Source organism: Muricauda sp. MAR_2010_75, assembly GCF_000745185.1.
GTDB lineage: Bacteria > Bacteroidota > Bacteroidia > Flavobacteriales > Flavobacteriaceae > Flagellimonas.
The window spans coordinates 767,501-825,171 of record NZ_JQNJ01000001.1 but is presented as its reverse complement, the minus strand read 5'-3'; the positions used below and the strand labels follow the sequence as shown (position 1 = coordinate 825,171).

Here is a 57,671-nt window from a genome sequence, read left to right as displayed (position 1 = left end):
AAAGACCGTGATCTGCGCTTGCATCTCGGTTCCTTGTCGTAATTCATTTATATTGATGGAATTTCCAATGGCATCTAAATAGGCCACGGAGAGGTTCAAGTTTTGCTGTTGGGCCAATTCCTCACCCACGGGTAATTTCCCAGTCTGCGTTAAGGTGGCATAAATGGTATTGCCTTGCTTATTGCTCACCTGAATCTCCTCTTTAAAAGATGAAATAGTAATGCTTCGTTGCGCAATGGCTCTATCCGTTTTTACCGAGACTTCCTTGCCATTGTTGGTAAAGGTCAAATCGATGGATTTACCCCCATTTTTCTGCACCATTTTTGCCATGGACAGGAGGGCAAAAGCAGTTTCTTGGGTGCTGTACCAACTCTGGGAAGATAGGTTTTTAGCCAATGAAATGGCCAGTTCCCGTTGTTGAGCATCACCAAGAATGATCATGGTTTCTAACGCCATGGCCCTGTTTCGGAATACGGAACCATAAGTTCTATAATCGTAATTGTTGGGCGTAAAATTGATGTTTGCTTTTTGCGCAATCGCATGGGCCACTTCTTTTTTACCGACCAAGGCGTAGGCCGCGGCCAATCGCCATTTGGCCTCATTGCTTAAGTTTTTGGATTCCCGAAGTCGGTTCATGGCCGCCAACTCGGGTTGTTGTGCCAAGGCCAAAGTATACAAACGATAGGCCTGCGCAATATCATTGTTGTAACTGGTAGCGGCATTGCTCCATTGTCGTGCGGCATTTTTCTGGTATTGCAGCCAGTTGCTCAAGAAAGTCAATGGCAGTTGATATCCTTGCTGTTTGGCTTCCAACATAAAATGACCGGCATAGGAGGTTCCCCAATCATCGGCACCGCCATAGCCGGGCCAATAGCTCAATCCACCACTTGGGGTTTGAAAATCACCCAGTCTACGGATGGCGGCTTTTACATTCTCCTCGATTTTCTTTTTCCGTTCAAAGGTGATGTCGAGCACATCTCCCAAAAACAACTGCGGAAATGCTGCGGAAGTAGTCTGTTCCACACATCCGTGAGGATAACGCAACAAATAATCCAATCGCTTGGAAAAATCCATAGGCGGAAGGGTAGAAAATTCAATAAAGGCTTCATTGGTGCCAGAAGTTCCAAAAGTTTCAAAGGGAATGGTTTGGGAGCCGTTGGCCTCAATGGTGTACAATTCGCTTCTTGTGGTGATTGGGTTGGGGTTTTCCACATCAATTTCGGTTTCACTACTGGCACTTTCACCAGCTCCTGACGCGGTCACTTTTATGGTTTGAAATGAAGCAGCCGGATTGACCTTAAATTCAAAATTTACAATTTGTTCCCCCACCGCATTGAACGTTATGTTTCTGGAGGTTTCACCAAGAGGCTCCAAAGCCTTGCCCGCATTTATGGAAACCTTCACGTTTTTCACTTTGGGCTCCATGGCAAAAACCGTCACGGGAATGGTCACGGTTTCCCCAGGCGAAAGTTTTCTTGGAATGGAAGTCAGTACCATTAAGGGTTTCCGCACCGGAGTGGTCTTTTCGGTATTGCCGTAGGCACTGTTCTGGTTACCGGCCACTACCATGGTACGAACCGAGCCCACATAATTGGGCATGTTTATGGTATGTGATACTTTTTCACCGGGTTTCAACGTGAATGGACCTAAATAGGTGACCACCGGCTTAAACCGTTGTGCTTTTCGGTTTTTGGCACCAGCACCGATACCACCGCCACCAATCGCGTAAATATTGTCCACACTGATGGAATAGGCGCCCATGACGTCATCAAAAATATCGAAGGTCTTTACCCCGAGTGCTTGCCGCGCATAAAAGGAGCTGTGAATATCTGGAGTTTGGAAACGGGTCAAATCCAATAATCCTTCATCCACCACGGCCAAGGAATAGGTCATTGGTTTTTTATGGGCTTCAGAAACGGTGACCTTAAACGATTTTTCAGGCTCCAGTACGGTTGGCATAGAAAGTTGGGGTTCCAAGAAAGTGGCAGGGTCTTCAACCAAAAGGGGAACCACACCATACAATCGAATGGGTAAATCGTTGGCCACTTGTCCATGCGGTTGCAACAATGAAATATTAATGTAGGCATTTGGTGCCATCTGAGCTGTAATGGGAATAGTGGCCTTTGTCTCTTTAGCTGAAGTCTCAATCCATTGTTGGGACAATACTTCGGTTCCATTTTCTATACTGATTAGTGCACGACCGCCTCGGTCTGAAGGAAAGGTGACAATAGCTTCTTCACCCAACTTATACTTTTCCTTATCGGCTGAGAAAATCAGTATTTTGGAGCTTTCAGCATCGTTGGAGGCTGGTCTCCTCCACCAGTTTCGATAAAAATAGGCAGTACGACCCGTAGCGTGACCAGAAACTTCATCCATTACCCGGATTAAGAATCGTCCCCCTTCCTCATCGGGGACATTAATATTGAAATTAGCTTTACCATCGGCTCCCGTAGTAATGCTCATTTCCTTGAACGGGCGGTGCACGGTGGCATTTTCGTATCGGGAGAGATTGTCGTAACCCCTGTTCCACCACCATCGCCATTCAATTTTAAACACCTGAACTTTTAATTTTCGGTTGCCGGATGGATTTCCTTGGGCATCCACACTGACCACATCAAAAGAAGTATTTTCATCGGTCAAGAAAGAACCATATTGTTTGGCTTCGGGCGATTTTAATCCGACAAAATGAGTAAAGGGAGCCAAATTTTTGGAAAATACATCGATGGAAAAATCGCCACCACCTTCAAAAACCTTGGTGGTAAATGTAGCCTGAAGCATTCCAGGGGCATTACCATTCATATTGATTTTTTCATTAATGTTTAAAACCCCATTGGCATCCAATTTAGAGGAAATCCACTGTAATTCAGTCTCGTTGAAACTGCGCACAGGATCTTGAAAGACGTAGTCTTTGAATTTTGGAAAAGCAGTTGCTATTTGTTTGAGGGTGGCATTGATATCGATTTTAAGATTGCGGGCCGGGGCACCATGCAACCATTGTACTGTAGCTTTCCCTCGATTGTTGGAATTAGCGGTCAATACGTCATCATCAAACGAAAAGTCGACTTTTAAGCGATTGGGTTTTACGGTTGCGATTTTTAAACTTTTATTGAATTGGGCACCGCCTACCACAATTTTGGCATTCCACGTTCCGGTTGGGGAATTGGATTGGGTGGGAACTGGGAAATAATAGAATTTTTCCTCTTTTTTGGCATACAAACCATCAGCTACGGGCAGGGTTCCCTCCGTAAGTACATTGCGTTGTACCAATTTGCCACGGGCATCGGTTACCTCCAACGTTACGGGATGTCCTTGCGGAAGTGGATTTGCAGAATCGTCCAAAACAAAAGTCAGGTGGGCCACATCACCAGGTCGGTGAACACCTCTTTCGGTATAGATAAAGCCTTGAAGTCCACTTTGCAGTTCTTCCCCAGAAACATCAAACTTGCTTAGGGAAAGGGCATTGCCATCCATTAATTTGGCATAGGCAAAATTATTTTCCTTTTGGGCCGCAGCAAAAGCAACGGTTTTTTCTCCATCATAGACGGCAAAACCGGAGGCGTCTGTGGTTACCTCTCCCAATAATTGTTGTTGGTAATTATATAGTTTGATATTGGTGTTGGCCTCAGGTTTGGTTGTCAATAGGTTGGTGGCCGCAAAATGATAGGATCGGTTGTTCCCTTTCTTGGCGATGAGCCCCAAATCACTACCCAATAGATTGGTATAGGCGATACGAGTGTCGTTGTAATAAGCGGAATGGCATGGATTGTCACGCTCATTCCAATTATAGTTATAGTTTCGCCAATAATAGATTTCATTGTCCCAATAACGTTCTTCCAATGCTTCATCACTGGAATTTTCTGAGGCATAGTCAATTGATGTTTCTTCGATGGCTTCGGAATCACCACAATTGTAGGTAGTATGTTCTTTTTTAAAGCTGAACTCGACCCGGTACAGTGATCCTGGATGAATTTTGATCAACTCAGAAAGGTCTAGGGCATGGGCTTTCCAGTAGCTGGAATTTTCTTCCCCCGTTTCAGATAGTGGAATGATTTTGTAGGCCACCCTTCGCCCCACGGGTCGTAAATCGGATAAATATTCCGTACCAAAATTATTATTTTGAAGGTATTGCAACATATTATTTTCGTAAACCTGAATGACCCGAACTTCCACGGCGGAGAGGTTCACGGTTTCAAAATAAATGGGAGTGGATGCTGCATTTGGTAAAATGGTCCCTTTGGAAATCAATCGGACATTGGGTTTTAACTGTTCAAAGGAAACCAGCTCTGAGAAGGTTTCGCTCAGGGTGAATCCATATTCACTTTTGATGCCTTCAAAGGCATTCACCCGAACTTCCCCCAAAATACGGTTGGAAGGGTAGACCTTAAGCACATTACCATCAATTTCATAGCGAAGGCTTTCGGCATTTTCAATGGTCACCAACCCATTCAGGTTTTGATTCTGCTGCAAGGGTTCAGAAAAGTTTAAGGTCAAAACAGCATTGGGTGCGGATGTGCTCGTTGCATCCACAATCACAAATTTATTCAGTCCGGGAATGGGATAGGTTTCCGAACCTTTATTATCAATACCCAAGTCATTTCCATTCCAATTAATGGTAAGCTCGCTATCATCTGTTTTACGGGAAATACTATCTATTTTGAAACTGTAGTATTGAGCATTATCAGAGGTGTTGTCCCATTTCACAGCTACCTTCTTGCCTCCCTGCTGTACTTCGAGTACATCATTTATTTTAGAAGCATCCAAAATATCCGAAGCATCCAGGGTGCCTGTCAAATATTGCCATTCCCTACTGTAGGATTGAAGATTACCCAAATTGATCTTAAAGTTGGGCGTAATGGTCTTAAAACTGAAGGTGTATTTTCTAAACTCACTCTCGATGTCCTCCATGAGTTTGTTCAAGGAAAGGGTAACTACATATTCCGTATCGGGTTTCAAGTATTCCGAAGGTTGAAAGGTGAGTTCCCTTCCATTTTCAATTATGAGTGTCCCCTCAATACTTGGTGAAATTTTGAGGTATTCTTCGGGAAGTTCTTGATTCACTTCATATTGCGTCAATTGTTGTGCCAGAACAATTTTTATGATAGCGGAAATGCTTTGGTTGCCATGGGTATGGTAACTTATGTAATCTTTGAATTTGAACAGGTTGTCTGTCTCGCTTTGACCCGTTTTCTTCTTACAGGATACAGTAAAAATCAGTAGTAAAACAATAGAAATTCTGAAAAGCCTTGACATGCCAAAAAGGGAATTAATTAGATACTAAATTTAGCCAAAACCAAGATAGGTAAAAATAGATAGGGGCAATGTCTTGTTTTACGGATGGTACTTTAGGATTTACGGATAAACACTAAAGATGGATTAAGTCTTGGGAAATCTTTATGATTTTTAAGACTCTGGAATATGTAAGGTAATATGGAGCGGAAGATGGCCAGGTTCAATTAGCTCATGCGGGTATGCGCTTATATCAACGTCCTCTATTAAAGTGTAGGGGCCACAACACCCTTCCTTTGCCTGAAAAGCGGTATCAAAATCAATGGTAAAAGGGTTTCCTCCTTCAAAATTTATGGTGAAGGACTTTTGACCATATGTTTCAATTGAAACTGGAATAACGAGAAACATGCCTGAATCTGTTCTTTCTTGCAGGGTAAATGGCACTTCTTCATTTTCTTCATCCACAATCTCAATGGTTGTTGAATCTATGCTTTCATTGTCCAATAAGTTTTCTTCACTGGTCTCACCTACGAAGTTGAGGTAAATGTCATTAAATCCTGATGCACAAAGGACAGCCGCACAATTTGGGTCTATTTTATCATCAGAATCATTGCAGGAAGAGAAAATCAAAATAAGTAGGGCAAGTGCAGATTTCCTGATCATAGGTATAGCTTTTCCCCAAAGATGCAGAAAAAAGGCAGGAGTTGCTTTTCTCATCTTAGGATGGGATCACCACCCCCCCGATGCGCCGCCACCGCCAAAGCCACCGCCGCCAAAGCCACCGCTGAATCCACCCCCGCCACCGAATCCGCCACTTCCAAAACCACCGGAAGAACCGGAGCTGCGGCCCATATTGCTTAAGATGATCATGTCCCAAATGTCTAAACCTCTACCATGGCGTCCACCGCCTTTGCCACCGCCTCTGTTTTTTCGACTCCAAAGAATAATCATGATCACAATAAAAATGATGAAGGGAAACAGTGCTCTGAATGGAAACCTTTGGTCGTTGCCAAAGGTGCGGTCTTCCTTAAATTCCCCATTCAAAACTTGAAAAATGGCATCAGCGCCTTTGTCCAATCCGCTATAATAATCCCCTTTCTTAAATTCTGGGATGATAACGGATTCAATAATGCGTTTGGACATAAAATCGGTAAGGGTGCCTTCCGTGCCATATCCCGTGTTGATGGCAATCCGTCTATCATCCCTGGCCAAAAGAACAAGTACCCCATTGTCTTTATCTGCCTGGCCTATACCCCATTTCTGACCCCATTGCGCACCCAAATAATTGATGTTTTCTCCTTCTGTGGAGCTGATGATGGCGATTACAATCTGGGTTGAGGTGCTATCCGAATATCGAATCAACTTTTGCTCAAGGGACCTACTTTGCGAAGAAGACAGCAGGTTTACATAATCATAAACACTGGTCTGTTTTTGGGGCTTTTCAGCTATGGTGAATTGCCCCCAGCTTAGGGAAACACATAAAAAAGCAAGTACAAAAAGGCTAGCCTTTGGATATAGCATCGGTCAACTCATTGGTGTCATTATGGTCCCATGGAAAATGGGATTCCAGTTCCTTTCCAGCCATCAAGATGCCTTCAACAATACCTTGTTTAAACTGTCCTTTTTTAAAGTGGGAGGCCATGACATCCTTGGTGGTGTCCCAAAAACCTTTGGGAACTGCGCGGTCTATACCACTATCCCCATAGATTACAAATTTTTTATCATCCACGGCAACATAGATCAACACGCCATTGCCTTCCTTGGTATTGTCCATTTTTAAAAAATGGAACAACTGTTGGGCCCTGCTAAAATGATCAATTTTTGAGGTTCCCTCGATATGCACGCGGATTTCCCCCGTGGTGTTTTTTTCAGCCTCCAATATGGCATCGATGATTTCTTGTTCTTCATCGGCCGTTAAAAATTCCTCTACATGCGACATGTCTAATCGAAGTCAAAATTTACATCAGGGGCATTTTCTGCGCCGGGGTCAGCTTGGTAACGTGGCATTTCTTCAAAACCAAACCACCCTGCCAATATTTTGCCGGGAAATTTTGTGGTGTGTATATCGTAGATATTTACTTTTTCATTGTACCTGTCCCTAGCTACATTGATTCGGTTTTCGGTACCTTCCAATTGGGATTGTAATTCCAAGAAATTCTGGTTGGCCTTAAGCTCGGGATACCGCTCCACCGTTACCAAAAGTCGGGAAAGCGCAGAAGAAAGTCCGGTTTGGGCCTGTTGAAATTCGGCCAATTGTTCAGCGGTAAGGTTGTTGGCATCTATGGTTGTTGATGTGGCCTTGGCTCGAGCCTCAATGACATCGGTCAGAGTACCTCTTTCAAAATCGGCTGCCCCTTGCACGGTCTTGACCAAGTTTCCAATAAGATCGTTTCTTCGTTGATAGGTACTTTCCACATTGGCCCAAGCGGTTTTGGCATCGGCCTCATATTGTACAGCGGTGTTGTTGAATCCCACGGCCCATTGGTAGAGACCAAAGACTATGACAACAACAATTATTAAGGGAATTAACCATTTTTTCATTTTCTATGGTTTTAGTGTTTCTGATTATAGTTGTTCCTTGATTTTCAATAGTTCGGCTTTCACCTTTTGGAGTTTCTGAACGACCTCAAAGGTAGAAAGTGTCTTTTGTTTTTCTTCCTTTAGATGGATTTTGGCGCCCTCAAGCGTAAACCCCCGTTCCTTTACCAAATGATAGATCAATTGTAGGTTGTGGATATCTTGCGGGGTGAATTTTCGATTGCCCTTTGCATTTTTTTTGGGTTGGAGCACATCAAACTCTTTTTCCCAAAACCGAATCAGGGAAGTGTTCACTCCAAAGGCCTTGGCTACTTCGCCAATGCCATAGTACCGTTTTTCGGGAAGATCTACATGCATTAATCCAGGGATTGGTTCTCTTGGTTGGCCAATTTGAGCATGTTGTCAAACTCTTCAGCCGTTAAACTTCCATAGTAGAAGTTAATGGGGTTGATGCGTTCCCCGTCCTTAAATACCTCGTAGTGCACGTGTGGTGCCTCAGAACGACCGGTACTGCCAACAAAGCCAATCAAGTCTCCTCTTTTCACCTTTTGGCCTACGGTAACATTATACTTGCTCATGTGGCCATACAACGAGAGGTAGCCATAGCCATGATCTATGCGCACGTGTTTTCCATAACCTGATGATCTATTATCGGCACGCGTAACCTTTCCATCACCTGTGGCATAAATGGGAGTACCCCTCGGAGCAGTGAAATCCATGCCCCAGTGCATTTTTCGTGCTTTGGTAAAAGGATCGGACCGCCATCCATAACCAGATGCCATTCGGGTAAGGTCTTCATTGCTTATGGGTTGAATGGCCGGAATGGAAGCCAAGAGCTTTTCTTTTTCCTCCGCCAGTTTGGCAATCTCATCCAAGGATTTGGATTGGATTACCATCTGTTTTTGAATGATGTCCAATCGCTTAGTGGTGTTTATAATAATTTCTGAATTGTTGAAACCTTCCAAGGATTTGTACCGGTTGATTCCCCCAAAACCGGCCCTACGCTGTTCTTCTGGAATGGGATTGGCCTCAAAGTACAAACGATAGATATTGTTGTCACGCTCCTCAATATTGGCCAAGACCTGCTCCATCTGCTCCATTTTTCTGGTCAGGATGTCGTATTGGAGTTCATAGTTTCGTACTTCGCGCTCCAAAGAAAGTTCCTTGGGGGTATTTACCCATTTTGTGTTCAGCAGGATAATCAGACCAAGAAAACCAAACAAGGCCGAACCCACGAGAAATAGAAAGAGATTCCGGTATCTTTTGGATTTCTTCGGCTCAATTTTCCGATAGGAAAGTGTATCCGGGTCGTAATAGTACTTAACTTTAGACATGAAGGGATTTTATCCTATTTTTGCTCACCTGTTTGCCAACAGGCAGGCTCTTTTTATCAAAACAAGCAAATATAAAAATTGTTTTGTTTAAAGTGTTAAATTTAAGAAAACCCTAGGAATTCAATGACATCCCAAGAAGTTAGAACCCAATTTTTAAACTTTTTTAAAGAAAAAAACCATAAAATAGTGCCATCGGCGCCAATGGTAATGAAAAATGACCCCACTTTGATGTTCACCAACGCTGGGATGAATCAGTTTAAGGAGTTTTTCTTGGGTAATTCCGTTCCAAAATCCAAAAGGGTCACCGATACCCAAAAATGTCTTCGGGTAAGCGGTAAGCACAACGATTTGGAAGAAGTTGGGAAAGATACCTACCATCACACGATGTTTGAGATGTTGGGGAACTGGAGTTTTGGGGATTATTTTAAAAAGGAGGCCATCCAGTGGGCGTGGGAACTGTTGACCGAGGTATACAAAATAGACAAGGAGAATCTTTACGTTTCGGTTTTTGAAGGGAGCGAGGATGATAAACTGGATATGGACCAAGAAGCGTACAACTTGTGGAAAGCCATTGTTCCCGAGGACCGCATCATTATGGGAAACAAAAAGGACAATTTTTGGGAAATGGGCGATCAAGGTCCCTGTGGTCCCTGTTCTGAAATCCATGTGGACCTTCGTTCCAAGGAAGAGAAGGCCAAAGTGCCCGGAGCCTCTCTGGTGAACCAAGACGACCCGCTTGTGGTGGAAATCTGGAATTTGGTCTTTATCCAATACAACCGAAAGGCGAATGGGTCATTGGAAGACCTTCCCGAAAAACACATTGATACCGGCATGGGCTTTGAGCGTTTGTGCATGGCGTTGCAAGGAGTTAAGTCCAACTACGATACCGATGTTTTTACCCCTTTGATTCGGGAGATTGAGACCATCACAGGACATAAATATGGAAAAACCGAAGAGGCAGATATTGCCATTCGCGTAGTTGCAGATCATGTACGTGCTGTGGCCTTTGCCATTGCTGATGGACAATTGCCGAGCAACACGGGTGCTGGTTACGTTATCCGTAGGATATTGCGCCGCGCCATTCGGTATGGATTTACGTTTTTGGATACCAAAAAACCATTTATTTATAGATTGGTAAAGGTGTTGAGTGAAAGTATGGGAAAAGCCTTTCCCGAACTGCCTAAGCACCATCAATTGATTGAAAATGTCATCAAGGAGGAGGAAAACTCATTTTTGAAAACTATTGAGTTTGGAATGAATGAACTTCAAGCTCAAATAAATACTATTAAGTTGATGAAAGATAATCCTAATGTGATTCATAGAACACATGAGGATATGGTCTCTGGAGGAATGGCTTTTTATCTTTATGATACTTGCGGTTTTCCGCTAGATTTAACTCAATTAATAGCCGAAGAACAAGGTCTTAAAGTAAATATTGAAGGTTTCGAGGAGCTTATGGAACAACAAAAAGCTCGTTCCAGAGCTGCTTCGGAAGTATCTAAAGACGATTGGACTATCATTTCAGCATCAGATGACGGGTATGAGATAGAATTTGTAGGTTACGACCAATTAGAGCTTGATAAAACGAGGATAATAAAGTATAGAAAAGTTTCATCAAAAAAAGATGGTGAGTTATACCAAATTGTTCTTACCCATACCCCTTTCTATCCAGAAGGAGGAGGGCAAGTAGGGGATAAAGGATATTTGGAGACTGAAGATGGCGATGTTATCTATATTATAGATACTAAAAAGGAAAACAATCAGATTGTACATTTTGCAAAAAGTTTACCGAAGAATCCTAATAAGTTTTTAAAAGCAGTCGTCGACAAAGAACAACGCTTCCATACAGCTTGTAACCATACCGCAACGCACTTGTTGCATCAAGCCCTTCGGGAAATATTGGGATTCCATGTGGAACAAAAAGGGTCTGCTGTGCATGCCAAACATTTACGGTTTGACTTTTCCCATTTCTCCAAATTATCGGTAGAGGAACTCCGCGAAGTGGAAAATTTTGTCAATGCTCGGATTGAAGGGCAACTTCCTTTGCAGGAAAATAGAAATATTCCCATCAATGAAGCGATGGAACAAGGAGCCATGGCGCTTTTTGGTGAAAAATATGGGGATACCGTCCGTACCGTTCGTTTTGGGCAGTCCATTGAACTCTGTGGAGGAACACATGTAAAGAACACGGCGGATATCTGGCACTTTAAGATTGTTTCGGAAGGTGCTGTAGCTGCCGGAATCCGAAGGATTGAGGCAATCACCTCAGAAGCTGCCAAGGAGTTTTTCTTTAAAAACAACCGAATGCTTTATGAAATCAAGGACTTGTTGAATACCTCCCAAGATCCTGTGAAAGCTGTGGCGAGTTTGCAGGAGGAGAACAGTGCTTTGAAAAAACAAGTGGAGCAATTGCTGAAAGACAAGGCGAAAGGACTAAAAAATGAGTTAATTGCCGAATTGAAGGACATCAACGGGATAAAATTCTTGGCCAAAAAAGTGGACTTGGATGCAGGAGGCATCAAGGATTTGGCCTTTGAAATGGGAGGTCAGGTTGACGATTTGTTCTTGTTGTTGGCATCTGAAAACGAAGGAAAAGCCATATTGTCGTGTTACATTTCCAAGGACTTGGCGTCCAACAAGGGATTGAACGCCGGAAACATCGTTCGGGAATTGGGCAAACACATTCAAGGTGGTGGGGGTGGACAACCTTTCTTTGCCACCGCGGGAGGTAAAAATCCCAGTGGCATACCAGCTGCCTTGGCCAATGCCGAAGAGATTGTTCTGGCAACAACCTAACGTATGAGATTCTTCAACATAAAAGAGTTCAACTGGAAGTATGTCTTCGGGGAGATATTCCTTTTGTTTGTGGGCATCAATCTGGCTATTTGGTTCAATGATTGAAATGCCTCCAAAACCATTCAGAAGAACAAGGAAATCGCTCTGGAAAAAATCGAGGAGGAAATCAAGGCTAATCTGGACCAATTGGTGGAGAACAGTACCTTGAACCAAAAAATCCCTTTATTTTTTATTGAACTAAACAACTTAAGAAATGATGATGATGACATCATAACTACCTCTGAAAACATGTATGCTTTTGTGCAGAAATATTCTGAATTTGTTGAAAAGGTTGATTCCACAGCCATGGAAAATGGGCGTTATCACTATAATTTAAGTACGTTCATTAATCTTGAGATAACGGATTTAAGCAATATCGCATGGGATGTTTCTAAGTCAACTGGAATATTCAACGAATTTGGATATGATTGTCTCTACGACCTTCAGGCCCTTTATAACACTCAGGATTTAGTGAAAAGTCAAATGAAAACGGCGACAGAGGCCCTGCGAAATAAATCGATCGAAGAATTGGCCAGTACACTTGGATTTATGAAACAACTGGAAGACCAACTTGCGGAGCAGTACCAGGATATGCTGGAAAGCATTGATGAATGTAAATAACGTATCTTACGTTTCATGAAACTTCAAACTACGGTTCCCTTAGAAAAAGCGGATGATCCTATCGATTACCACAGTAATTTACTCTTGATGGGTTCCTGTTTTGTGGAAAATATGGGAGGGAAGTTGGACTATTTTAAGTTTCAGCAACTGCAAAACTCCTTCGGAATCTTGTTTCACCCACTTGCTATAGAAAATCTGGTGCAACGGTCATTGGAAGATTCGCAATACAAAGAAGCCGAAGTTTTTGAAAGGGATGGCATTTGGTATTGCTTTGATGCCCATTCCGAGGTTCGGGCCAATTCTCAAGAGGCATTGCTCCAAAACCTAAATCAACAACTCCATGAGACTCGACTGAGGCTGCAAAATGCGACCCATATCATCATTACCTTGGGAACAGCATGGGTGTATTGGCATAAAACAACAAATAAGATAGTGGCCAATTGCCATAAGGTTCCCCAAAAAGAATTTTCCAAAGAATTGCTGCCTATCGATAACATAGCTGTCAGTTTGGAAAATGTGGTTAAAATGGTCGGAAATGTCAATCCTGATGCCCAATTGATATTCACCGTTTCACCTGTGCGTCACCTCAAGGATGGTTTTGTGGAAAACCAACAAAGTAAAGCCCATCTCATTTCAGCACTTCATAAGGTTTTGTCACCTCGAGCGCGTTCGAGAGGTCTTTATTACTTTCCGGCCTACGAAATTATGATGGATGAACTCCGAGACTACCGTTTTTACGGAAAGGATTTGGTGCATCCCAATGAGTTGGCGGTGGAGTACATTTGGGAGAAGTTCAAATCGGTTTGGATTGATGCGGATTGTTTCCCTGTCATGGATGAGGTTGACAGTATTCAAAAAGGGCTTTTGCACCGACCGTTTAACCCCGATTCCGAAGCCCACCAAAAGTTTGAAACGTCTCTCCGGTCAAAAATTACGTATCTTCAAGAGAGGTATCCTTTCATGAAATTTTAAAAAATGAAGAAAGTACTGGTTGGAGCCATCATTGCGTTGGCCTCTGTTTTGATCTATAAATCCTGTGCCGATGAGCGTGAACGGAAGACACTACTTCAAGAAAGTTCCATGCTCATTCAACAGGAATTAAAGAACGTTTCCAAACTTATCGTGACCGAAGGTCATTTTGTGGAAGTCTACAATTACAAGGATTCGCGGGCGTTGTTCGGTTCCTTGGTCACTGCGGATAAAAAGGCGTTGGTGGTGGCAAATGCCGAAGTCACCATTGCCTACGACCTTTCCAAAATTACCTATGATTTGGATGAGGCCAACAAAACCATTACCCTTACCCAGATTCCCGAGCCTGAGGTTAAAATCAACCCTGATTTTGAATACTACGATGTTACCGCGGATTATTTGAACCCATTTAAAGCTGAGGATTACAATCTGATCAAAAAAAATGTAAACCAATCATTGCTGAAAAAAATTGAAGCCTCCACGCTGGTATCCAATGCCGAAAACCGACTGCTCAGTGAACTTTCCCGTATTTATGTGTTGACCAATTCCTTGGGTTGGACCTTGGTCTACGGTGAGGAACCTATTGATTCCACGGAAGAATTACTTGACCTTCGAAAGACTGTGCTCGATTAGTTCAATGCCATCATCAATCAAATGCCCCACCTTGGGATTATTTTGTTTGATGGACTCCAAATGGTCCAAAATTTCTTGTTGAAAGGCTTCATCATTGCCCTTTTTGGCCAATTCATACAATTCCACGGGCAATAGCCAATCATTGGGATGGTTTTCTTTTAGTTCTTTGAAAACCTTGTTTCGGGAAATGGTGGTGTTTTTTCCTTCCCTGAACTCCCGAATCTGCAAATAGTACTGTTCCAGCTGTTGGCGTTCCTCACTTTTCTTGTGTTTGATGGTAGTTTCAGTAATCTCATGGGTGATGAGGTCAAAACTATTCAAATCTGCTGGACCATTAAAAGCCGAGACCACATGTTGTCCTACAGCCATGTTGTAGAGTCCCCAATCGGGTTGAAAGAGCACTTCCCCGTTATAGGTTACGGTGCAATCCTGGAAGGTTACCAAAATAATCTTACCACGAAGGTTTCGGGTTCCGGTAATGATGGTGCCTTCTACGGTAACACCACCTTCAAATTCCAGCTTCACCTCTTCTCCCTCATAAATTTTATAGGCCTTTAAATCCCTAGGACCCATGTCCTCAATGGCAATATTGATGCCTTTTAATTTACCGATGGGCGTTCCAAAACCATCCGCGTGCTGGGCAATGCTATGGCCGACCAATTCTTTTTCTCGATAGGCGAGGGCCGTTGCTCCTTTGGTTTGGATGTAAATGGGTTTTCCTTCGTGTTCCATCACCTTGTCAAAATTCCCCGATATCTGCAATCCGGTACTGAGCTCAATTGTGCCCAGTTCCTTGGAGTTAATCAGTTTTTGAACCCCGGAGAGTCCGCCTTTTCGTAAAGCCATGGTATTGGCAAAATCTTCCAAAACCTGACTCAGAAAAGCAAAATCCGGTGTAACGAAGAGCTGCGGTTGTGGTTTGGTAATGTCAAACTCTGTATGGGCAGCTTCAATGGAATAGGGAATCTTCTTCACCTTGTCCGTCATGCACCACGCACTTTCCCCGATGGAGGACAATAAGCCCGCTCCATAAATTTTTGGGTTGTCCACCGTACCGATAAGCCCATATTCTACGGTCCACCAATGTAAATTTCGGATTAGGGCCATTTCACTGGGGGTGCCCATGTTTTTTTGAAGGTGTTCAATATGTTTTTCAGCCTTATCAATCTCCTCTTGTGGCGTTCCTGCTGCTTCTTTTATGATGGATAAATGCCGCACGGCGTGATATAGCTCATAATCCTTGGCACTTGAAATCGCTTTGCAGCCAATTTCCCCAAATCGCCGTAAATATTCCGCATACTCTGGATTGGCAATGATGGGCGCATGGCCCGCCCCTTCGTGGATGATGTCCGGTGCCGGGGTGTATTCAATGTTTTCCAGTTGGCGAATATCCGAAGCGATTACCAGCACATTATAGGCTTGGAACTCCATAAAGGCCGAAGGCGGAATAAATCCATCCACGGCCACGGCGGCCCACCCGATTTCCTTCAAAATACGGTTCATACCGTACATATTGGGAATATGGTCGATGGAAATCCCGGTTTTCTTTAATCCGTCCATATACGAACTATGCGCCACCCGACTCAAATAATCCACATTTTTACGCATCACATACCGCCAAACGGCTTGGTCAATGGGGGAGTACGCCTCATAATGTTGTGGCTTTATAAACTGTTTGAGGTGCTTGGGCAACTTGTCCAATATGGGATTTGATTCGTAGCTCATAAACGTATTTTCCTTTTTTAAAGATACAAAATCGAAATGGGTCAAACGTAAACTGGAAGATATGGGAAATAAAAAAACCGCCCAAAGGGCGGCTTGTATTTTTAGTTGGAGGCAACTGCAGTTGTGGGCGGGTACTCCTGCAGAATTTGCGAGACAAACTCTCGGATGCGTTCCTCTTTCTTTTCAATATTGCTAGTGTTGTTCAAAGTGCCTACACCGCGACCTTGCCATACCAGTTCTTTTTTATTGGCATCGATGACATCAATATACAGGGAACCCTCCGTGCGGGTGCTGACATTATTGCCCCAGCCCCAGCCCCAACCGGGACCCCAGACCCAAGGGTTGTAGAATCCGCCATAACCCCAACCAAAGTTGTTGTTATAGACATCTACGCGCTCACGTTCCTTGGTAAAAATGCTGATGAGCACATCGGGTTTTTCAGATTTTACGAAGCCACGCGAACCCAGTTCGTTTTCAATGGCACGCAGGATGCGTTTTTTGTCCAAATCGGAGATTTGGGCCTTATCGATACCTGTTTTGTAAAAGGCGTAGCTTTTGTACGTATTAAAGTCCGCCTGTTGATCGTAGTCGGAAACCACTCTGACGGAGCTGCAAGAAGCCAATAAAATGAGGGCCAGCGCAGCCAAAGTGAATAATTTTACATTTTTCATAGTACTATTTTTGAATTCATTGAGATTACTAAATACGTCACAAATATTATGCCGAATGCGATTTTAGCGTCTCATGTTTGTTTTTGCGCTGTACCCATAAGGACAATGCCGGCACCCACTTTCACAGCAATATCCCCTTTTTAGGAGGTATTGTTCCGTGAACACCTTGTATCCCTCTTCCGAAAAGTAAAAATCGCCCTCTTCCAAGGGAATGTATTCCTTCATACGTACAACGCAAGTTCGCTACATAAAGTTACAATTTTCATGGGAAAGCCCCTAGGGTTTTAAGATTTCCAAAACAGGGTTATTCACCGAAATTGTTGATGGTATTATGGACAGCATTCAATTTTCTCCCCTTTTTGCTGTTATATTTGCAAGGAACCCATGATAGTTTTCAAGTGATATTGGTATTCAAACACTTCTTTTACAAAAACTACGTCGGACTATCGGTGTGGCCCTTTATTATTCTGAAGGAAGGGTCGCTTAAAGCGGATGAAGTGCTCATCAACCATGAGCGTATCCATCTGAAGCAACAACGAGAACTCCTTATTTTGCCCTTTTACCTTCTTTATGTTTCTGAATGGCTATTACGTACATTACTCTATTTGGATAGCTACCGCGCCTACCAGAACATCAGTTTTGAACGGGAAGCGTATGCCAATGAGAAGGACATGGACTATCTCTCCAAGCGAAAAGCCTTTGGCTTTGTCAACTACCTGACGCGATAAGGCTCCAATTTGAAAACACCCAATCAAAAAATAGAGTCGCCCATTCTTGATGAAAAAGAGGTGACCTTGTTTATCAAACGGGAAGACACCATCCATCCCCTCATTTCAGGAAATAAATTCCGAAAGCTCAAATACAATCTGCTGGAAGCCCAGAATCAGGGTCAAGATACCTTGCTCACCTTTGGTGGAGCCTTTTCCAACCATATTGCGGCGGTGGCCTGTGTAGGGCATGAACAGGGGCTCAAGACCATTGGGGTGATTCGCGGGGAAGAATTGGAAGGGAATTGGCAAGACAATCCAACCTTGCAACTGGCGCATAATCACGGGATGCAGTTTCATTTTGTGTCGCGAAGTGCATATCGAAATAAAACCAATACGGATTTTCTTCAACACTTAAAAAATACCTTTGGTGAATTTTACCTGCTTCCTGAAGGCGGAACCAATGAACTCGCCATAAAAGGGTGTACCGAAATCCTGAACGAGGACGATACTATCTTTGATTATATCTGTAGCAGTGTGGGGACAGGCGGCACCGTGGCGGGCATCATCAATTCTACCCAACCCCACCAGAACGTTTTGGGGTTTCCCGCGCTGAAGGGTGAATTTTTAAAGGCGGATATCCGTACATTTGCCCAAAATGAACGTTGGCAATTGGTCACTGATTATCATTTTGGGGGCTATGCCAAAGTGACCCCGGACTTGGTGGAATTCATCAACCGTTTTAAAAAGGGGACCGGAATTTCGTTGGACCCCATTTACACAGGAAAGCTGGTTTTTGGTATTTTTGAACGCATAAAACAGGATTTTTTCCCGAAGGGAGCCCAAATTTTGGCTATCCACACAGGGGGATTGCAAGGGATAAAGGGCATGAACCAAGTGTTGGAACAAAAAAAATTACCGTTATTGGACGTATGATTAAGCGAATAGGATATGTGGTGTTGATTGCATTTTTGCTGACCAGTTGTGGTGCGAAAAAAAGAAGGACGACCCATAGAAAAGGGGCTCCTGTGGTGGTACGGACCGAAGAACCTACCACCAAGACCACTACCGATTTGGACACGGAGGTGACCAAGGACCTCTATCCCATGCCCGAAGACCCCGGGCGGTTTGAACGTTTTCCCATTTCCGATACCGAGGAATATATTGAGACCTTTGCCGAGGTGGCCCAGTACGAAATGCGTGCCTTTGGCATTCCAGCCAGTATCACCTTGGCGCAGGGCATTTTGGAAAGTGGTTCTGGGCGGGGGGAGCTCACCTTAAAGACCAACAATCACTTTGGAATCAAATGCCATACGGGTTGGCAGGGCGAATACGATTTTCATGATGATGACGCCAAAGGGGAATGCTTCCGAAAATACAACCACCCCATGTTTTCGTTTCGAGATCACAGTATTTTCTTGTCCTCACGCTCCCGTTATGCCTTTTTGTTCAATTACCGAAGGGATGACTACAAAAAATGGGCGCACGGTCTCCGACAGGCGGGCTATGCCACGGATAGGCATTATCCACAAAAGTTGATTGCCCTGATTGAACGATATAATCTGCACCAATACGATGAGGCCGTTGTGGAAGGGGGTCTGTCCACGGTTCGGGAACCCAAACAATACGAAGTGTTTACCCACATTGTAGAACAGGGCGATACGCTTTATGCCCTCTCCCGCAAATATGAAATCTCGGTGGATGAGATTCAACGACTCAACAATTTGAACGGGACCAACATTTCCATTGGACAGGTGCTGAACATCCGAAAAGAAAAAGCAAAATGAATACGGTCCAAGTGACCAAAGCATACTACACGCATTTATGATCTACCAACGAAGCAGTGCCCTCTTTGCAGAGGCGAAAAAATACATCCCCGGAGGGGTAAATTCCCCAGTACGGGCGTTTAAAGCGGTTGGGGGTGACCCCATTTTTGTGAAGGAGGCCAAGGGCGCCTACCTCTATGATGTGGATGGCAACCAACTCATCGATTACATTGCCTCTTGGGGGCCGCTGATTCTAGGCCATGCCTATGAACCTGTGATCAATGCCGTGATCGAAAAGGCTAAAAAAGGCACTTCGTTTGGCATGCCCACCGAAATTGAGACCGAAATCGCCCAATTGGCGGTTTCCATGGTGCCGAATATTGACAAAATCCGCTTTGTGAACAGTGGTACCGAAGCCTGTATGAGTGCGGTGCGTCTCGCGCGCGGGTACACGGGCAAGGACAAGATCATTAAGTTTGCAGGCTGTTACCACGGTCATTCCGACGCATTTTTGATTCAGGCAGGGAGTGGCGCCGTGACCTTTGGGAGTCCCAATAGCCCTGGGGTAACGCAAGGCACTGCCAAGGATACCCTTTTGGCGGATTACAACGATTTGGAAGGAGTAAAAGCCTTGGTGAAAGCCAATAAAGGCGAGATAGCCGCCATTATTTTGGAACCCGTAGCGGGCAATATGGGGTGCATTATCCCCACGGATGAGTTTATGCACGGTTTGCGGAAACTCTGCACTGAAGAAGGCATTTTATTGCTCTTTGATGAGGTAATGACCGGCTTTCGTTTGGGAAAAGGGGGTGCGCAGGAAGCTTTGGGTGTGGATGCCGATATGGTCATGTTTGGAAAAGTGATCGGGGGTGGATTACCCGTAGGGGCTTTTGCGGCCCGAGCCGAAATTATGGCCCATTTGGCCCCGGAGGGGCCGGTATACCAAGCGGGAACCCTAAGCGGAAACCCCTTGGCCATGAGTGCCGGACTCGCCATGCTTACCGAACTGAACAACCGACCGGAAATTTTTACCAGCCTTGCCGAAAAAACCGAATACCTGCACAAGGGTATTGCCCAAACACTGACCGAAAAAGGGGTGACCCACCAGATTAACCGCTATGGCAGTATGATCTCCGTGCATTTTACAGACGAGCCCGTGGTGGATTTTGCCTCCTCAGCCAAGGGCAACAATGCTACCTTTAAAAAATACTTCCACGGGATGTTGGACAACGGGGTGTATTTGCCTCCCTCTGCTTTTGAAAGCTACTTTCTCAATGATGCTCTCAGCTACGCCGATTTGGACAAGACGATTGAAGCGGTGGGGAAGGTGTTTTGATAACTAAAACATAAAAACATATAAAGGTGATTATCAATTCAATTCCACTTTTAATTCTATAATGTCTGTTTTGGTAAAATGGGAGATATTATTTTAATGGATTATTAGGTACTTTTATTTATTGCTTTAGCCAATTCAGTTACATTTTTCATTACCGAGTCTAGCGTTTTTGATGATGTTTCTGAAAGATTTTCGCTGGGATGTTTTGCCTTTCTTATACTCATTAATATATCATCAATATCAATGAACATGTTCGCAACCTTCTTATTAAATTCTTTTTTCAATGATTCTTCCAATCCAACGAGTTCGGCAACAAAAGTTGCACCACCCCCAATGAAATTGTATAAATGAGAGTACTTTAAATGAATTAAATGATAAATTTTATACTGGTTATAAAGAAAAACCGATAATATCCCAAGCGTTATTGAAACAAGTAATCTAATACTCCACTGAAACCAGATTTCTAGATCATTAACTTTAGGTATTAAAAATGAAGATAAAACCATTAAAGGAATAAGGATAACAGAACTTACAAAAAGATTAAAAAAACGATTTTTTTGCTTTTCTGAATTTGTTTTTTGTGCTTTAACGCTCTCAGCAAAAGTGTCTTGTAGTTTGTATTCAGCTTTTAGTGCAACCAAATCTTGTATTCCATCTTCTACTTGCTTTTTAATTTCGCTTGCTAAACTGTTAATGTCATTGTCAACTTTGGTTAAAATCTCCTCCTTTAACGCTTCTACACTTTCACTATGTTCAAACTTAGGACTTATATCATTGACAAGGTCTTCTAACTCACCAAAAATTTCAACCCCTTTATCAAAATGATTTATGTAGCTATTTAAGTTTTGTTGCCTTGATACATTGGACCACTGTTGGTTCCAAGCTTTGAATTGAGTTGTGTCAAATTCAACTATTTTTTTGTTTAATTCATTCCAATTATCATTTGTGATAAATGGAGAATTTCTTATCTGGTGAAAGTAAGACCTCTTCTGAGCAAATCTCTGCTGGATTTCATTAGCCATTTGTTGAAGTGATGCTCCATTTAGACCTTCTAATTCACTTTTATCATATATTGCCATTTTGATTGGTTTTGATTATACTTTACGGTCTCATAAAGGCCGTAGTTGCCTGGACTAATGTGTTGCTAACTGAGATATGCCAAACTGAAAATGAAGTGGATTTACAGAAATTGGCGAGAACAATTGGTTATTAAAAGCCAATTTAGTAACAGTTTTTATTTTATTATTTTTTCTTCATAACGTTCAGGCGTTAAAGTGGAACTTATAATTGGCTTTCCACAATCAGGGACCATAGCAGCAAATCTTTGATAATCACAAGTGAAATCAACAAGAAATTGGGTATAGTCAACCGCATCTGCTAATGAAAGTAGTTCATATTGTCCTTGGATTGGAGGCATTTTCGCATTGGTATGAGTTACCAAATGGGAAATAAATTCTGTTCGTCCTATCCAACATCCACCAAATGTATGGTGGCCATCAACTATGTTTGTCCATTTATTGTATTCTCCTGTGGTCAAAGGAACTTCGTTAACAGTAATTGTCCCTGATATAACCAACCAGCTTTCTATTCTGGGTTTTGAAACATCTTGATTAATGTGGCTGCTTACAATAAATTCTACGTTTAATACTTGTTGTGCCTCTGCAAGATTTTCAATATTTAATTGTTTTCTTAATTCTGTTTTTATTCCATCTAAAAAATGTCTAACTACATTGTCATAACTCCCATCTCCATCATAGCTCTTTTCAAGAGATTTAAAGATTGAGTAGATTGTCTTGTGGTTTAGCAAAGCTATTCCAGCAATACAAATGGCATATTCATTTTCATTTATGTTTAAATTAAATAATTTACGTGCCATTTTTGACCAACTTATCGGAACGTTAATTGGCTCAGCCAAATCAAAAACCTGATTAGTCCCTCTTTGGGTTGCTTGATTAATTGTTTTGTTCCATGTTGTTTGACTGTCTGCCGCAAGGGCTATACCATCAGGAACCGCTATTGCTATACAAATTGACATATTTTAAATTTTTGTTATTAGGCTACAAAGCTTTTATATGGATGTAAAAATGCTTCTTTATTATGCCAAATTACAATCTACCATAAAGCTAGTATTGCGGAAAACCGTAATCGTGCCATTTTATGAAAATTTACTGTAGGAATTTCAGGCAACGACTTGAGAAAGGGGGAGTTTTAAGTGGTTAAAGTACAGAATTTCAGTCAATTAGCATAGCGGAAAAACCATAAAAAAACTGGGGGAAATCTACAATGTACAATTGACAGTGAACAATTTTTTGGGTGAAGGGTTCAAGGCTTATGGTGCAAGGGTTAAGAGTGAGAGGACGAAGTGGAAAGAACGAAGTTGTGAAAGTTACGAAACCCAAGAAAAAGGAAATAAAGCTTAGATTTTACCTTTCACCATTTGCCCGTTTATCCCTTTTTCTTTTTCCCATTGCCAGTAACCGTATCTACCAGTCCAGCCTTAAGGCCGATCCATAAATAATTGAAGAAGGATTTGTCCGTGTTGCGTTCCACCTCAAACGAGCCATAACGGTAACCATCGGGGTCGGTATCGGAATTTTTTCGGGCAAAAATATTCACCACGGCCGTAAGCAGTTTGTTCACGCCCAAACGGTCCTTTTTCAACACCACAAACTCAAATTGGTCGTAATTCATTTTAATGTCCCCGGTGGATTGCACTTCATTTCCACTGATGGTGAAGTACATCTGGTTCACGGTTCCTTTTACTTCCGCCCTGAGGTTGGTTTTTAGGAAAGGGTTAATGGATTCGGTCTCAAAATCACTGAGCGTACCCGAAGCCAAAAAATTGTTGGCCTTGCTCTGGGGGTCAAAGGACCAATCGAGGGTAAGGGCACCATCTCCCATCAGTTGGGCCTCCGCCTTCACCTTGACCTTGCCCTCTTTTTTGCTGTGCAGGTTGTTGATGCTGGCCGAAAGTTCAGTAAAACGAAGACTGTTCGGGTCCACATCGGGCTCCAAGCGTTCCTCGTAGGTGAGCGTGCCGTTTTTAATGGCAATGGTGTCCACCTGAAGGTCCAGTGGCAAATCCCGAAGTGCTTGGTTGTACAGTTTTTTATGGGTGGTGTCATCGGGCAGAAGTTTATCCCGATACACCTGAAAATGGGGCTCTTGCAGGGTGATTTCTTGGATATGTAGCTGTGGTTCTTCAGCCTCAAACCCAAATTGAAACTGGTTTAGGCCAATCGTGCCGATGATAAGCTCGTAATGGTCATGCTCTACCAACAATTTTTTAGACAATTCCTCCCTACTGTATTTGGAGCGCAGTACGAAATTCGTAATTGAGCTTTCCTCTGGCGAAAACTGCAATGCATCAAGCTGCAAAAACTCGTAAGAACCCATGTCATAATACAATTTTTGGGTATGTAACTGATACTTGCCGTAGGTAAACGGAATTTTATTTTGGGCGGTTTCTGGGTCGAACTGAATGTCGCTTACAGAAAAATTGATGCCTTTAATGGATAGTTGGGTACTATCCGTTGGGCTTTCGAGAATCTCCAATTGACCCTTATTGATGCTAAAATTTTCAATGGTAATCACCGTTGAATCTTTCTTTTTTGAAGTGGTTGATGGGGTTTTGGCGGCATCCTTTTTGGAGTTTTGTAGGATCATTATCGGTTCATCCAAACTCAAATTTGAAACCGAAATACCCCCTTTGGTCAACAAGGTCCAATACCCCAAACCAGACACTTTAATTCGTTTTGCTTGAACATGGAACAATTGCTCGCTATGGTCCAGACTGATGTCGTCCAGGGTGATACTGCCCAAAAGTACGTTGGTGCTCAGGGAACCGTACTCCAAATTCATGTGAGAGGGCACATTTTGGGAAAGGGCGGATTTTACCTTGTTGGTGAACAGGAATTGGGCTCCCACACCCAGTACCACCAAGATAAAAATGGCACAAAGGGCCACGGTTCTCTTTTTTACTGTTCTTCTTTTTCCCATGAGCGGTTTGAGCATGTTGTGGACTATTGTTCTTCCCCGTCCAGAATGGAAGATACATGGGATGGGGTTTTGATTTGAAAAGCTTTGTCGCCGTTCAAAATGATGGGATTTTGAAAAACTTGAGGACTTTTCTCCAGAATGTGGAGCCAATCGTTCTCATCGGTGATATCAGGATTCTTCCCATATTTGGCCACAAAATCAGGGTGCTCCGTATTGATGATATCTTTAATGGGAATGTTCAATAGGCCTGCCAACTCGGACCATTGTGTAGCGGTGACCTTGGTTTTGGACACATCTATCTCCATTACTTTTTTTTCGGAAGCACGTATATAGCCCAAAGTCTGCTTTCCGATGGTGGTTGCAGAACTGTAAAAGAATTTTATTTCACGGTCATCTCTTGAAATTACGCCCATGTCATCCATTAAGTTAAGGTTTTTTCCAAAATAGTATATGTGTTGCGGTCCCTTTAACACTATCCGTTTTTTTAGTGTCTTAAAAGGGATTATGGGTATTTGGATAAAAAAACCGGAGCATTTGCTCCGGTTTTCACACAAACTAACTGAGTAAAAAAACAAACTTTTTAAGAATTGCTCTTTAGTTAACGGTCAATGTGGTCTTGCCCGCATTGGGGTTGTACACATAGTTAAAGGTGTAAAATCGAGACTCATCTGTCATGGCGTCAATTTCAGTGGGGGCGTCCTTATAGTAGCTTAGGATTTCCACTTTGGCATATTTTCCATCATGTGTTCGGAACACCAAAATTTTACCGGGAATTGGGGTAACGGTGAATGTAGCAGGATTGTAGTTGTACCAACCATTATCACTTCCCGAAGCTATGGCAAAAGCGCCTGAGGCATCTTGTTCAAAGGTGAGTCCATCGGCTGAGGTGATATCGGCAAAAGTACCATTCGCAATAGATACGCCCGCGTCTCCATTTCGTTCCGGTTCATCGTCTGTTCCCGTTTCGGAACCGCCGTTCACGGCAATGGTAGTACCTCTAAAAGCAATATCCCATTCCGTATCGCTGGTAGTGACCGCGCCAGTGGCAAAGCTAAATTTGGTGAAAGGGCCACCTACGGGTTCTCCCTGACCACCGGTTTGCGGTGCTGGAATATTACTTGCGGTACTGCTCTCAACAGCTACAAGGTCTGGATTGTTATCATCGTCGCTACTGCACGCTGCAAAGGCGAGCAAGATACAGGTGATTGTTACTGATCTAAAAATGGTTTTCATAAAAATGGATTAAAGATTAAAATTGAATAATAAATCGAGTAAAAAATTGAATGCCCGGATTAATGAGCACTTCATTGTCTTGTGCAGCCAGAGGGTTGGATCCTTTAAAATCAAGCAGATTGTTTAGGCCGCATTGAAGGTGGTAACGCTTGAAAAATGTTTTTCCCAAGGCCAGATTTACCAATGCATATCCTTTTACAAAGGATTCATCGTATGCATCCAATATAGCGTTACCATTGCGGTCTGTATACCCAAACCGACTTCGGTACGTGACCCTTACATTGGCATTGGCCTCCCATTTGGGGATTTCCCAAAAAACCTTTGCATTGATGGTATGGCGCGAACGGTTTTCCAGTCCAAAATAATCTGATTTGGACAAGCGGACGGTTTCCAGAGTCTCAGGGTCTCGGGCAAAAACCTCACCATTGTTGACCGCATCTTTCTGGTCCTTGTCAAACGCATACAGTAATTGATACCCTAGCGAGAGACTTATATTTTCTTTGGGCTTGTATTGAAAATCTGCTTCCAGCCCTTGCGTGTACACACGTTCTCGGTTGATGTAGCCAAAAACATTCTGCCCATTGGTCTTGGATGCCAAGATTCGGGTATCTATCAGGTTTTTAAAGTCGTTTCGGAAAAGATTCAAGGTTGTGGACAGTTTTCCCTTTTTATAGGACATCCCCAGATTGTATCCAACAGAACTTTCGGCATCCAGCGGTTGGCCCAGTTCCGCAGAATCCACCTGTAAGGTGGCAATTTCGTTATTGTCTTGTAGTCGTTGAATGCCCTCTTGCTCAACTTCCTTTCCAAAAACGGAGTACCCGCCTCCAGCTGCATTGGTAAAATCCAAATACAGTTGTCTAAAATCAGGCGCCTTAAAACCGCTGCCCACCGAGCCTTTAAGGGCAATATTGCGAGTTATGCTGTACCGAGCCGATATTTTGGGGCTCAGTTGGGAGTTGTATTCGCTGTGGCTGTCAAAACGAGCGCCCGCTATGATGTTGAGCTTTTTGGAGGGTTTAAAGTCGTATTGGGTAAAAATGTACTGGGATTCAAAGGATATTGTATGAGCGAACAAGGAGCGTTGCAAGTTCTCAAAATTATACCCACCACCTATTGTTAGCGTATTGTTAGCCGAAAAGGTATGGTTGAACCTGATTTCAGGACGAAAGAGTTTCTGGTCAAAGTCATTGGCAATGAGTAATTCATTATCGATGGGGTCTATGCTTTTTTCGTCCGTAATGTAGTTGGTGTAGTACAATTCATATTGAAAGTTGGTCTTTTTGGAGAGGTTGTGGTTGATGCGTAGGTGGACATTGGCATCTTTTTCCTCGCTACTGCTTGGCGCAATTGAAAACTCTTGGAAGAAGTAACGGCCAGAGGCAAAGACATCCAGATGCTCGGAAGCATCAAAATACACACGCCCATTAAAGGTATAGTTGAAAAAGGGTGAGATGGTCTGTCCTTCTTGGGAGGGGGCAAGGTCATATCCATCCGTACTAAGTCTGTCGGCAAAAATGGAAAACCCAACCTTTTTGGTTCTTTGGTTAAGGTTGACCGTACTGTTTTGATTGTTAAAACTTGCGGCCCGGTGGGAAACTTGTCCGCTTATTTTTTTTGAGGTAGGTTTTTCCGTTATGATATTGATGACACCTCCAAGCGCTTCAGAGCCAAAAAGGCTGGATGAAGGCCCTTTCACCACTTCTATCTGTTTAATGTTGCCAATGGCAAGCCGGCTAAGGTCCAGATTTCCAGAGCTTCGACCAACCAAGGGAACCCCGTCAATCAGCACTAAAATATAATCTGAAGCAATACCTTGTATTTGAACACCTTCGCCACCTCCAATCGTCGCATCGGGGACCATAATGATGCCCGTTTGCTCATTCAGGATTTCATTTAAACGGGTGACACCGGTCTGCTGCAATTGCTTTTTTGGAATGAGTGTCACAGGCTGTGGCAAAGAAGATAGTTGCCTATAGGTACGGGTGGCGGTAACCACCACTTCGTTCAGATTTTGCAAGGCCATTGAGTCTTTTTCCATAGTATCAGCTTCTTGCGCAAGAACTGTGACGCAGAAAAAAAATGAAAAATAAATCAAAAACTTATTTTTATTTAGACTCATTCTAGTTAGATTTGTCGCAAATATATAAGTTATTTTAATTCAGTCTAAATAATATTAATATTTTTGAGAAATCAATTTTGAGCAGTCTAACTAATTAACACCTATGAAAAAATCAGTCATTTTTGCATCGCTTGCTTTTGGATTGGCATTTGTAATGCAGGCCCAAGAAAAGAAAGAACTTGACCGCAAAGCCATAAAGGATATGTGTGGTTGTTTTGAAATCACTTTTAAGTACACAGAGACCTTTGCCCCAGAAATCGACTATGAAAAAAAGCTGGATTATACCGCCAAAGCTTTGGAGCTGGCTATCCCCATTGTTGATGAAGAGAACAAAATTTCACTGCAGCATTTGTTGGTGGTCCATGACACCGTGGTCATTAAACACTGGCGTCAAGATTGGTTATACGAAAACCAAAATATGTTCTATTATGATAAGGACAACAATTGGACGTTCCAAAAACTTCCAGCCGATGCTGTGAAAGGGCAGTGGACCCAGAAAGTGTATCAGGTGGACGATAGCCCCCGATATTCGGGTTCGGCAACGTGGGTGCACTATGATGGCAAACACTACTGGGAGAATGAAACGGATTCCCCGCTACCACGAAGGGAATATTCCAAACGCAGGGACTACAATGTGATGAAGCGGGGGAACCGACAGGAAATTACTTCCTATGGTTGGATTCATGAACAGGACAATGACAAAATAATCCGTAAGGATGGTCAATCGGATGTATTGCTCGCCCAAGAAAAGGGAATGAACATTTACACCAAGGTAGCCGATGACAAATGTAAAATAGCCCAAGACTGGTGGAACCAGCACAAGGATTTTTGGGCCAAAGCCAGAGCTTCATGGGAGCAGGTTTATGATAGAAACACCAATTTGACCCTACTTAAACAGGTGGATGAAACACCGTTGTTCATGCATTTCTACACCTTGGAAGAAGCCAATGCTGGCCAAGAACAGATATCACAATTGATAAATACATTTATTGCAGACAAGAAGGTATCCAAAAATGCAGAGGGAAAGTAAGTTTAAGGTTTTGAGTGTGGCCGTAATTTTTACGGCCCTTTCCCTCGTTGGATTTGAAACCCAGAAAATATCACCCCGACTCCAGGAAAAAATGGATAATGCAGTGCAGACCACTTTTGAAGTTGAGGAATTCACCTTGGAGCAGCTCCCAGTGGACGTTGGATTGAACGCAAAGACCCCCGCAGAGATGGGAGGAGAAAATTTGTTCAACATCCTAAAGGATGGCAACTGCTTAGGCTATGTATATCTGGGTGAAGCACCCAGCATGAAAAAGGTTTTTGATTATGTGGTGCTCTTCAGTCCAGATTTGAGCATTAAAAAGTCCAAAATATTGATATACCGCGAAGATTATGGTCGCCAAGTAGGGAGTCAACGTTGGCTAAAACAATTTATAGGCAAAAAATCAGGGGAAAGTTTGGCCTATGTTGAAGATATCGATGCCATCTCAGGCGCTACCATTTCCGCCAAATCCATGACCTTGGCAGTAAGTAATGTGCTCTTAAGCATGCAGGTTTTGGAAGAAAATAATTTTTTTGAGTGATTGTAATGTTGTCAAAATCGCTTGGGCCACCTGAAAGGGTGGCCTTTTTGTTTGAAGAAGATGTGAACTTTCTGGCTAACTTTGGGCAACTTCAAGTTTATGAACCGGGATATCATCGACATCAATGATTTTACCATTTTGGTGGAGGAGGCCAAGGCCGATGCGCCAACAAAAGACGCTTGCCTGTTTGATGAACCGGTGATTGCTGTGGCATTCTATGGCTCGGGAAATGTTGATCTAGCGGTAAAGTACGAGAACACCCAAAAGGATTTTCAATATACCAAGGGACTGGCCCTCTCTTTTTATGCTGATGAAAAGGTGGTGTTTGAGCATACGGTTGCTTCGGACAAACCCTTGGAGTGCATTGTGATTGCCACCTCGCCCCGGAATCTTGCAAAATTGCCCAATGAAGAAGGGGAATTATTTGCTGAAATGCTCAATCAATTGGTGAATCCAACCGACCCTTATGTGGAAGGGCCACAATTTTTTATGACCCCGGAAATGCAATCCGTGGTGGACCAGATTTTTCACAATTCGTATGAGGGGAAAACCAAAATGATGTTTTTCCGAAGTCAGATTACGACATTGCTGTCCCATTTTTTTGGACAATTGGCAACCATGGACAAATCGGTCATCAGAACATCGGAACGGGAAAAATTATTTCAGGCCAAGGAAATTCTTTCCAATCAATTGGACAATCCGCCCTCCTTGACCGAACTTTCCAGACAGATAGGACTCAACAGTTTTAAATTGAAAAAGAACTTTAAGGAGGTTTTTGGGGTTCCGGTATTCAAATACCTTCAAAACCAACGGATGGAAAAAGCCCACGAACTCCTCCGGAATCATGAAGCTACGGTACAAGAGGCCGCTTGGCAAGTGGGCTATGACAGTCTGAGTTCCTTTTCCAATGCCTTTGCCAAAAAGTTTGGGTATCGACCTAGTGAGATTCGACAATGATCTACTTTAATTTTCAGAGACTGCATAAAGAGCCACTTTTTCCTCTTTTCCCTTTAGGGAAATGCTGCCCATTGCAGTAAATGCGTATATGTTGGAACTCAGATTATTGACCAAGGTTTCAGAAATCAACAACTTACTTTTCAATATATTGCACTGTCCTTGTATCCGTGCTGTGGTATTCAGGGTATCCCCATGATAGGCAATTTCCTTCTTGTATTTCCCCACTTCGGTAACGGTGACCATGCCAACATGCATTCCCGCTTTGAAAAAAGGGAGTACCCCGTACTTTTTTTCATAATACCGACGCTTTTTCTCCAAAGTCAATTTAAAGTTATAAAAGGCTTTGAGGCAGTGGTCATTTTTCAATCCGTTCTTCAAAGTCCAGGTAAGTACGGCTTCATCCCCCACATATTGGTAGATTTCAGCGGGGTTGTTTGCTATTGCATTTCCAAGGTCATTAAAACAATCCTGAATCAGTAAACTATAGTTTACATGCCCCAATTGTTCTGCAAGTTGCGTGGAAGAATGCAAATCCAAAAACATGAAAATGCGTTCCTCTTCCCGTGGCGTATAAAATTTTCCTTGCATGAGTTTTCTCAAATTCCCTTCGCCCAACATTAAATTGATTTGCCGCAGGAGGGTCAAAAACACATCCACCGAAAGCACATAAAAATAGATGGCGGCACTTCCAGCGTCCATGGCAAAGGCTACAATTCCTAAAGAAGTTCCAAAATAGAATTGATACACCGCATAGGCTCCCAAAATAAGCAGCAGCAGGAACAGGATGCCATAAATAAATCGGAAGATGAGCAGGGTGATCAACGAACGGTTTTTCTGCACCCGTTCCTCGGTTAGGATTTGGGCAAAGCCGGAAATCAATCCCATAATGGGTCCCAAGGTCACTGAAATCAATAAGCTGGAAAGCAAATCAAACTTGAGACTGCCCATTTCCATGGTACCCACACCACGCACTATACTCAGATATACAAAAGCAAGAGTCCAACCAATACAATAAAACCGAATGATCCGCCATCTGCGGTTGTTGCTGAAAACCAAGGCCATTTTTCAAAGTTATCCTTTTCAAACAAATCTTACTGCTTTTCAAACAAATAGACCCAGCGTATTTGGCGCAATTTTGCCCTGTAATCATCAAACAAATACAAAAATGAAATTTTTTAGAGCGGTATTCATAGGACTTATCATCTGGATTTTGGGAGTGGGTATTTTTCTACTGTCCTATTTTATCCCGGTTATGGATGATTTGGATTTTCAGGCCAATCTGGTGCTTTCATTGGCAGTGATTCCCTTGGTTTGGATGGGTTCGTGGTTCTACTACATCAAATACACTAAAACCCATGGATTGAAAATAGGGGCAATAATGTTTATGACCAGCGCCTTGATGGATGCCCTTATTACGGTTCCTTACCTGATGGCCCCTTATGGAGAATCTTATTACAGTTTCTTTATCGCACCTGGTTTCTGGCTGATAGCCGTGGAGTTTGTTCTTACTGTTGTGCTGTTTTGGAATTTCAGGGTGAAGCCTAGTAAACACAAAAACAATCAATTCAAAATAAAATAATCTAAAAACAAAAGAAGAAATCATGAAAGCAAATTATTTAGTACTTGGCGGAAAAGGAAAAACTGGGCGTAAGGTTGTCCAGAAATTGAAACAATTGAATCAAAACGTACGGATTGGTTCACGAAGTGAAACCCCATCTTTTGATTGGGAAAATCCGGAAACTTGGACCAATGCCTTGGAGGGAATGGATAGGGTCTATATCACTTTTCAACCGGATTTGGCGATTCCCGGTGCTCTGGAAGCCATTGAAGGTTTTATCAAAATAGCAAAACAAAAGCGAGTTAAAAAAGTAGTGCTTTTGTCCGGGAAAGGAGAACGGGAGGCCGAACTGTGCGAGCAGGTGGTGATCAACTCGGGGATTGACCACACCATTGTGCGGGCCAGTTGGTTCAATCAGAATTTTAGTGAAAGTTTCTTTTTGGATTCCATTTTGGCCGGGCACGTGGCATTGCCCCAAGCAGAGGCCAAGGTGCCTTATGTGGATACAGATGACATTGCCGATGTGGTAGTGGAGGCTTTGATCAACGACGACCATAATGGTGAAATCTATGAATTGACAGGTCCACGCTTCTTGACTTTTGAACAAGTAGTTAATGAGATTGCAAACGCTTCGGGACGTGATATTACATTTACGGCCATATCACTTCCAGCGTATACCAAAATGATGGAGGATTTTGGTGTGTCTTCGGATTATGTTTGGTTGATCAATTACTTGTTTTCCGAAGTGTTGGGCAATAAGTCCAATGAGGTCATCACCCACGACATTGAAAAGGTGCTGGGAAGAAAGCCTAAGGATTTTTCAACGTATGCAGAAGAAACAGCCGCAACTGGGGTTTGGAATGAAGAGGTTGAGGCGTAAATCAGATAAGGTTTAAGGCAAGCAGGCCCATAGGGCCTGTTTTTCTATTTAGATCAATGTTACTAAATAGCTATAGACCATTCCAGATAGGATAGCGAGCCCAAAACTCAGCAATGTGCCGATAAGGACATACTCGGTAAGCTTACGGTTCTTGCCCTTGTTGAGGTCTCCAAACCGGAAAACGGATTTGGCAGCAATCAACAATCCAATGGCGGCCCATTGTTGAATCAAAATAAAGCCGAAGACAAAAAGACGCTCCAACATGCCAATATAAGTGCCTGCATTTTTCAAGGAGCCGCCCTCAGTGGATTCATCGTCTTTTGCAATTTCATCGATATAAGGCGCCAATAACATCCGCATAAAAATACCGCAGACATAGGTGACGAATACCAAAAATGTAATCAATAAAAGAGTCTTCTCGCCAAATAGTGTGCTGAAGTCAACCTCAAAAGGGGAAATCCAGTAAATCATGGCCACAATGACCAAAAGATGCAGGATTTGGTCCACCACAAAAAGCCATCGGTAATTTTTCTCATTGGTAAGGCTGAGTTTACCCACGTCAATTATAAAATGGGATATAACAATGATAGCCACGGCACCTAAATGTTGAAATTGAAGGATGAGCAGTAGGGTCAATAGATGAACCCCAATATGCCAATAGAGGTATTTGGATTTCCATTTGTTCTGCAGCTTTTTCTCCACCCAATGACCGGGCTGGAGGGCAAAATCGCCTATAAAATGGGCCAAGATCAGTTTTAGGGCCAGTATCATAGTTGGGAGAGTTGGGATTGGTAGAATTGGATCATTTTTTGGATTTCATCAAAGCCAGCCTTGTTCAACTCCTCACTTATATTTCCTTGGGATTTGTGAAGTAGGGTGGCCAGTTGTTTTTGGTTCATTTCTGGATTTTCAATAGCACTTTTTACTGTTTTGGAGATGGCAGGTGTCCAATCATCCATAGTAAGAAGAGCCAGTTCCAACATCAGGGTTATGTTTGTGTCAAAATCAGGATTTACTGTTTTTATGCCCAGATGTTGTTTTTTGAGATTTTCAAAACACTCGCCCGAATATACAAAAGCAGGTCCATTGGACTCCGTTATTTTTTCGGCATCATAGGTTTTTTCGCCTAGCCCAATGGCAATCCGCACATCCAAATTGCGAATCTGTTTAAGAGCAGCTTTTATATACACAGCAGCTTCCAGGGCATTTTCTGGAGTGGTTTCCAACTGAAAACTATCACCCCGATAAATTTCCCAAGCTTTGGGTTCTTTCCCATATCTACCCAAAGCTTTCTTTAATTCGGTTAACCATTTAGTGGCTTTGTGTGCCGATGAGTTTTTGATGTCTCCTGTAAGTATGGCAACCATAGTAGTTGTATTAAAAATATCCGTTAATCAGCAGATACATGCAAATATCTGTAAAAAAGCAGATATATACAAATATCTGTGAAAAAGCAGATAATTAAAAATATTCGTAAAATGGCAGATAATTGCCTGATGTGTCTACGAAAATGGATTTTCTCTGGTTTTAACAAAGAAGAAGCCGCACCCATGGCAGGCGCGGCTTCTAAAAATCAACAAAAAACACTATCCTCTTCTTCCGCTCTCCTGCATTTTCTTTTTGCCGTGATGCGCTTTCGCGAATCGTAGTTTTTTTCTTTTTGTCTGTACTGTTTTTAGGTTAATACAGCGAAGGATACCAACAGTGTCCAAACTACTGTTAGTTGTTTTAAATGTTTAAACTTTAATGATTCATTGTTTGAACAGGGGCGTTGTCCAATTGTGAAATCATTAAATCAACATTTATAAAGCTTTTGATAAAGGATTTTGGAGAAACCTACTTTTGTTCCTCTTCAAGATCGGATTTGGATTTTTTTAGTTCGTCGACATCATGGAACTGCGTTTCGACAAAGGTTTCTGAACCGATTTGTTCTTGGAATTCATCCTGTTGTTCTATTTGGTAATAAACCAAGGAAGAAATTACAAAACAGGAGAAAAAGATGAGGCTTTTTGCTTTGTAGGTCATGATTTTTAAGATTTGGGATTACTAAAGTAATTAAACCTTTTGTCAATCTCCACGATATGTTGCGAAATGCTCCCATTCCGATGTGAATGGGATGAAATACATGGTATAATCGACAAACTGCAAGGTTTATAAACAAAAATACAAATACAGAAGTAAATTCCTACAAAATTATAGGATTAATCGTTGTAATGCCGTTCGCTAGAAGCGTTCCGTATCTTCTGAATGGTTGACTTCATTCAAAATAATTGGGTCATAATGGGGCATTTTAAACCATGCGGTGCTTTCAAAGTAGTTAGGAACCCATCAATGCAGACCGTTAAATAATTCTTAATCCCAATATTTTTTGTGAAAAGGGCAAACCTTTGGGAATCCTGCGTTTTACTGATACTTTGCGCTGTAACGCTTTGTTTTATGGGGCTTCAGAGGAATCTATTTTTCGTAAAAAAATCTAAAAAGGTGTAACATTTTAAACCCATTATAGTCTTATAAGCATATCATCAATCACAAAATTCAATCAAAAAATGAACAAGTTTTTAGTAATTTATGGATGTGTGCTTTTAAGTAGTACCGCCATAGCAAGTGACCAACAAAGGACGGTGGTTACAAACCTCAAACCAGAGACCACCAGTACCTTGGAAAATGAGTTTACAGCGTTGCATATCAATGCTGAGTGGAGTGAAGCAAATTTGTCCGATGGGACGTATGAGCTGAATTTGGACGACATAGTGTTTATAGAGGAAGAAGCCGATTTTGATCTTGGTTTTGATACGGCCGATTATCTTCCCGAGGATTTTGACCCTTATAAAACCTATTTTGATTTGAATTCCATCATATACCTTACAAGTGAAGTTGAACAAGAGCTTGGATTTGATACCAAGTCTTACCTCCCTGAAGGATTTGATCCCTATACCCAAGTTGTAGATGTTCATGGCATCAATTATTTGGAAGATGAGGACATGGAGTTGGGATTCAACACCAAAGATTACCTTCCAGAAGGATTTTCACCTTATGAAGTCTATGTGAATTTGCACGCTATTCAATTCATTGAGGATGAAGTGGAATTAACTCTTGGTCTGGATAGTACATATGAATTGCCAGAGGGTTTTGATCCTTATACCAATGTTTTGGAAGTAACTTCCATCAACTACATGGAAGATGACGAAATAGAATTAGGTTTTGATACTTCAAAGTATCTCCCAAAAGATTTTGACCCTTATGCAGGGACAAAGTAGTAGGATGTTTTAGTTTTCATTTTACAAATTTTTGAGTTAGTTAGTTATGAAAGGCCCTCCTTTGGAGGGCTTTTTATATGAAAGTTGGTTTTTTAGCGTTACAGTTAATGTAAGATGTTGGTTAACAAAAAAATAACATGGCTAATCAACAAAGCGTAAAAAGCAAAGAAATGGCTTTAACGCTATCAATCTTACAAGATTTTAGAATATGTCTTATGACTTTTTCACTGAATCTATATAAGGATTGAAAAAGTTGTTGTCAGATAGTTCTAAGTGGTTCGTTAACAAAAGTCTAATTAAGAAAATATTCACTGTAAAGGGTTATACCTTTGTAGTGTAAAAAGCATATAAAAGTAGAGTTGAGTTAGTTTCTTACTATTTTTTTGAGTTAGTTAGTTTGTCAATGGCCCTTCCGATCGGAAGGGCCATTTGTTTTAGAACAGAACTGGAACTACGAACTTGAACACAAGAACCAATAGTCCCACTGCAATAAGGTTTAAAATAACACCCACACGTGCCATTTGGGCAATCTTTACATAACCACTGGCAAAGACTATCGCATTTGGTGGTGTGGCCATGGGCAACATAAAGGCACAACTGCTGGCAATGGTTACAGGAATCAGCAGATAGAGGATGGGAATGTCCAATCCAAGAGCAATACCGGCCACCACGGGTGCCAAAACCGCTACCAGGGCCACGTTGCTCATCAATTCGGTCATAAAGAGCATCAAGAAAATCAATAAAGTGGCTGTGAGCAATATGCTGATTTCGCTTTGGGCTATGGCATCGGCCACCATGTCCACTATGCCGCTTGTTGACATTCCTTGGGCCAAGGCCAAACCACCGCCGAACAAAATCAATATGCCCCATGCCAATCTTGAAGTATCCTTCCATTCAATAATAAAGTCGCCTTTCTTTATGTTGTACGGAATTGAAAACAGGGCAATGGCGGCAAAAATGCTGATCATGGTATCCGTAAGCTCCAGAGCAGGGAACATGGCATTGATCAAGGTTCTAAAAATCCAAAGAAAAACAGTAACGGCAAAAATTACCAAAACCATTTTTTCCTTTCCTGAAGTGGGTCCGAGTTTTTCAAGTTCTGTGTGAATGACCTCTTTGGAAGCATTGAATTTTAAATCCCGATTGGGGAACATCCATTTCACCAAGACCAAATAACAAATGCCAATCATGATGATGGAAAAAGGCAATCCCAATGTCATCCATTTTAAAAAGGAGATTTCGGTATTGTATTCATTTTCCAAAAGTCCGATCAAGACCGAATTTGGCGGTGTTCCAATTACGGTGGCAATACCCCCAGCATTGGCCGAAAAGGCAATTCCAAGCATGACACTCAAAGCAAAATTTTGATCGTTTTTAGTGAATCCATCCGCATCATTGATCAAAAGGTTGATGACGGACAGCGCAATGGGCAACATTACCACCGTACTGGCCGTATTGCTGATCCACATGCTCAAGGAAGCGGTGGCAATCATAAACCCCAGAATCACTTTATTGGGTGTGGTCCCAGTTAATCTAATGATGTTGAGGGCTATGCGGCGATGGAGATTCACCTTTTCCAAGGCCAATGCCATAACAAACCCACCAAAAAAGAGAAAGACAATGGGACTCCCATAATTGGCCCCAACTTCGGCAATGGGCAATATTTTGAGGATGGGCAAAAGTAACAGGGGCAAAAGGGCGGTCACTGAAATGGAAACGGCTTCGGTAATCCACCAGATGAGCATCCACGCCGCAACAGAAATTACGGCATCCCCTTTTTCAGAAACCAGTTCTACGGGTAAATATGTAAGAGTCAGAAAGGCGATGGGCCCAAGAATCAGCCCTATTTTTTTGCTTAGTTCCATTTGGGTTTCTAAGCTATGCTTTTTTGTGAAATAACAAAAATAATGAAGCCCCATGCCGGGGCTTCACCATCAAATAATCAAGAAAACGGTAGATTATTTTATCTTAAATGTTAATCTACCAAAAACATAACGACCATTCTGGCCAAATTGAACCGATCTTCTGGAATAGATAAATCGACCATCTGATCTAAAAGCAGGATCGTTCTTATCAGGATACACATCCAAAAGATTGTTGGCACCAATGGTTAGGGTAACATTGTCCGTAAAGCTATAGCCTACCGTAAAATCTGTGATCACTTTTGCACCGAAGGTATAATCAATGGTAGGGTCATCTTCATTGGTAGCTTCCCTCACTTCACCAAAATAGCCGTTTCGTACAAAAAAGTTCAAATGCTCGCCAATTTTTACATTGTGTGAAAGATTTCCTTTGGTTGTGGGGACGGCAGATTCCAAATAGATTCTACTCGTAGGATCAAAATACGTATCACTTAGTCCTGCATTGGCTATGGCTTGGGGTACTTTAACTTCCTCTACGCTTGTTTCCGAAAAGGTAAAGGCCAAGGTGTTGGTCAAAGAAACCTTGTCTGAAATATGGGCCTTGTGGTCCACCACAAAATCCAAACCTTTAGTTTGTGTGTCCACAGAGTTGGCAAAGAAAGCTGCTTGAGTGGCGCTGGCTTGTTGGAACAAATTGGCCAACTCAGGATTCCCATTGTCGTCAAACTGACCAGTAAGAATCACTCGGTCATCTATGTTGATAAGATAGCCATCCAGGGTAAATTTAAGGTTGGCGTTGGGCACTCTTGCTGTAAACCCGGCTGTAGCGCCAATAGAAGTTTCTTCTTTTAGAGGCTCAATGCCCAATAGTCTAGCCACTCTGGAAGTGTTCGGGAAAATACCAACCTCATTGGGAATTCCATCCACAAACAGCGTGGAAGTGGAACTGTAATGGATTTGATGCAGGGAAGGTGCCCTAAACCCAGTTTGTCCACCACCACGAAGATTAAAATTTTCGGAAATTTTTAAACGGGTGGCCAATTTAAAGTTCAAGGTTCCTCCAAAATCGGAGAAATTCTCATACCGAACGGCCCCACTTAACAATATGGATTCGGTGAAATCGGCTTCAACATCAAAATAACCAGCTATGGTATTTCTGAAGGCATCCACTTCATTGTCGGGTTTAAAACCAGGAAACACTTGGATTCCACCTGGTCTTGAATTACCATAATAGTCGGTGGGAACAATAGAACTCACATCAGTGGGATCATGCGGGTTTCCCAAGGTGTTGTACTGTGTATACGAAACTTCTTCCCCCGCTACAATAGCGTAGTTTTCCACCCTATATTCTGCACCAAAGGCAATGTTGAGCCCGGCCATAGTGTCTTCAAAAAAGCGATTCATATCAAAATTGGTCGTGTTTTCACTATAGTTGAATCCACCAGAATCGGCTTCAAAAGGTGTGGAATTGACCAAGGAAGCATTGTTGGAGTTGGTAACTCGATACAGAAATTCATTTTTTCCATAGGAATTACTGAAATCCATATTCCAATCTCCAAGCATTCCCCTAATGCCAAATGCAGCAGATTTATCGGTAATATTGGAGTTGATTTCCGGTAAAAATCCATTAAGATAGGCTGGCGTATAACTTCTGGATTGATTGGGCAAACGGTAGAATCCAGCCGCATTTCCATTTTTAAAGCTCAGTCCCCCAAACCCATACAGTTCCAGATTTTCATCCAACGGAATGGAAAGGTTGGCAAAGAATTGGGCGCCTCTCAACTCAGATTGACCCACACGCATGTTGAAGTCGCTTCGTTGCAATCCCCTGGCCAATAGTTCTTGTGGCGTAACATCATCACCGGCGATACCGTTTACTATATTATCATCGTCAAAGGTCAATGTTGATAAAATCCCAGCTTGAGAATTAGCACCATCGTTTATTCCGAAAATTTCTTCAAACGTAGTGGCATTGTTTATGGCATCTTTTACCTCTTGAGCAAAATGATCTACTTGTGATGCAAATTGTTGCACATCGGAAATATCGCTATCCAAAAGTTGTGATATGTCGTAGCCTGCAGCATCTGCTACTCGTTCAATGGCATTGGCAGCATGAAAAATACTTCCTTCCCATTCTTGCATTCGGTTGGTCCATCCTCGGAAGTTGAAATTCCCGGTAAAGTTGACATATCCACCATCCTGACCTATGGGCAAACCATAGTTTAAGCCCAAACTCACTTTTTCGCCATCTATTTTTTTGGCGGGACTGTGCTCGCTGGTAAAATTGGCTCCGGTATTGATGTCCACCTGAAGTTCGTTCACGCTCTTTTTCAGGACAATGTTAATGACTCCGGCAATGGCATCAGAACCATATTGAGCAGCAGCACCATCCCTTAAAATTTCAATTCGGGAAATGGAGTTGGATGGAATGGTGGTCATATCGGTCCCCACGCTACCTCGTCCAAAAGTCCCGTTTACGTTGACCAATCCAGTTTTGTGTCTCCTTTTTCCATTGATGAGCACCAAAACTTGATCGGGCCCCAAACCACGTAATGATGCCGGGGCAATATGGTCGGTACCATCAGAAATGGTCTGCGGATTAGAGGTGAATGAGGGGGCCGCATAGTTCAAGATTTCAGTTACGGTGACCTGAGGTGCAGATTGTGTCAATTCCGTTACATCCAGCACATCAACGGGTACGGGAGTGTCCGTGGCCGTCCTATTGGCATTTCTGGAACCAACAACCACTACATTCTCCAGCGCAAGCCCAGATTGAAGGGTGATGTTCAAGGTGTTTCCGGTAACGGTGGCTTCTTGGGAATTAAATCCGACATAGGAAAATACTAAAATGTCACCAACATTTGCTTCAATGGTGTAATTGCCATCAAAATCGGTGATGACACCCGTTGTGGTTCCTTTCACCAAGACCGATGCTCCAGGCAACGGCACATTTTGGTCATCATAAACTGTTCCAGTTACCTCTTGTGCCACGGCAGCAAAGCATACCAACAGCACGAAAAGGAATGTTAGTTTCATTCTTTTCATATAAATAGGTTTAAGTAAGATTAAGGGGGTATGCTGCTGGAAACCTCCTTTAAATAGAAAGGAGATTGGGGCAATATAGGGCTTTTTTTGCAACTAAAAACCCCTGCTTTTTATTTGAGAAACAGGGGTCTGTATTTATTTTAACGAAAATAGACCAGTCTTAACCTGTGTATTTGGCCAAGAGGGAATCTTCTGTTTTTTCCACTTTTAAGAGTCCATGCTTGGAAAGGCTTTTGGTACTCTTATCCCATTTTTTGCCGCTAAGGCCCGCCTTTTCCTTAAGGTCGGCCAAAGGCATTTCACCAACGGGTTTTAAGATGTCCATGATAATTTTTTCTTCTTCGGAAAGGTCAACTTTTTTCTTTTCTGGGCGCATTTGCGGGAAGAACAGTACCTCTTGTATGGAAGAATTATTGGTCATCAACATCACCAATCGATCTATACCAATTCCGATGCCAGATGTTGGCGGCATTCCATATTCCAAGGCACGTAAAAAATCTTGATCAATGAACATAGCCTCGTCATCTCCTTTTTCGGAGAGTTTTAATTGTTCCTCAAAACGTTCGCGTTGATCAATAGGGTCGTTCAACTCAGAGTAAGCATTGGCAAGCTCCTTTCCGTTCACCATCAACTCAAAACGTTCCGTAAGCTTTGGGTTGGAACGATGTTCTTTGGTCAACGGACTCATTTCCTTCGGATAATCCGTAATAAACGTGGGTTGGATGTAGTGATGTTCACATTTTTCACCAAAAATCTCATCGATCAATTTACCTACACCCATGGTCTCATCCACTTCAATGTTCAGCTTTTGGGCCGTTTCCCTTAGTTGTTCTTCATCCATTTCAGATACATCATACCCTGTATGGATCTTGATGGCTTCCAAAATGGGAACCCTTGGGTAAGGTGCCTTGAACTCAATTTCGTGGTTGCCCACCTTTACTTTTGTGCTGCCCGTAGCATCAATGGCTACTTTCTCCAACAATTTTTCGGTGGTTTCCATCATCCAATTGTAGTCTTTATAGGCCACATACAATTCCATTACGGTAAATTCCGGATTATGGGTACGGTCCATTCCTTCGTTACGGAAATCTTTGGAGAATTCATATACCCCATCAAAACCACCAACGATCAATCGTTTTAAGTACAATTCGTTGGCAATCCGCAAATACAAGGGAACGTTCAATGCATTGTGGTGCGTTAAAAAAGGACGTGCCGCTGCCCCTCCGGGGATGGGTTGCAAAATTGGGGTTTCCACCTCTAAATACCCACGTTCATTATAGAACTCACGGATACTATTGGTGATTTTTGTTCGCTTGATAAAGGTATCTTTTACCTGAGGGTTCACCACCAAATCCACATACCGTTGGCGGTAACGCAATTCTGGGTCGTTAAAGGCATCGTACACTTTTCCTTCGTCATCTACTTTTGGTAGCGGCAATGGTCTTAAACTTTTGCTCAAAAGCGAAAAGTTTTTCACCATCACGGTCTTTTCGCCTACCTGGGTCTTGAAGAGTTCGCCCTCAACGCCAATAATGTCTCCAATGTCCAACAACTTCTTGTAGACATCGTTGTATAGGGTCTTGTCCTCACCGGGACAGATTTCATCGCGATTAAAATATACTTGGATACGCCCTTCGCTGTCCTGCAACTCGGCAAAAGAAGCTTTTCCCTGAATTCTTCGGGACATCAATCTACCGGAAATCACTACCTTCTTGCCTTCCTCAAAATTGTTCTTGATGCTCTTAGATGTGGCATTTACTGGATACAATGCAGCGGGATAGGGGTTGATTCCCATTTCCCTGAGTTTGGTCAATTTTTCCCTTCGAACGATTTCCTGTTCCGATAGTTGCATAGCCTATAAAAAATTAAAGCGCAAAATTACACTTTTGCGCTTTAATTCCATTCCTTAGCCGTGCTTATTGTGCATAATTGGGAATGTAGGGCCTGTTTTGAACAATTTGGGCGATATCTTCTTCCAACGATTCAACGGGTCTTTCCACAATCCGGTTGATTTCTATCCCATTTTTAAAGAAAATCATTGTGGGTACTTTTATGATGTTGAGCCCTTTTTCTTCTCCGGTCGGACTTTTTTTATAGTGTTCTTTTCTGAGGTCCAAAGCGATGATTTCCAATTGTTCCATCGGAAAATGGGCGGCCTCCAGAATTTTGATGAAACGGGGTGTTTCCCGTTTACTGTCGCCACACCACGTGCCCAAAAAAAGTTTAATGTGGTATTGTGCCAAGTCTTTTTTGAAGAGCTCCACCAAGGCTTCATCTACGGAGTAGCTTTTCATACCTTCATGGAACCACTGTTGGTAGGGTTGGGTGTGGAGGCCTTCCAAATTGATTTTCCCCACCATAAATTTTCTACCATCATCCTGTACAATTTCCTTGTTGAATTCCTGTGAAAAGACAAGTGTTGTATATAGCATCAGTAGGCTTGTAAATAGGTGTTTCATGATTTTTCGATTTAAAGATTTGGTTCGAAAATTCATTAAAAACAGAGCTCGGAAGGGCTTTGTTGGGATGGAAATGGGGACTAGACCCCAGGTTGATTTTTATTTTTTGAAGAGATACACAATTTCCTCCCGAGAGGAAACCTCCAGTTTTTTATAGAGATTGTTAATGTGGGTCTTGACCGTACTCAGGCTCACAAAAAGTTCTGCGGCAATCTCTTTATTGCTCTTTTCCTGAAGGATACGGTTCACAATTTTTTGTTCTTGTGGTGTGAGTTTATTTCGCAACGATCTTGCTTTTATCTTGACATTTAATTTTTGCATAGAGAGCAGATATACATTGGCCAGCAGAGAAAGGATAAGGGCCACTTGAAGAAGGTATTTTAAGTACCAGGTTTTTGGAGTGTTGAACGTGGCAAGTTCTTTATCTGTAGCAATTTCGGCAGTATATTGTTGAGTGAAGCCAGCTTCGGGATATGTACTTTGCAAACGAGTCAATAGATTTTCATAATAAGGATTTGCAGACAAATTCTTGAGGTAATATGCGTAGGTTTCATTCCCTTTGTCCGATAGAAAATCGTAGATAAAAAGCTCAACCAGGGGCTCTTCGGAGGTTTTTCCAAAATCCTGTAAGACGGTAAACCATTTTTTGGAATTGAGTTTTCTACTGGCCTCACTGGGATATTCCATAAAATCGTACGCCATTTCGTCTTTTAGGAATTCCACTTGCAACAGCTCTGCCGATTTTGGATTGGTGGAGATAATGGAGCAAAGGGATTGATCTTCAAACGAGGTTGGAAATTGAACCGTATCCTGATTGTTGGCAATGAACAAAACACTCTTGCTGTTGTTGCACTGTCCCAGAAAATGATTGGCTTCCGAAGAATCTGAACAGCCATCCAAATGAATGCGGTAAATTCGGTTTTTTAGAGGGAGATTGTTTCCCTCAAACTGAAAATGGCCCAACGAATCCACTTGGGCCTTCTTCACAATCTGATCCAGATAAATCCGTGATGATTTTCGGTAGTCTTCCACCAAAGAAAGATAAATGATGTTTCCAGCATTGGTTTGGGACACCTCGCCCGAAAAATGATATTGCGCGATTAGCACAGAGCTGGTCAGGAAAAAAGAAATAAGGACAAAAAACCGCATTAATAAATCATTTAGTAAGGAAAATACGGGCCTGGTGTAACAAAATCTTCGAGTAAGGTACTAATAAGTATCATCAATCAAAATTTGAACCATGAGTTTCTGGAGAGTTTTGCTGGCCATATTTTTTCCGCCGCTGTCCGTAATTGGAAAAGGTTGCGGGTCTTTTGTTATTGTATTACTTTTAACGTTCTGTGGATGGGTGCCCGGGGTTATCGGGGCACTGGTCATATTGAATAACACTAACTAAAGTAGTATGAAAAAAATCCAAATCTTAACCCTTGCCCTAGTGGCAGTGGTTACCTATTCCTGTAATTTTACCGAAGAAATTCATTTACAAGAAGATGGTTCCGGAAAACTCTCCATCAATTTTGATGGATCGGAACTCATGGAAATGGCCGGGGACCAAATGGTGAAGGAAAACGAGAAACCTATTGATTCCATCATTTCTTTTAAGGAATTATTGGAGGAGAAACATGACAGTATAGCCGAGCTTGCGCCTGAGGAACAAGCGAAGTTGAAGAAGTTGGAACCGTTCAACATGCACATGGTAATGAATCCCGCGGAAAAAGTGATGAAATTTGACCTGTTCAGTGAGTTTACAGATATAAGTGAAGTGAATGATGCCTTCAATGCATTTAGGGATGCCAGTTTAATGGGCCCCAAAAACCAACCGGAACAAGCTACGCCCATGCCCATGTCCGAGCAGTCCACTGAGGTTACCTATGCCTTCGCCAACAGTACTTTTTCAAGAACGGCAAAGATCATTGATCCAGAATTGTTCCAGCAGCATGTAGACAGTCTTCAAGGAACGGAAATGTTCCTTTCAGGGTCCACCTACACCCTTAAATACCATTTTCCAAGAAAAGTAAAATCCACCACGGCCCAAGAGGCGACTTTTAGTGCGGATGGCAAGACCTTGATTTATGAAGTTTCCTTTTTGGAGATGATGAAAGATCCCAAAATGTTGGATATTGAGGTGGAGTTGGAAGAGTAGTTTTCCAACCGTAGGCTTTGTATCTTTGTGGTATGAACAAAAAGGTAGGGCTACAGGATTTAGGCTTTAAGGACTACAAGGAAACTTGGGATTACCAAGAGCTTTTGTTCCAAAACATTGTGGGTGCCAAGATCAAGAACAGGAGGGAAGACACCAGTCTTGAAACCCCCAATCATTTTTTGTTTGTGGAACACCCCCATGTCTATACCTTGGGGAAAAGTGGCGACATCTCTAATTTGTTGGTGGATGAAAAGGCCTTACAGGAAAAAGGGGCCACGTTTTACAAGATCAACCGCGGTGGTGATATCACCTACCATGGTCCAGGGCAGGTAGTAGGCTATCCCATTTTGGATTTGGACAATTTCTTTACCGATATCCACAAATACCTCCGTTTTTTGGAAGAAATGATTATCCGCACCTTGGCTGAATATGGTCTAAAGGCGGAGCGCTCCGAAGGAGAAACCGGCGTTTGGTTGGATGTGGGCACTCCCTTTGCCCGAAAAATATGCGCCTTGGGCGTGCGCGCCAGTCGTTGGGTGACCATGCACGGTTTTGCCCTGAACGTAAATACGGATTTGGGCTACTTTGACCTCATGATTCCCTGCGGCATCAAGGACAAGGCCGTAACCTCATTAAATGTGGAATTGGGCAAAAAGCAAGTCGATATGGAAGAGGTGAAAGAGAAATTACTTCACCATTTTCAAGTGCTTTTTGAAGCTGAGGTGGTACGGGAGAAGACGGAGGTGTAGCTTTCTTGCATTAATCAACTGCATCTGCAATTTTAATTGAAAAAGCTTGTTTGGCACCTATTTATTAAAACATCGTATCTTACCCTAACCGCAAACACAAACATAATGAGGGTTAAAAGTATATTTTGGAGCATGCTGTCTATTGGAGTCATTGTGTTTCAATTTTTTTCCTGTAAAAATCATGCTGATATAAATCTGGAAGAAGAAAAGGGAAAGATTTTGGAATTGCACCATTTGGAAAGACAATACCATTTGAATAAAATGGCGGAGGAATTGGTGGGGTTACAGACAGATGATTTTACAAGTATAAGCGCAGGTGAAATTTATAAGCCAACGAGGACTGAGGGAATTGCCATGTTTTCAGATTATTTCTCAGCTGTTGATTTTGAATCTTGGGATGATATCACAGAGCCTGTTATAAAATTTTCTGACGATTTTACAGTTGCCTATGTTACGGTTAAAAAGAATGTGGTAATTAGATTTAAAGACGGGAACGGAAAAGACACAACAGAATCGACCGAGTTTGCTTGGGTTTCGATTTACAAAAAAGTAAACAATCTCTGGAAGATGGATTTAATTGCCTCAACAAACAAGGCACGTTCTTCTTAATAATGGAGGTTGCGCCTGTCCATACTGTTCTCATTTTTTCTGCCATCCATCAACCTAAATAAACAGAGGTTGGGGATTAATATATTCATCAATTTAAACCCTTCATCTATCAATTGAGCCTCATTCGCTGATACAAGCACTGCTAACTTCATGGGATACATCAAAAAAGTGAAACATGAAAAGTGTATTGATTTTAATGATACTTTTTGGCTATATCCACATAGGTTTTGCCCAACAAGAGAGTTTTGAGAAGCTATTAAAACTTGATGCCATTGCCAAGGATGTTATAGAGCGATGGGAAATGGATTCATCCTCTATTTCCTGTCTCAGTGATGGATTGTGGGAGCATATCCTTCCAAAGTCCACTCAGGGCACTAATAAAATTATCCTCAATAAGAATGAGCTGAATTATTTTCTGGAACTGGATGATATCAAAATCCAAACCCAAACTGAACCTTTTGCAAGCCCTGAGTATTGGGAGAATCGCTTTGGGAAGCAAATCCAGACCATCATCTTGAGCAAGCCCCTTACGGTTTTAGCCATTCATGATGAAAAACTGGCTCAATTTTCTTTGGATTCCTTGGTTGGAATCAAATACCGAACCTTTTATCCCTACGGGGAATTAGATGTTCCGGACCAAAGTTGGGTGCCCATTGTGTATCAACAAAAAAATCAGTTTGATGTAAATTCCCCTTTGTTACTGGTGACCTCCGGTTTTTTGGAGCGTGTCGACCTAGAGACCACTAAAATCCATAAAGACACCGTTCTTTTTGGGTCAGATGGTTTTTCGGGGACGCGACACATCACGGGAATCGATTTTAATGCAGATGGTCAGGATGAGATTGTCATGCTTCGCGAAATCACTCAGGATGATTGGGCTTCCGAGGGTGATGAAAACGAATCATACACCCGATCAATCATCGCGCTCTATTTTAAGAACAAATGGCACCGAACTTCCTATTGGCAAGAAGGCCAGGATGGGATTGAAGGGTTTTGACCACTAGAAATAAAAAACCGAGGGCCATGCCCCGGTTTTTTTATTTTATTAATAGGATTAGTGCTTATTTACTGAACTGCGTCAATACCGAGCTGGCCATTAAATCTCCTTTTTTGTTGTAGGATTCCTGTTTTATCATACCTATTCCCTCGGCTAGCCATACGCGGGATGGATAGGTTTGGTTGGCCATCATCATTTTGCTCTTTGTTTCGCTATAGATCACATAGCAGTCAAACGTACCCGCTGGGGTGGTCACACTCTCCTTTTTTTCCACTTTTCGATTGATGGTCTCCACGTTCATGTCCATGTTCATCATCCCACCCATTTTCATTTTCACGTTTACGTTTCCATCCGGGAGTTCTTGACCCACACCCAAATTGTTGGGCCATTCCACATCGGTTCCAGAAATGTCCATTTCAACATCGCCCATTTGGGCCAACATCTGTTCGTTCATCAAGGATTTAAAATCAACCTTCACCACATTGCCATTGCAGGTAATGTCATATTCAGACGAATAGGTATTGCCTTTTTTGTCCTCCATATCCATGACCATGGTAGCGGAAATATTGTCACCGGACCCATTTACATTGGTCACTTTATAACTGAGTTTGCCATCTTCCCTGCCTTTTCTGTCATAGTTGGTGTATTGAAAGCTGGCCCCATCCACCATGGGGTAGTATGCACTGCAGCTGGTTTGGGCCGATGCGGTGTTGAGGCAAAAAATAAGGGCGGTCAGTAAAAGAAAATAGTGTCTCATGTGTAGTAAGTATAGTGTTATTGTTTTATAAATTCAACTCTTCGGTTTTGCGCTTTGCCATCTGGGGTGTTGTTGTCGCCAACAGGTTCGCTTTCCCCTTTTCCTTCGGAAATCAAACGATCTGAGGAAACGCCGTAAATTGAAACCAAGGCATTCTTTACGGATTCTGCACGGTCTTTGGAAAGTTTACGATTGCTTTCTACGGAACCGTCCGCATCCGTATGTCCCACAATCTTGAGTTTCATGGAAGCCTCCTGCTGAAGCACCTGCGATATTTGCCGGATGATGCCCATGGATTGGGGCTGAATGTTCGCCGAACCTACATCAAAAAGAATCCCGTTGGTGGAAACCTTTCCTTCGGTAAGTAGTTTTCGTCTAAGGTCAACACCCCCTTCGGCCACTTTAAGGTTGGAAATGAAGATTTTTTCTTTCCCATCTTTAAGACCGTTCACTTTAAACTTAAGGGTGGTCAATTTATTTTCAGGGACCATTTGAGGGATGTCCACATACTTTTCTTCGTTTACCCAGAGCCTAAAACGTGAATTGTTCACCGCAATGGAAATATGAGGTTGATTGAGCACAGCTTGCCTGATATCGGACTGCACCTCGCTATTGATGATGGAACCTTGTCCGTGGATATGGTTTTTGGCACGGATACCAAAAGCGCCATACTGCCCTACAGGAATCGAAGCCCTGGCATAGTGAAGTCCTGCCTCAAAATTTTCATCATCGCTTAGGGAAACCTCAATAACTGCATAGGAGGAAGTTTTGTCGTCCATTCCATAGGTCAACAAATCAAATTCTATAGTGTAATCTGTCGGAAGGCTGGGTACTTTGGGTATGTAATAGATTTTATGTCCTGGTAACAGTTCCATCCATCGTTGTGGGGAATCCCCAATTGTAACCACCTCACCACTTCCGTTTGTATTCCATTTAGAGGGAAAATCACCAATAAAATCGTTGGCATAGTCATCAAAGAACAGGAGTTTGTCTCCGGGAACATAATCAAACTTGCTGTAAATGGCGATTGATTTTTCACCAGAACTTCCTGAGGTTGCAGTGGTTTTATTGCTACTTGGGCTATTACCGGTATTGGAAGGTGTGTTGCCTCCTTGATCACCAACATCAGGGGTTTGTTTTCCTCCGGAACCGGGTTCCAAAATACTGTCCAGTGCTTGGTCTGTTTTTTCACTGGTTTCTCTTTCAACCCGTCTTTCAACAGTACGCTCTGCAGCTTTTTCGGCCTTTTTGGCCAATTTTTTAAAGAATTGGGCATTCATGTTGGAACCAACCATCAGGACAATGACCAAACTGATGATGGTTTTACTTGAGGTTTTCATTATAGTGTACTTTAGTCGTGGTTTTTAAAAGCAATTCCATCCAAATTACTAAAACCCCACCCTAGCTATCACTAAAAATGTGTAACTCGTTTAAACCATTGTATAAGCCGCAGCAAAGAAACCCTTAATTCATTTTGTAAACAATAAGGGAATTGTCCTGATCCTTGGCCACCAACTCCAATTTTCTGTCGTTGTCCATATCGGTAAGATCAATGAGCGAGCTTCCATAGACCGGAAAATTGGGAATAGGTTCCGCTTGGCTGTCGTAGAGATAGATTTTTTGGTTTTGGATGTCCGTGACACTTACATATATTTTATCGTAGATGTAAAAAATCTTGGGTTTGGAGTAGACACCCAGGTCCAGTTCCACTTTTCTGCCTTTTATGCTTAGGACATTGTCATCCATGAGGACCAAGGTGTTGCTCGTAGCATACATGCCATGGTCTTTGTTGAGGTTAAAATTGGTGGCAGTAAGCTTTCCATTGGTATCAATCTGGTGTAAAACCCCTGTTTTGTTGGTCACTGTAATCTTGTTTTTATATAGGAAAACCTCATTGGTGGAGAAATCAATTTTTTCAGGGACTTTGATTCGGTCCGTTCCCACCCGATGCATTATTTTGATGGTATTGTCTTCCAATTTAAACACTAAATAGTCCCGGTTTCCTACCCTAAAGTGTTTGGGAATGCCCAATATGTTACTGGCCGCATCGGTGTATTTGAATCCACTCACAATTTTACCCTTGTTGTTGTACATATAGATTTTTCGCCCTTGCGTGACTAAAAAGCGATAATCCTTGCTGCCATCGTAATCAAAAACAGCCAATGGGTTAAGGTTGCCCCCCTCAAAGTCAATTTTAAAAGGAGGGACATCATCCCCGTTTCGGTCAATGATCATAAACTGGTCATTCGTAGTAAATGCCAATTGAAGTCTGCCATTTTTATAAATGTCCACCTGCTGAATGGGCGGTTGAATGCGTCCATCCAGTTGTTTGGTCCATAAGACCTTGCCTTCAGTGGAAATTAGGTAGAGCACATTATTTTGGTCTTGCACTACAATTTCCTGTTTGTTGGTCCTGTGGTTTTTTACAAACTGGGGGTCAATAGCCAAGTCGGTATCCAGTTCCAGGGTAAAAAGTGGGGTTACCGTGTTCGTCTCAACCGTTTTTTCAATTTTGGAGACCAACATATTCAAATGGGCAAAATCCAAATCGCCTACCACTTGTCCAGCGAAGGTGTAATCCTCCAAATCTGCTTCTTTGATGGATTCAAAAAGGTCGGGAGCCAAATCTTGTTCGGCAAAAAGTTCAATTCCTGAAGCATTGGAAACAAACAACACACTTGATTCGTTGGCCAAAGGAGCCTTAGCCGTTTGGTAAAGTGGTGCATTGCTGAATGAAGACGTACCATTATGGTTGCTGATGATGGTTTGAAGCGATTCTTTGTTCTCGGAAAAAACAAAGCTGTTCTCCAAGATGGTGCAAAAGTTCGACTCAAAATCGGCGACCAATGGGGCAAATCCCTCAGTTAAGAAATCTTTGTTTTGTAACTCCATGATTTCACTGCCTTGATAGTTTTCGGAGGAGGCTTTGCTGCCATCCAAAAATTCAAACAGGCTGTCCGTTCCGTAGGAATTGAGCAAGACCACCTTTTGGTTGTTCAAATAAATAATGCCCACTTCCTCAATGGTATTAAAAAGAGAATCCACAGGTTTTACCCGATCTAGGTAGGTATTTTGGTTTTTGGCAAAGACCTGATAATCATCAAACGTAAAAGAAATCACGGCCTGCGCTGTCAATGGGGCAAGTGCAGGTGTCTTGTTGGTCAAAGGCGAGGTTCCTTTGAACAGGTTGATAAAATTTTTGGTGGAATCCGGGGCCATCGCAATTCCGTTCAAGCTTACTTCATCGGAATTGGCCGTAAAATCCAAAGAAATCCATTCAGAAAAGGGTTTTTTGGAATCCTCCTCTTCTTTTAATGAAAGCAGCGATGCATTTTCGCTTAGGTTCATAAAAATAGTTCCGGATTTATTGGGTGCCGTGGTCTCATACAGTTTTTCCAAAGTTGGGTTCACGGGATTACTTCCTTTGGCCCGTACCATGTTTTCCATCAACAGCATGGAAGAACTCAATATAATTTCCGCATCGTTTGGCATTTGAAAGACCTCATGTTCATCCAAAGTGTATTTGGTAATATTGGTGCCTTCGTATTGTAGGGTTTCCACAGTTTTGTTGCTCACCTCGTCCACATTAAAAATGGCTGGATTTTTTTCGGCAATAAGAATAAAATCATAATTGCCCTTACCTACTTCGTAAAGTGCCAAAAGACAGGTGGCCTCTGTGGAAAGATGGCTCAAATTGTCCAACTTTTCCAAAACTGTTTTGTATACTGGGAAGCTTTTTGTTTTGGAGATAAATGCGTTGTTCTTGAGCTCGCTTTTAAAATTGGACAGATTGGTGATCTTTATGACCAGTGCAGGATTGGGGGGTAGGTGGTCCAGTAAGGAATTTTTGGTCTTGACCTCGGTTTCGCAGGAAAGGATAAAAAGGGCAAGCAAACAGAACAGTACCTTATATCTCATGGTTGAAGTTTGACACAAAGTTAGAATTTTTAAATATCCAATGTTAACTGTTCCGGCAGCTGCCGGAAGCTTTTTCTATGGTATTTGGTCAGCCCGAATTCCTTAATGGCTTCTCGGTGCTCCTTGGTGGGGTATCCTTTGTTTTTTTTCCAGTTGTACATGGGGAATTCCTCGTGGATGGTGGCCATGTACTCATCACGGTACGTCTTCGCCAAAATAGAAGCGGCCGCAATGCTCATATACTTGCCATCACCTTTAACAATGCATTCATGGGCAATGGAAGGATAGGGTTTAAAGCGATTCCCATCCACCAAAATAAAACTGGGGACCTGTTTCATTGCATCCAAAGCACGATGCATGGCCAAAAAAGAAGCGTTCAAAATATTGATCTCATCAATTTCATCCTGAAAGACATGACAAACAGAAAAACAAACCGCCTCTTGTTCCAAAATGGGCCGTAAGCCTTCGCGTTTAATTTCCGATAGCTGTTTGGAATCGTTTAAAATGTCATTCGTAAAACCTTCAGGAAGGATAATGGCTGCCGCAGTAACCGGTCCTGCCAAGCAGCCCCTGCCGGCTTCATCAGTTCCGGCTTCATTGGGATATTTATAAAGGTTCTTTAGCATATTTCTTTGTAGACTGAAAGATAATGCCTGCTTTGTTGAAGGCCAAATATGGGATTGGATTTCCAAAATTTGGTTAGCTTTTTACTGGCAAACTTTTCACATTTGTTTAGAAACAAAACTTATACCTTTGCCGCAGCAATACCATGGAATGAGATTGATACTGTTTGCCCTGCTCTTTTTGCTGGGTCAATTTTTATTTGCACAACAAGACTCTTTGCCTCCCCAGAAAGAAGTGGATTCAATGAAGGTTAAGGTGCTTGACTCCCTTAAAGTAAAGGAAATTGATTCCCTAAAGGTTGTGGCAATGGATTCCGTAAAGACCAAGAAAAAGGACTCCCTTATGACAGATTCCACTGCCTTGGCTAAACGAAAGTTTATAAAAAATACCAAGCAGGCCAAACAGGTAGATTCTGTTTCCATCAGGGATTACAAGATAGTTTCCCATGCCAGAGACACTACTTTTTTGGATACTACGCTTACCATTCAAAAAGAATACAAGTACAATTATATTCGTGAGGACGATTTTGAGTTGATGCCCTTTGCCAACATGGGTCAACCCTATAATGAGCTGGGTCGTACATTTTCACAAAACCCATATTACCCCCGCATTGGGGCAACCGCCAAACATGCCAGATATTTTGAGGTGGAGGACATTAAATATTATAATGTACCAACACCCATGACAGAGTTGATGTTCAAGACCTCCATGGAGCAAGGACAGTTTTTGGATGCCCTTTTAACCTTTAATCTTTCTAGACGGCTTAATCTATCCGTTGGTTATAACGGATTTAGGTCGTTGGGTAAATACAGATACGAACAGGCAGAGTCTGGAAACTTCAGTACAACCTTAAATTATAGCACCCAAAATGACCGATACAATCTCCGTGCCCACATTGCAGCACAGGATATTGAGGGGCAGGAAAATGGAGGCTTGCTGGACCGCGAACAATTTGAAGGAGATTTGCCCGACTTTGAAGACCGTTCCAAGATTGATGTGCGCTACACAGATGCCAACAATAGAATACTGGGCAAGAGATATTATTTGGACCACCTATATAAATTGGTGAACCACAAAAGGGATTCAACAGATAAAAATCCAACCTCACTAGCCATTGGTCATGAGTTCACCTATGAAACCAAGTTTTATGATTTTGGGCAGGACAGACAAAACGATGCTTTTGGTGAAGACCCTTTTTTGACCCCCATAGCGGATAGAGCACGATTAAAGACCATGTTCAATAAAGGGAGTGTGGAATTCTCTAACAGAACATTGGGTAAGGTCACAGGCAATGTTGGATTATATTCCTATAATTATTACTTCAACAGTCTTTTGATTACTGATGAGGGAACCATCCCAAATAAATTGGAAGGTGAGGAGATAACCGTTGGTGGAGGGTACTCCAAAAATTTAGGGCGATTGCATCTGGAAGGAAATATCAATTATACCATTTCAGGTGACCTTACGGGAAACAGGCTGGATGCTATGGCCAATTATCACATTAACGATAACAACGCAGTGTTTGGAGGAATTCATATATCATCCCGGATGCCGGATTTCAATTATCTGTTGTATCAAAGTGATTATCGAAATTTTAACTGGTATAATTTTGATGTTTTTGAAAAGCAGCAGGTTCAAACCATAAAGTTTGGGTTTAATTCAAAATGGCTTGGCCGGATAGATGCAGAGTATAGTGCAATTGATAATTACACCTATTTTGCTTCAACAGCCACCCAAGAACAGATTGATGCTGCCCAAGAAACCGCTTTTGTAAGGCCTTTTCAGGAAACCAATACCATAAATCACTTACGGGCAAAGTACACAAAGGAGTTTAAATGGCGCAAATGGTCTTTGATGAACACTGTTATGTATCAAGATGTCACACAAGACAACCAAGTACTTAACGTGCCACAATTGGTTACTAGGAACACGCTGTATTTTTCAAGTGATGTCTTTAAAAAGGCCATGTTCTTGCAGACCGGTGTCAATTTTAAATATTTTACATCCTATAACATGAACGCCTATAATCCATTGTTGGGAGAATTCTATATTCAAAACAATGAAGAATTGGGTGGCTACCCCTTGCTCGATGTTTTCATCAATGCCAAGGTTAGGCAAACTCGGATTTATCTAAAAGCGGAACATTTAAATTCCATTTTTTCAGAGCCCAATTATTATTCTGCCCCAAACTATCCTTACAGGGATTTTGTGATCCGATTTGGATTGGTTTGGAATTTCTTTTCATAGGAAGAATAAAATTAAGCTTGATAAACAGTCACTTATAATTTTATCTCCTTTTTTAGAAAAAAATAAGCTGAAACTATTTGCGGAGAAAAAATAACCTGCTTATATTTGCACCCGCTTAGCTGATAAGGCAGGGCGTTTTCTGGGGGGATTTTGGTCGATTGTGGCCAATTTTTTTTCTGGGAAGGATAGGAAAGAAGTTCATATACATATTGCAATAGACAGCGTAATTAGAGAGAAGAACCATTTTGATCACGGGATTGCGGATTTGTGCAGCGGGATAGCTTTAGAGATATTTAACGATGTACAATGAAGAGTTTGATCCTGGCTCAGGATGAACGCTAGCGGCAGGCCTAACACATGCAAGTCGAGGGGCAGCGGGGATTGCTTGCAATCCGCCGGCGACCGGCGCACGGGTGCGGAACGCGTATGGAACCTGCCCCTGTCAGGGGAATAGCCCAGGGAAACTTGGATTAATGCCCCATGGTACCGTGATATCGCATGATATTGCGGTTAAAGATTTATCGGACAGGGATGGCCATGCGTACCATTAGTTAGTTGGTAAGGTAACGGCTTACCAAGGCAGCGATGGTTAGGGGCCCTGAGAGGGGGATCCCCCACACTGGTACTGAGACACGGACCAGACTCCTACGGGAGGCAGCAGTGAGGAATATTGGACAATGGTGGGAACACTGATCCAGCCATGCCGCGTGCAGGATGACTGCCCTATGGGTTGTAAACTGCTTTTATACGGGAAGAAACCTCCCCTCGTGAGGGGAGCTGACGGTACCGTAAGAATAAGGACCGGCTAACTCCGTGCCAGCAGCCGCGGTAATACGGAGGGTCCGAGCGTTATCCGGAATCATTGGGTTTAAAGGGTCCGTAGGCGGGCCTGTAAGTCAGGGGTGAAAGTCTGTGGCTCAACCATAGAATTGCCTTTGATACTGCAGGTCTTGAGTCATGGTGGGGTTGCCGGAACATGTGGTGTAGCGGTGAAATGCATAGATATCACATAGAACACCGATCGCGAAGGCAGGTGACCAACCATGTACTGACGCTGATGGACGAAAGCGTGGGTAGCGAACGGGATTAGATACCCCGGTAGTCCACGCCGTAAACGATGGATACTAGCTGTGGGGCATTCGTGCTCCGTGGCCAAGCGAAAGTGATAAGTATCCCACCTGGGGAGTACGTTCGCAAGAATGAAACTCAAAGGAATTGACGGGGGCCCGCACAAGCGGTGGAGCATGTGGTTTAATTCGATGATACGCGAGGAACCTTACCAGGGCTTAAATGCAGGCTGCATGGGGTGGAGACACCCCTTTCTTCGGACTGCCTGCAAGGTGCTGCATGGTTGTCGTCAGCTCGTGCCGTGAGGTGTCAGGTTAAGTCCTATAACGAGCGCAACCCCTACCGTTAGTTGCCAGCATGTAAAGATGGGGACTCTAGCGGGACTGCCGGTGCAAACCGTGAGGAAGGTGGGGACGACGTCAAATCATCACGGCCCTTACGTCCTGGGCCACACACGTGCTACAATGGCCGGTACAGAGGGAAGCCACCCCGCAAGGGGGCGCGGATCTACAAAACCGGTCACAGTTCGGATCGGGGTCTGCAACTCGACCCCGTGAAGCTGGAATCGCTAGTAATCGGATATCAGCCATGATCCGGTGAATACGTTCCCGGGCCTTGTACACACCGCCCGTCAAGCCATGGAAGCCGGGAGTGCCTGAAGTCCGTCACCGAGAGGAGCGGCCTAGGGCAAAATCGGTAACTAGGGCTAAGTCGTAACAAGGTAGCCGTACCGGAAGGTGCGGCTGGAACACCTCCTTTCTAGAGAAGGCGTTCCGGTGCCTTATCCCGGTCCCCGATCGGGTGGTTTTTTTCTTTTCGCTGTCTGCGATATGTTATAGATATATTGGTGGTTTTAGGCCAAGACAGTCTCATAGCTCAGCTGGTTAGAGCGCTACACTGATAATGTAGAGGTCGGCAGTTCGAGTCTGCCTGAGACTACGGGGGTACGAAGTGTGCAAATGCGGAGTACGAGGTTCATTGCAAATTGGAACAAGGAAATTCTAGGTGTTGGGTTACCGTTATGTGGTACTGTTAACTGATAACCGTTAACTGACAGCCGATAAGGGGAATTAGCTCAGCTGGCTAGAGCGCCTGCCTTGCACGCAGGAGGTCATCGGTTCGACTCCGATATTCTCCACAAGGGCAAAGGTCGTCCGCCGATGTTTTTTGCATCGGTGGCGATCCGCCACAAGTTCATTGACATATTGGGACGGAGCGAAAGCGGTTTTACCGCTTATTGCGAAGTCAAAGAAGA

General features: G+C 42.7%; 50 protein-coding genes, 2 tRNA genes and 1 rRNA gene (1 of these 53 cut by a window edge). 24 read left to right on the top strand and 29 right to left on the bottom strand.

Annotated elements, in window-relative coordinates; genetic code table 11:
• The 7 genes from FG28_RS03680 to FG28_RS03650 all read right to left on the bottom strand — a co-directional run.
• Positions 1-5,250 carry the 5' portion of an alpha-2-macroglobulin gene (locus FG28_RS03680; protein ID WP_036380088.1) on the bottom strand. The gene continues 309 nt to the left of window position 1, outside the view, so 5,250 of the gene's 5,559 nt are visible here — the first part of the coding sequence; its start codon is at positions 5,248-5,250; its stop codon lies off the left edge, out of view.
• A 150-nt stretch (positions 5,251-5,400) separates the two neighbouring features.
• Positions 5,401-5,889, bottom strand: a complete 489-nt coding sequence (locus FG28_RS03675) for a hypothetical protein (protein ID WP_036380086.1) — start codon at positions 5,887-5,889, stop codon at positions 5,401-5,403.
• A gap of 66 nt (positions 5,890-5,955) precedes the next feature.
• Positions 5,956-6,747: a YgcG family protein gene (locus FG28_RS03670; RefSeq protein ID WP_036380084.1), complete on the bottom strand. Its 792-nt coding sequence runs from the start codon at positions 6,745-6,747 to the stop codon at positions 5,956-5,958.
• Positions 6,728-7,165, bottom strand: coding sequence for a TPM domain-containing protein (locus FG28_RS03665; RefSeq protein ID WP_036380082.1), 438 nt, complete (start codon positions 7,163-7,165; stop codon positions 6,728-6,730). Before FG28_RS03665 ends, FG28_RS03670 begins: the two co-directional genes overlap by 20 nt.
• 2 nt (positions 7,166-7,167) lie before the next feature.
• Complete coding sequence (locus tag FG28_RS03660) at positions 7,168-7,767, bottom strand: LemA family protein (RefSeq protein ID WP_036380080.1); 600 nt, start codon at positions 7,765-7,767, stop codon at positions 7,168-7,170.
• 24 nt (positions 7,768-7,791) lie between these two features.
• The gene (locus tag FG28_RS03655) at positions 7,792-8,121 is read right to left on the bottom strand and encodes a MerR family transcriptional regulator (protein WP_036380078.1); all 330 of its coding nucleotides are present in this window, start codon (positions 8,119-8,121) and stop codon (positions 7,792-7,794) included.
• The gene (locus FG28_RS03650) at positions 8,121-9,098 is read right to left on the bottom strand and encodes a M23 family metallopeptidase (RefSeq protein ID WP_036380075.1); all 978 of its coding nucleotides are present in this window, start codon (positions 9,096-9,098) and stop codon (positions 8,121-8,123) included. The genes FG28_RS03655 and FG28_RS03650 overlap by 1 nt, the downstream gene beginning before the upstream one ends.
• Before the next feature lie 123 nt (positions 9,099-9,221).
• On the opposite strand from FG28_RS03650, the gene alaS reads away from it, so the two are divergent.
• The 4 genes from alaS to FG28_RS03630 all read left to right on the top strand — a co-directional run bounded on the left by alaS (position 9,222) and on the right by FG28_RS03630 (position 14,156).
• Positions 9,222-11,894: an alanine--tRNA ligase gene (alaS, locus tag FG28_RS03645; protein WP_036380073.1), complete on the top strand. Its 2,673-nt coding sequence runs from the start codon at positions 9,222-9,224 to the stop codon at positions 11,892-11,894.
• 189 nt (positions 11,895-12,083) lie between these two features.
• On the top strand, positions 12,084-12,554 hold the full coding sequence (locus FG28_RS03640; RefSeq protein WP_036380071.1) for a hypothetical protein: 471 nt from the start codon (positions 12,084-12,086) through the stop codon (positions 12,552-12,554).
• Positions 12,555-12,569: 15 nt separating this feature from the next.
• Positions 12,570-13,526 carry a GSCFA domain-containing protein gene (locus FG28_RS03635; RefSeq protein ID WP_036380068.1) on the top strand — a complete coding sequence of 319 codons (957 nt, stop codon included), beginning with the start codon at positions 12,570-12,572 and terminating at the stop codon, positions 13,524-13,526.
• A 3-nt stretch (positions 13,527-13,529) separates the two neighbouring features.
• A complete protein-coding gene (locus FG28_RS03630) occupies positions 13,530-14,156 on the top strand; it encodes a DUF4230 domain-containing protein (RefSeq protein ID WP_036380067.1) in 627 nt (208 codons plus the stop codon).
• On the opposite strand, the gene FG28_RS03625 is transcribed toward FG28_RS03630, so the two are convergent.
• The 3 genes from FG28_RS03625 to FG28_RS20755 form a co-directional block, all read right to left on the bottom strand.
• Complete coding sequence (locus tag FG28_RS03625; protein WP_036380066.1) at positions 14,124-15,881, bottom strand: aromatic amino acid hydroxylase; 1,758 nt, start codon at positions 15,879-15,881, stop codon at positions 14,124-14,126. The genes FG28_RS03630 and FG28_RS03625 overlap by 33 nt on opposite strands.
• A 101-nt stretch (positions 15,882-15,982) precedes the next feature.
• Entirely contained in the window at positions 15,983-16,552 is a 570-nt protein-coding gene (locus FG28_RS03620; protein WP_036380064.1) for a DUF4136 domain-containing protein, read from the bottom strand.
• A gap of 63 nt (positions 16,553-16,615) precedes the next feature.
• Positions 16,616-16,777: a DUF5522 domain-containing protein gene (locus FG28_RS20755; protein ID WP_197062547.1), complete on the bottom strand. Its 162-nt coding sequence runs from the start codon at positions 16,775-16,777 to the stop codon at positions 16,616-16,618.
• A 173-nt stretch (positions 16,778-16,950) separates the two neighbouring features.
• On the opposite strand from FG28_RS20755, the gene FG28_RS03615 reads away from it, so the two are divergent.
• From FG28_RS03615 to hemL, 4 genes are read left to right on the top strand one after another with little or no spacing between them, the layout of a single operon-like run.
• Complete coding sequence (locus FG28_RS03615) at positions 16,951-17,280, top strand: hypothetical protein (RefSeq protein ID WP_036386124.1); 330 nt, start codon at positions 16,951-16,953, stop codon at positions 17,278-17,280.
• 9 nt (positions 17,281-17,289) lie between these two features.
• Positions 17,290-18,195, top strand: a complete 906-nt coding sequence (locus FG28_RS03610) for a 1-aminocyclopropane-1-carboxylate deaminase/D-cysteine desulfhydrase (protein ID WP_051947169.1) — start codon at positions 17,290-17,292, stop codon at positions 18,193-18,195.
• Positions 18,192-19,046: a glucosaminidase domain-containing protein gene (locus FG28_RS03605; RefSeq protein WP_036380063.1), complete on the top strand. Its 855-nt coding sequence runs from the start codon at positions 18,192-18,194 to the stop codon at positions 19,044-19,046. Before FG28_RS03610 ends, FG28_RS03605 begins: the two co-directional genes overlap by 4 nt.
• A gap of 37 nt (positions 19,047-19,083) precedes the next feature.
• On the top strand, positions 19,084-20,361 hold the full coding sequence (gene hemL, locus FG28_RS03600) for a glutamate-1-semialdehyde 2,1-aminomutase (RefSeq protein ID WP_036380062.1): 1,278 nt from the start codon (positions 19,084-19,086) through the stop codon (positions 20,359-20,361).
• 104 nt (positions 20,362-20,465) lie between these two features.
• Here hemL and FG28_RS03595 read toward each other — a convergent pair whose 3' ends face one another.
• The 6 genes from FG28_RS03595 to FG28_RS03570 form a co-directional block, all read right to left on the bottom strand.
• Positions 20,466-21,440, bottom strand: coding sequence for a hypothetical protein (locus tag FG28_RS03595; RefSeq protein WP_036380060.1), 975 nt, complete (start codon positions 21,438-21,440; stop codon positions 20,466-20,468).
• 155 nt (positions 21,441-21,595) lie between these two features.
• The gene (locus tag FG28_RS03590) at positions 21,596-22,396 is read right to left on the bottom strand and encodes a hypothetical protein (protein ID WP_036380059.1); all 801 of its coding nucleotides are present in this window, start codon (positions 22,394-22,396) and stop codon (positions 21,596-21,598) included.
• A 410-nt stretch (positions 22,397-22,806) separates the two neighbouring features.
• Complete coding sequence (locus tag FG28_RS03585) at positions 22,807-24,360, bottom strand: DUF748 domain-containing protein (protein WP_231562593.1); 1,554 nt, start codon at positions 24,358-24,360, stop codon at positions 22,807-22,809.
• 23 nt (positions 24,361-24,383) lie between these two features.
• The gene (locus FG28_RS03580; RefSeq protein WP_231562592.1) at positions 24,384-24,782 is read right to left on the bottom strand and encodes an arsenate reductase family protein; all 399 of its coding nucleotides are present in this window, start codon (positions 24,780-24,782) and stop codon (positions 24,384-24,386) included.
• 172 nt (positions 24,783-24,954) lie between these two features.
• Complete coding sequence (locus tag FG28_RS03575) at positions 24,955-25,593, bottom strand: HmuY family protein (RefSeq protein WP_036380056.1); 639 nt, start codon at positions 25,591-25,593, stop codon at positions 24,955-24,957.
• A gap of 16 nt (positions 25,594-25,609) precedes the next feature.
• The gene (locus FG28_RS03570; protein ID WP_197062546.1) at positions 25,610-27,634 is read right to left on the bottom strand and encodes a TonB-dependent siderophore receptor; all 2,025 of its coding nucleotides are present in this window, start codon (positions 27,632-27,634) and stop codon (positions 25,610-25,612) included.
• 184 nt (positions 27,635-27,818) lie between these two features.
• Here FG28_RS03570 and FG28_RS03565 point away from each other — a divergent pair, with 184 nt between their 5' ends.
• The 3 genes from FG28_RS03565 (at position 27,819) to FG28_RS03555 (ending at position 30,243) form a co-directional block, all read left to right on the top strand.
• Positions 27,819-28,745, top strand: a complete 927-nt coding sequence (locus FG28_RS03565) for a DUF6607 family protein (protein WP_036380054.1) — start codon at positions 27,819-27,821, stop codon at positions 28,743-28,745.
• Complete coding sequence (locus FG28_RS03560) at positions 28,729-29,286, top strand: FMN-binding protein (protein ID WP_036380052.1); 558 nt, start codon at positions 28,729-28,731, stop codon at positions 29,284-29,286. The genes FG28_RS03565 and FG28_RS03560 overlap by 17 nt, the downstream gene beginning before the upstream one ends.
• 99 nt (positions 29,287-29,385) lie before the next feature.
• Positions 29,386-30,243, top strand: a complete 858-nt coding sequence (locus tag FG28_RS03555) for an AraC family transcriptional regulator (protein WP_036380049.1) — start codon at positions 29,386-29,388, stop codon at positions 30,241-30,243.
• A 6-nt stretch (positions 30,244-30,249) separates the two neighbouring features.
• Here the strand turns inward: FG28_RS03555 and FG28_RS03550 are convergent, their stop codons facing one another.
• Positions 30,250-31,305, bottom strand: coding sequence for an adenylate/guanylate cyclase domain-containing protein (locus FG28_RS03550; RefSeq protein WP_051947167.1), 1,056 nt, complete (start codon positions 31,303-31,305; stop codon positions 30,250-30,252).
• Positions 31,306-31,408: 103 nt separating this feature from the next.
• Here FG28_RS03550 and FG28_RS03545 point away from each other — a divergent pair, with 103 nt between their 5' ends.
• Together FG28_RS03545 and FG28_RS03540 are read left to right on the top strand one after the other, a co-directional pair.
• Positions 31,409-31,822, top strand: a complete 414-nt coding sequence (locus tag FG28_RS03545; RefSeq protein WP_036380048.1) for a DUF5367 family protein — start codon at positions 31,409-31,411, stop codon at positions 31,820-31,822.
• Positions 31,823-31,844: 22 nt separating this feature from the next.
• The gene (locus FG28_RS03540) at positions 31,845-32,681 is read left to right on the top strand and encodes an NAD(P)H-binding protein (protein WP_036380046.1); all 837 of its coding nucleotides are present in this window, start codon (positions 31,845-31,847) and stop codon (positions 32,679-32,681) included.
• A gap of 48 nt (positions 32,682-32,729) precedes the next feature.
• Here the strand turns inward: FG28_RS03540 and FG28_RS03535 are convergent, their stop codons facing one another.
• Together FG28_RS03535 and FG28_RS03530 are read right to left on the bottom strand one after the other, a co-directional pair.
• Positions 32,730-33,452 carry a DUF3307 domain-containing protein gene (locus FG28_RS03535; RefSeq protein ID WP_036380044.1) on the bottom strand — a complete coding sequence of 241 codons (723 nt, stop codon included), beginning with the start codon at positions 33,450-33,452 and terminating at the stop codon, positions 32,730-32,732.
• On the bottom strand, positions 33,449-34,048 hold the full coding sequence (locus FG28_RS03530; protein ID WP_036380041.1) for a MarR family transcriptional regulator: 600 nt from the start codon (positions 34,046-34,048) through the stop codon (positions 33,449-33,451). Before FG28_RS03530 ends, FG28_RS03535 begins: the two co-directional genes overlap by 4 nt.
• Positions 34,049-34,126: 78 nt before the next feature.
• Between FG28_RS03530 and FG28_RS20560 the strand changes: the two genes are divergently transcribed.
• Positions 34,127-34,330 carry a hypothetical protein gene (locus FG28_RS20560; RefSeq protein ID WP_156102195.1) on the top strand — a complete coding sequence of 68 codons (204 nt, stop codon included), beginning with the start codon at positions 34,127-34,129 and terminating at the stop codon, positions 34,328-34,330.
• 187 nt (positions 34,331-34,517) lie between these two features.
• On the opposite strand, the gene FG28_RS03525 is transcribed toward FG28_RS20560, so the two are convergent.
• The gene (locus tag FG28_RS03525) at positions 34,518-34,706 is read right to left on the bottom strand and encodes a hypothetical protein (RefSeq protein WP_036380038.1); all 189 of its coding nucleotides are present in this window, start codon (positions 34,704-34,706) and stop codon (positions 34,518-34,520) included.
• A gap of 521 nt (positions 34,707-35,227) precedes the next feature.
• Between FG28_RS03525 and FG28_RS03520 the strand changes: the two genes are divergently transcribed.
• Positions 35,228-35,938 (top strand): hypothetical protein, encoded by a 711-nt coding sequence (locus tag FG28_RS03520; RefSeq protein WP_036380037.1) that lies wholly within the window; start codon positions 35,228-35,230, stop codon positions 35,936-35,938.
• A gap of 434 nt (positions 35,939-36,372) precedes the next feature.
• Here FG28_RS03520 and FG28_RS03515 read toward each other — a convergent pair whose 3' ends face one another.
• The 5 genes from FG28_RS03515 to FG28_RS03495 form a co-directional block, all read right to left on the bottom strand.
• Positions 36,373-37,803, bottom strand: coding sequence for a DASS family sodium-coupled anion symporter (locus FG28_RS03515; protein WP_036386110.1), 1,431 nt, complete (start codon positions 37,801-37,803; stop codon positions 36,373-36,375).
• A gap of 93 nt (positions 37,804-37,896) precedes the next feature.
• Complete coding sequence (locus tag FG28_RS03510; protein WP_036386108.1) at positions 37,897-40,845, bottom strand: TonB-dependent receptor domain-containing protein; 2,949 nt, start codon at positions 40,843-40,845, stop codon at positions 37,897-37,899.
• 160 nt (positions 40,846-41,005) lie between these two features.
• Complete coding sequence (gene lysS / locus FG28_RS03505) at positions 41,006-42,697, bottom strand: lysine--tRNA ligase (RefSeq protein ID WP_036380034.1); 1,692 nt, start codon at positions 42,695-42,697, stop codon at positions 41,006-41,008.
• Between the two features lie 64 nt (positions 42,698-42,761).
• Entirely contained in the window at positions 42,762-43,304 is a 543-nt protein-coding gene (locus FG28_RS03500; protein ID WP_036386106.1) for a thioredoxin family protein, read from the bottom strand.
• Between the two features lie 99 nt (positions 43,305-43,403).
• Complete coding sequence (locus FG28_RS03495; protein ID WP_036380032.1) at positions 43,404-44,453, bottom strand: response regulator transcription factor; 1,050 nt, start codon at positions 44,451-44,453, stop codon at positions 43,404-43,406.
• A gap of 91 nt (positions 44,454-44,544) precedes the next feature.
• Between FG28_RS03495 and FG28_RS20425 the strand changes: the two genes are divergently transcribed.
• The 5 genes from FG28_RS20425 (at position 44,545) to FG28_RS03475 (ending at position 47,802) form a co-directional block, all read left to right on the top strand.
• On the top strand, positions 44,545-44,700 hold the full coding sequence (locus tag FG28_RS20425; RefSeq protein WP_081894208.1) for a YqaE/Pmp3 family membrane protein: 156 nt from the start codon (positions 44,545-44,547) through the stop codon (positions 44,698-44,700).
• A gap of 6 nt (positions 44,701-44,706) precedes the next feature.
• The gene (locus tag FG28_RS03490) at positions 44,707-45,447 is read left to right on the top strand and encodes a hypothetical protein (RefSeq protein ID WP_036380030.1); all 741 of its coding nucleotides are present in this window, start codon (positions 44,707-44,709) and stop codon (positions 45,445-45,447) included.
• Between the two features lie 32 nt (positions 45,448-45,479).
• Entirely contained in the window at positions 45,480-46,196 is a 717-nt protein-coding gene (gene lipB / locus FG28_RS03485) for a lipoyl(octanoyl) transferase LipB (protein WP_036380028.1), read from the top strand.
• Positions 46,197-46,232: 36 nt separating this feature from the next.
• A complete protein-coding gene (locus tag FG28_RS03480; protein ID WP_156102194.1) occupies positions 46,233-46,805 on the top strand; it encodes a hypothetical protein in 573 nt (190 codons plus the stop codon).
• A gap of 175 nt (positions 46,806-46,980) precedes the next feature.
• Entirely contained in the window at positions 46,981-47,802 is an 822-nt protein-coding gene (locus FG28_RS03475) for a hypothetical protein (protein WP_156102193.1), read from the top strand.
• Between the two features lie 64 nt (positions 47,803-47,866).
• Here FG28_RS03475 and FG28_RS03470 read toward each other — a convergent pair whose 3' ends face one another.
• The 4 genes from FG28_RS03470 to FG28_RS03455 form a co-directional block, all read right to left on the bottom strand.
• Entirely contained in the window at positions 47,867-48,559 is a 693-nt protein-coding gene (locus FG28_RS03470) for a hypothetical protein (protein WP_036380021.1), read from the bottom strand.
• A 17-nt stretch (positions 48,560-48,576) separates the two neighbouring features.
• Positions 48,577-49,899 (bottom strand): OmpA family protein, encoded by a 1,323-nt coding sequence (locus FG28_RS03465; RefSeq protein WP_036380018.1) that lies wholly within the window; start codon positions 49,897-49,899, stop codon positions 48,577-48,579.
• A 124-nt stretch (positions 49,900-50,023) separates the two neighbouring features.
• Positions 50,024-52,477: a hypothetical protein gene (locus tag FG28_RS03460; RefSeq protein WP_036380016.1), complete on the bottom strand. Its 2,454-nt coding sequence runs from the start codon at positions 52,475-52,477 to the stop codon at positions 50,024-50,026.
• A 29-nt stretch (positions 52,478-52,506) separates the two neighbouring features.
• Positions 52,507-53,103 (bottom strand): ribonuclease HII, encoded by a 597-nt coding sequence (locus tag FG28_RS03455; protein WP_036380014.1) that lies wholly within the window; start codon positions 53,101-53,103, stop codon positions 52,507-52,509.
• 148 nt (positions 53,104-53,251) lie between these two features.
• On the opposite strand from FG28_RS03455, the gene FG28_RS03450 reads away from it, so the two are divergent.
• The 4 genes from FG28_RS03450 (at position 53,252) to FG28_RS03435 (ending at position 57,554) form a co-directional block, all read left to right on the top strand.
• The gene (locus FG28_RS03450; RefSeq protein ID WP_036380012.1) at positions 53,252-55,348 is read left to right on the top strand and encodes a putative porin; all 2,097 of its coding nucleotides are present in this window, start codon (positions 53,252-53,254) and stop codon (positions 55,346-55,348) included.
• A 303-nt stretch (positions 55,349-55,651) separates the two neighbouring features.
• Positions 55,652-57,175: ribosomal RNA gene (locus FG28_RS03445) — 16S ribosomal RNA — on the top strand.
• 106 nt (positions 57,176-57,281) lie between these two features.
• Positions 57,282-57,355: transfer RNA gene (locus FG28_RS03440), tRNA-Ile, on the top strand.
• 125 nt (positions 57,356-57,480) lie between these two features.
• Positions 57,481-57,554: transfer RNA gene (locus tag FG28_RS03435), tRNA-Ala, on the top strand.
• Positions 57,555-57,671 lie beyond the last annotated feature (117 nt).

Excerpts from the sequence above, each read along its gene's own strand:
- FG28_RS03675 (WP_036380086.1), bottom strand. The coding sequence starts at position 5,889 with ATGATCAGGAAATCTGCACTTGCCCTACTTATTTTGATTTTCTCTTCC.
- FG28_RS03670 (WP_036380084.1), bottom strand. The coding sequence starts at position 6,747 with ATGCTATATCCAAAGGCTAGCCTTTTTGTACTTGCTTTTTTATGTGTT.
- FG28_RS03665 (WP_036380082.1), bottom strand. The coding sequence starts at position 7,165 with ATGTCGCATGTAGAGGAATTTTTAACGGCCGATGAAGAACAAGAAATC.
- FG28_RS03660 (WP_036380080.1), bottom strand. The coding sequence starts at position 7,767 with ATGAAAAAATGGTTAATTCCCTTAATAATTGTTGTTGTCATAGTCTTT.
- FG28_RS03655 (WP_036380078.1), bottom strand. The coding sequence starts at position 8,121 with ATGCATGTAGATCTTCCCGAAAAACGGTACTATGGCATTGGCGAAGTA.
- FG28_RS03650 (WP_036380075.1), bottom strand. The coding sequence starts at position 9,098 with ATGTCTAAAGTTAAGTACTATTACGACCCGGATACACTTTCCTATCGG.
- alaS (WP_036380073.1), top strand. The coding sequence starts at position 9,222 with ATGACATCCCAAGAAGTTAGAACCCAATTTTTAAACTTTTTTAAAGAA.
- FG28_RS03635 (WP_036380068.1), top strand. The coding sequence starts at position 12,570 with ATGAAACTTCAAACTACGGTTCCCTTAGAAAAAGCGGATGATCCTATC.
- FG28_RS03630 (WP_036380067.1), top strand. The coding sequence starts at position 13,530 with ATGAAGAAAGTACTGGTTGGAGCCATCATTGCGTTGGCCTCTGTTTTG.
- FG28_RS03625 (WP_036380066.1), bottom strand. The coding sequence starts at position 15,881 with ATGAGCTACGAATCAAATCCCATATTGGACAAGTTGCCCAAGCACCTC.
- FG28_RS03620 (WP_036380064.1), bottom strand. The coding sequence starts at position 16,552 with ATGAAAAATGTAAAATTATTCACTTTGGCTGCGCTGGCCCTCATTTTA.
- FG28_RS20755 (WP_197062547.1), bottom strand. The coding sequence starts at position 16,777 with ATGAAGGAATACATTCCCTTGGAAGAGGGCGATTTTTACTTTTCGGAA.
- FG28_RS03605 (WP_036380063.1), top strand. The coding sequence starts at position 18,192 with ATGATTAAGCGAATAGGATATGTGGTGTTGATTGCATTTTTGCTGACC.
- hemL (WP_036380062.1), top strand. The coding sequence starts at position 19,084 with ATGATCTACCAACGAAGCAGTGCCCTCTTTGCAGAGGCGAAAAAATAC.
- FG28_RS03595 (WP_036380060.1), bottom strand. The coding sequence starts at position 21,440 with ATGGCAATATATGATAAAAGTGAATTAGAAGGTCTAAATGGAGCATCA.
- FG28_RS03590 (WP_036380059.1), bottom strand. The coding sequence starts at position 22,396 with ATGTCAATTTGTATAGCAATAGCGGTTCCTGATGGTATAGCCCTTGCG.
- FG28_RS03585 (WP_231562593.1), bottom strand. The coding sequence starts at position 24,360 with ATGGGAAAAAGAAGAACAGTAAAAAAGAGAACCGTGGCCCTTTGTGCC.
- FG28_RS03580 (WP_231562592.1), bottom strand. The coding sequence starts at position 24,782 with ATGGATGACATGGGCGTAATTTCAAGAGATGACCGTGAAATAAAATTC.
- FG28_RS03575 (WP_036380056.1), bottom strand. The coding sequence starts at position 25,593 with ATGAAAACCATTTTTAGATCAGTAACAATCACCTGTATCTTGCTCGCC.
- FG28_RS03570 (WP_197062546.1), bottom strand. The coding sequence starts at position 27,634 with ATGGAAAAAGACTCAATGGCCTTGCAAAATCTGAACGAAGTGGTGGTT.
- FG28_RS03565 (WP_036380054.1), top strand. The coding sequence starts at position 27,819 with ATGAAAAAATCAGTCATTTTTGCATCGCTTGCTTTTGGATTGGCATTT.
- FG28_RS03560 (WP_036380052.1), top strand. The coding sequence starts at position 28,729 with ATGCAGAGGGAAAGTAAGTTTAAGGTTTTGAGTGTGGCCGTAATTTTT.
- FG28_RS03555 (WP_036380049.1), top strand. The coding sequence starts at position 29,386 with ATGAACCGGGATATCATCGACATCAATGATTTTACCATTTTGGTGGAG.
- FG28_RS03550 (WP_051947167.1), bottom strand. The coding sequence starts at position 31,305 with ATGGCCTTGGTTTTCAGCAACAACCGCAGATGGCGGATCATTCGGTTT.
- FG28_RS03545 (WP_036380048.1), top strand. The coding sequence starts at position 31,409 with ATGAAATTTTTTAGAGCGGTATTCATAGGACTTATCATCTGGATTTTG.
- FG28_RS03540 (WP_036380046.1), top strand. The coding sequence starts at position 31,845 with ATGAAAGCAAATTATTTAGTACTTGGCGGAAAAGGAAAAACTGGGCGT.
- FG28_RS03535 (WP_036380044.1), bottom strand. The coding sequence starts at position 33,452 with ATGATACTGGCCCTAAAACTGATCTTGGCCCATTTTATAGGCGATTTT.
- FG28_RS03530 (WP_036380041.1), bottom strand. The coding sequence starts at position 34,048 with ATGGTTGCCATACTTACAGGAGACATCAAAAACTCATCGGCACACAAA.
- FG28_RS03525 (WP_036380038.1), bottom strand. The coding sequence starts at position 34,706 with ATGACCTACAAAGCAAAAAGCCTCATCTTTTTCTCCTGTTTTGTAATT.
- FG28_RS03520 (WP_036380037.1), top strand. The coding sequence starts at position 35,228 with ATGAACAAGTTTTTAGTAATTTATGGATGTGTGCTTTTAAGTAGTACC.
- FG28_RS03515 (WP_036386110.1), bottom strand. The coding sequence starts at position 37,803 with ATGGAACTAAGCAAAAAAATAGGGCTGATTCTTGGGCCCATCGCCTTT.
- FG28_RS03510 (WP_036386108.1), bottom strand. The coding sequence starts at position 40,845 with ATGAAAAGAATGAAACTAACATTCCTTTTCGTGCTGTTGGTATGCTTT.
- lysS (WP_036380034.1), bottom strand. The coding sequence starts at position 42,697 with ATGCAACTATCGGAACAGGAAATCGTTCGAAGGGAAAAATTGACCAAA.
- FG28_RS03500 (WP_036386106.1), bottom strand. The coding sequence starts at position 43,304 with ATGAAACACCTATTTACAAGCCTACTGATGCTATATACAACACTTGTC.
- FG28_RS03495 (WP_036380032.1), bottom strand. The coding sequence starts at position 44,453 with ATGCGGTTTTTTGTCCTTATTTCTTTTTTCCTGACCAGCTCTGTGCTA.
- FG28_RS20425 (WP_081894208.1), top strand. The coding sequence starts at position 44,545 with ATGAGTTTCTGGAGAGTTTTGCTGGCCATATTTTTTCCGCCGCTGTCC.
- FG28_RS03490 (WP_036380030.1), top strand. The coding sequence starts at position 44,707 with ATGAAAAAAATCCAAATCTTAACCCTTGCCCTAGTGGCAGTGGTTACC.
- lipB (WP_036380028.1), top strand. The coding sequence starts at position 45,480 with ATGAACAAAAAGGTAGGGCTACAGGATTTAGGCTTTAAGGACTACAAG.
- FG28_RS03475 (WP_156102193.1), top strand. The coding sequence starts at position 46,981 with ATGAAAAGTGTATTGATTTTAATGATACTTTTTGGCTATATCCACATA.
- FG28_RS03470 (WP_036380021.1), bottom strand. The coding sequence starts at position 48,559 with ATGAGACACTATTTTCTTTTACTGACCGCCCTTATTTTTTGCCTCAAC.
- FG28_RS03465 (WP_036380018.1), bottom strand. The coding sequence starts at position 49,899 with ATGAAAACCTCAAGTAAAACCATCATCAGTTTGGTCATTGTCCTGATG.
- FG28_RS03460 (WP_036380016.1), bottom strand. The coding sequence starts at position 52,477 with ATGAGATATAAGGTACTGTTCTGTTTGCTTGCCCTTTTTATCCTTTCC.
- FG28_RS03455 (WP_036380014.1), bottom strand. The coding sequence starts at position 53,103 with ATGCTAAAGAACCTTTATAAATATCCCAATGAAGCCGGAACTGATGAA.
- FG28_RS03450 (WP_036380012.1), top strand. The coding sequence starts at position 53,252 with ATGAGATTGATACTGTTTGCCCTGCTCTTTTTGCTGGGTCAATTTTTA.